The sequence below is a fragment of the Cupriavidus sp. PB-02 genome (assembly GCF_058252315.1).
Genome location: NZ_CM177694.1, coordinates 3,223,105 through 3,280,775 on the forward strand (window position 1 = coordinate 3,223,105; position 57,671 = coordinate 3,280,775).

A 57,671-nucleotide genomic window follows, 5' to 3' on the forward strand; every position below is an offset into this window, starting at 1 on the left:
TCGGGTTCCGTCATCGGCGTCAACGCCATGACGCTGGCCGACATCATCTTGCAGAAGGACAGCCAGGGCGATTTCGTGGTGAATCCGTTCTCGCTCATCACGCAGATCCTCGGCGCGCGCCTGGTGCCGTCTGCCGCGATTCCAGAGGGCCAATTCGTCGCCATCGGTGGGCCGCTTGGCGGTACCGTGGGCATTCGCCAGGGCATCACCGTCGAGATCTCGACCGAGGACGCGGACAACTTCCAGAAAAACTTGGTCACGATCAGAGCCGAATGCCGCGCGGTTGCGATCACGCAGACGCCGGAGCTGTGCCTGCATGGCGAGTTGGTGGACACCACGACGCCTTGATCGGGTTTGTTTGAACTCGCGGCCTTGCGCGATCGGGGCTGCGAGCAAGGGGCCAGCCGCTGACTCCCCTGATGCAGAAAAAGGGCGGCAGTTGTCGACGCCTACCTCATCCTCGTCCTGGCATTTCTCCGGGCGGGCGGCAACCGGAAGCGCCATCAGGACTCCTCCCCTGGTGGCGCTTTTCGTTTGGGCAAACCCGATCGCCGGGTTTGCGAGGGTTAACGCTCATTGGCGCTTCAGGTCGGCACATGCAACGGTAAACGGGTCCAGCCAGACATTTCTCAATCAACTTTGGGATCGTGAAAATCGAGGCGCGGTCCGGTCGGAGAAACAAATGCATATTTCCGTTTGGACTGATGACGTGGTACCGCTCACCAGGGACGAGAGCATGGCGTTGATGCAACCCGTAATGGACGCCTTGCTTCCGGGCTTCGATGAAAACACCGCAGAGCGGATGCCGGTGCAGTTGAAGTTCGCAGACCACGATGGACGTATTCTCGCCGGTGTCGTGGACAAAGAAGGTGTGCCCATCGCGGCGGGCTATCTCGTGTTGGGAGAGGCCGAGGAAGGTGGACGCACGTTCGCGGTGTTCCCTGCCAATGTTGTCGACTGATCTGGCTTGCCATCTTTTGAACCCGGCCTCGTGCCGGGTTTTCTTCGCCGCCTGGGAGACCGGCCATGCATCAACCGATCCTGAACTTCGATCCGGCCGTACCGCATCTGGAGTGTCGGCAGGATCGGAGCCGACGGCGCTTCGTTATTGGCTCTGCGATTCCTTCGGTGGAACTTGCAGCAAGGCACTCATGTGTTCGGCGGCTGCATCCTCAAGTGCGTGCTTAAGAGCGCGAAGACTTTTGTATGTTGGCGCCCACTCCTTTCTTGCCAGATCGACGGTGGTGTTGTAGGCAGCTTTATCGTAGGGAACGCTTGACATTGCGGCTTTTGCATTTTCGTGAGCATTGAACCCCCAGACGATCGCCTCTCGCCAAGCAAGCTCATAAGAATCAACAGCGTCGCGAAGCTCGGGAAAGTAAAGCTTCCTGAGGACGTCCAGCCGGTCTAAGAGAGTGGAATCAAAGCTAAAGTCATTACCGGTGACGGCCTTCCTCAATTGCTCATTGAGTTCCCGATCAATCGTTGCAACATGCTGTAATAGCTCCTCGAGCTTCGAGCGCAGCAGGGCATTCGACTCGCGCGCTTTCCATTCCGCGTGCCCGATCTCTCTCTTGATTTCTTCAGTAAGGGTAGTGGTCTGGCGGAGCTGCGCTTTGAGGTCGTCAAAGTCCGCTTTTGTCGCCAGGTTCTCTGCCCGCTTCTTGATGTATGCGCTCAAGTAGGCGGCGACGAAGACAGCGGCGAGGTAGAGCAACCAGTAGAGCCAGTTCTCTGCGATCTTGCGCGACACGATTTCAGTCACAAAGGCCTGCGTTGTGGCATCCATCAAGCTGTTCCTCAGAAAGTCAAAGTGGCGATGCTAACAGGACGTGGCCGCTGCGGTGAAACGGGGTTGACAGCCCGATCGCCGGCGATCGCTTTGGGGGTGGTGCCGTGGACCAGCTGGTGGTGCTCTCAATCTTGAAGCGGCAGCCTGCCGTCGTGGCCAGCTCGATTAGCGGGCCTACGCGCCTCGATCGGGGCGAATGGCTATCGTGGGTTCACCCCATGCCTGATCGCGTCCTGGCGGCTCGATTCACGAGGCTGGCGGGTAAGTGGCCGGCCAGCCTGCTACACACGGCTCGCCAAACTACACAAGAACTACACAAAATGAAAAAAGGGTTTGCAGGAAATCTCCCGCAAACCCTTGTCAGCATTGGTGGGCCTCCCGTGAGTCGAACACGGCACCAACGGATTATGAGTCCGCTGCTCTAACCAGGCATGAGCTAGAGGCCCTTGGAAGCGTTTAGTTGCCTTCCAGGAAACTCTTCAGCTTGTCCGAGCGGCTCGGGTGGCGCAGCTTGCGCAGTGCCTTGGCCTCGATCTGGCGGATCCGTTCACGCGTGACGTCGAACTGCTTGCCGACCTCTTCCAGCGTGTGGTCGGTGCTCATTTCGATGCCGAAGCGCATGCGCAGCACCTTGGCTTCGCGCGGCGTCAGCGAGTCCAGCACGTCCTTGACGACGTCGCGCATGGAGCCGTGCAGCGCCGCTTCGGCCGGGGCCAGCGTGTTGGTGTCCTCGATGAAGTCGCCCAGATGGGAGTCGTCGTCGTCACCGATCGGCGTTTCCATGGAGATCGGTTCCTTGGCGATCTTCATGATCTTGCGGATCTTGTCTTCCGGCATCTCCATCTTCTCGGCCAGCGTTGCCGGATCCGGCTCATTGCCGGTTTCCTGCAGGATCTGGCGCGAGATGCGGTTCATCTTGTTGATCGTCTCGATCATGTGCACCGGGATACGGATGGTGCGCGCCTGGTCGGCGATCGAGCGCGTGATGGCCTGGCGGATCCACCACGTGGCGTACGTCGAGAACTTGTAGCCGCGGCGGTATTCGAACTTGTCCACCGCCTTCATCAGGCCGATGTTGCCTTCCTGGATCAGGTCGAGGAACTGCAGGCCGCGGTTGGTGTACTTCTTGGCGATCGAGATTACCAGGCGCAGGTTGGCCTCGGTCATCTCGCGCTTGGCTTCGCGGGCACGACGCTCGCCCTCGGCCATCTTGCGGTTGACGCCCTTCAGTTCCTTCAGCGGCAGCACCACGCGCGACTGCAGGTCGATCAGCTTCTGCTGCAGTTCGTGCACGGCCGGCACGTTGCGCTCGACAATGCCACTGTAGCCCTTGCCGTCGGCCACCACGGTGTTGATCCACTCGAGGTTGGTCTCGTTGCCCGGGAAGCGGGCGACGAATTCCGAGCGCGGCATGCCGCACTTGTCGACCACGATATTCAGGATCGAACGCTCGAGCTTGCGCACTTCGTCCACCTGGCCGCGCAGCGTGTCGCACAGGCGCTCGACATTGCGGGCGGTGAAGCGGATGCCCATCAGCTCGGCCTGGATCGCTTCCTGCGCCTTGACGTAGGGCTTGGAGTTGTAGCCGTCCTTCTCGAACGCGCGGCGCATCTTGTCGAACTGCTCGGCGATCACGCGGAATTTCTCCAGCGCGTTCTGCTTCAGCTCTTCGAGCTGGCGGGCGGAGGCACCAGCGCCGGCGCCGCCTTCGTCGTCATCGTCCTCGTCGCCTTCCTCTTCGTCGTCGGACTCGATATCCTCTTCGTCAGACGCCGCGGCCGGGGCCGCGGGCGCTTCAGGGGCTTCGTCGGCGTTCGGGTCGATCAGGCCGTCGACGAATTCGTCGATCTTGATCTCGTCGCTGGCGACGCGCTCGGCGTGGGCGAGGATCTCGGAGATGGTGACCGGGCAAGCCGAAATCGCCATCACCATGTCCTTCAGGCCGGCCTCGATGCGCTTGGCGATCTCGATTTCGCCTTCGCGCGTCAGCAGCTCGACCGTGCCCATTTCGCGCATGTACATGCGCACCGGGTCGGTGGTGCGGCCGAACTCGGAGTCCACCGTGGACAGGGCCGCTTCGGCCTCTTCCTCGGCTTCTTCTTCGCTGGTTGCCGACGGGGCATTGTCGTTGAGCAGCAGCGTCTCGGCATCCGGCGCCTGTTCGTAGACAGCGATGCCGATGTCGTTCAGCGTGGCGACCAGCGTGTCGATCGTTTCCGAATCGACCATGTCGTCCGGCAGGTGATCGTTGATTTCCGCGTAGGTCAGGTAGCCGCGCGACTTGCCCAGCTTGATCAGCGCCTTCAGCTTCTGGCGACGCAGCTCGAGCTCTTCCTCGGTGCCCTGCTGGGTCGAGGCGAACTCCTTGAGCAGGGCCTTTTCCTTGGCCTTGCGGTCCTTGGCCTTCTGCTTTTCGGTCTTCGGTGCCGCGGTGGGGGTCGCCGCCGGCATATCGTTCTCGTAAAACTCTTCAGTCACGTCGTCTGTTGTGCTGTCGTCGTGCTGCATCCCGGCCTTGGGCTTGCGGCCACGCTTTTTCGGCTCCGGCTTGATTGCCGGCGCAGCGGGACGCTCGGATGCAACGGATGCAGGTGTCGCGGCGCGCGCCTTGGACGCCGTCGCGGTGGTGTCCGCCTTGGCGGTTCCGCTCTTGGCGCCGGCTGCTGCCGCTCGCTTGCTCTCGACTTCGGTATTCTGCTGTTTCGCCACGGTGATACTCTTGCCTTTCACTGGTGCAGATGCGGCGACCTTGCCGCTCGTACTGGCGCTCTTGCCGCTCTCGCGTGCCGAAGTCGAGGCCTGTGTTTCCTTGGATGTGCGAGTCCTGGTGTGAGTCGTCTCAGCGGGCGTCTTTGCAACGCTACGCGCGGACTTTGATGGCGCAGACCGGGCTGGTGTCTTGACTGACGCGGTCGATGTCTTCGCCGCCGTTGTTTTCACAGACGCCTTGCCGCTCCCTGATTGGGGAGCTTTCGAGGTAACCGTTTCGGTTGCTTTGGCCTTTGCCATTGGCACGCTCACTTTCACCAGAACTGGGAAGAAAGATTTCGCAATCCAAACCGGCTATTGTAGCACGCCACAGATAGCCAGCTTCCGGTCAGGTGAGGTTTTCACCTGAAAAATCAAGGCTTAAGCTCGGCGGTGCCGGCCCAGCCCCTCATTCAACGCTTACTGCTGCCTCCTGGTTGATAGCCAGTGTGATAGCCAGTGCGCCCAGCGGCGCCTCAGCCAAGTTGGCGCCGCCGGTGGATTTCACTCACCAGCCAGCGCATGCGCTGCTTGCCCGCCTCATCGGCCGTGCCGGCCACCACTTCCGCCTGCAGTCCGTCGAGTTCGCGCCGGAGCGGCTCGGCCAGCAGCTTGGTGATGGCCGCATCGAATTCCTGGGTCGCGGGTGCTTCCTCGATCTCTTCCCGCAACACCGCGGTGCGCGCCCCGGCATACACTTCAGCGTAGGGCGACTGGGCCAGATGTTCGCTGAAGGCCGCAAAGTTGACCTCGCCCTGGATTGCGTCACACGCCGACACCAGGTGCGCCAGCACCTCGCTTTCACCGCCGGTCTCGCCGTCGAGCAGCAGCGCGCGGGCATCCTCGTCGAGCCGGGCCGACAGCGCCGGGTAGCACATCAGCAGCTGGATCACCCGCTGCTCGAGCCCGGTCGGGGCCTGGCGCCGCGCGCGCGGGCGCGGTTTTTCAAAGCGGCCCACCCGGGACGGATCGCTGCGCAGGCCGCAGATTGCCTCGATCTCCGCAGGTGTCGTACCCGTGGCATCGGCAAGTTCACGCACAATCTGTAGCCGCAACCCGCCGGAGGGCATTGCCTGCAGCAGCGGCTTGGCCTCATATTGGGCACGGGCGCGGCCTTCCGGCTGGCGCATGTCCAGTTCTTCGGTCACCGATTGCAGCAAGAACCGCGACAGCGGCATGGCATTGCGCACCTGGGCGGCAAAGGCATCGGTACCCTCTTCGCGCACATAGCTGTCCGGATCGTGCTCGGCCGGCAGGAACAGGAAGCGGATGGTCTTGTTGTCCGCCACATGCGGCAGGCAGGCTTCCAGCGCGCGCCGCGCGGCGCGGCGCCCGGCCGCGTCACCATCGAACGAGAACACCACCGCGTCGGTCTGGCGCAGCAGCTTCTGCACATGCACAGGGGTGCACGCCGTGCCGAGGGTGGCAACGGCATTGGCAAAACCGAGCTGGGCCAGCGCCACGACGTCCATATACCCTTCGACCACCAGCACGTAGCCGGTTTCCCGAATGGCGTGACGGGCCTCGAACAGCCCGTACAGTTCCGTGCCCTTGCTGAACAGCGGGGTCTCGGGCGAGTTCAGGTACTTGGGCTCGCCCTGCCCCATCACGCGGCCGCCGAAGCCGATCACGGCCCCTTTGGTGTTGCGGATGGGGAACATGATGCGGTCGCGGAAGCGGTCGTAGCGGCGCGACTTGCCGTCCGCATCGCGCTTGTCGCTTTCGATCAGCAGGCCGGCCTCGACCAGCGGGGCGGCAATGTTGTCGTCACGATAGCTGCCGAACACGGCCTCCAGGCCCTGCCAGTCGTCCGGGGCATAGCCGAGGCCGAAGTTCGCGGCGATCTCCCCGGTCAACCCGCGGCCCTTCAGGTACTGGATCGCCTGCGGTGCGCTGCGCAGCTGGCGGCGGTAGAAGTCGGTCGCTCGGCTCATGGCATCGGACAACGCCACCGAACGGGCTTGCTGCTCGGCGCGCTGGCCCGGCGGCAGCCGGTCGCGCTCTTCCGGCACGGACATGCCGACCGACTGGGCCAGTTCGCGCACTGCCTCCGGGTAGGACTGGCCCGAGTACTCCATCAGGAAGCCGATGGCCGAGCCGTGGGCGCCGCAGCCGAAGCAGTGATAGAACTGCTTGGTCGGCGATACCGTAAATGACGGGGACTTCTCGTTATGGAAGGGGCACAGCCCCATGAAATTGGCGCCGCCCTTCTTCAGCTGTACGTACTTTCCCACCACATCGACAATGTCGACACGGTTGAGCAGGTCCTGAATAAAGGATTGCGGAATCACCCGACTGACCGTCCTGAGGCATGGCCGTCCCGCGGCGGGCGGCGTTTTTCTAGGAATGCGTGACCGGTGCGCGCCCGGTTGCTATCGGATTATTGTAGTGCAGCGACGATAAGGCCGCCCGGACTTGTTTTCAACTCCGTGCATCTGCGCCGAACCTCTTTGATCCGGCATTCATCACGCTTACAACCGATTAAATCAGCATTTACTTCGGAGTCAGCGCGGCCTTGACCAGGGCCGACACGGCGGTCATGTCGGCGCGCCCGGCCAGCTTGGCCTTGAGGACGCCCATGACCTTGCCCATGTCCTGCGGACCGGCGGCGCCGGTGGCGGCCACGGCCTGCTGCACCTCGGCGGCGACTTCATCGTCCGACAACGCCGCAGGCATGTAGACCTTGAGCACTTCGACCTCGGCCAGTTCCTTGTCGGCCAGGTCGTTGCGGCCGGCCTGCTGGAATTGCGAGATCGAGTCCTTGCGCTGCTTGATCAGTTTTTCGACCACGGCCAGCACGGCGGTATCGTCCAGTTCCACGCGCTCGTCGACCTCGCGCTGCTTGATCGCGGCCAGCAGCAGGCGGATGGTGCCGAGGCGATCCGTTTCGCGGGCGCGCATGGCGGTCTTCATGTCTTCGCTGATACGGGCTTTGAGGGACATCGTGATCTTCCAGAAAGTGGGTGGACACTCACAGGTGGTGGCGGTGGCCGCGCGCTGCAAGGGTCCCAGAACGCAAAAACCCGCCGAAGCGTACGCCACAGCGGGTCGGATGCAAGCGGAAGGCGCCGGGTCAGTACAGCTTCTTCGGCAGCATCTGGCTGCGGATACGCTTGTAGTGGCGCTTTTCGGCGGCAGCCTTCGTGCGCTTGCGCGCGGCGGTGGGCTTTTCGTAATACTCGCGGGCCCGAAGTTCGGGAATCAGCCCGCTCTTCTCGATGGTGCGCTTGAAACGGCGCATAGCGACTTCAAAAGGCTCGTTTTCCTTGAGACGGATCGTGGTCATTTGGCCGGAAAATGGGAATTTTCGGGATAAGCGGCTTTACGAAGCCTCGGATTGTAGCACCAACGATCTTTAGCGGAAGTGGCGCGCAACGGACACTGACGACATGCCGTTTGCGCCGCATTTCCACCAGACAGCCCGGCTGCTCATGCCACCGACTGCCCCGCGGCCGACGTCCGTGCCGCCTCGGCTACCGCCTCCCCGGCCGCCACCGCGGACGCCCACGCCCACTGGAAGTTGTAGCCGCCCAGCCACCCGGTCACGTCGACTACCTCACCGATGAAATACAGGCCAGGCACGTCGCGAGCCATCATCGTCGTCGATGACAAGGCGCGCGTATCCACGCCTCCGATCGTCACCTCGGCCTTGCGATAACCCTCGGTGCCGGACGGCATGATGCGCCAGTCATTGAGCGTGGCCCCGAGCTTGCGCAGTGCCTTGTCCGTAATATCGTGCAGCGGCAGCGTGGCATCCACGCCCGACGCCGCGCACCAGGCATCGGCCAGTCGCGCCGGCAGCCGTTGCGCCAGCAGGTTGCCCAGGTGCTTGCGGCTGCCGCCCTTCTGCTCGAGCAGCCAGGCCGCGGCGTCCTCGCCGTCGAAAAGGTCGATGGCGATCGGCGTGCCCGGGCGCCAGTAGCTGGAGATCTGCAGCACGGCGGGGCCCGACAGGCCACGGTGCGTCCACAGCAAATCCTCGCGGAAGGCGCCGGCGGTTTTGCCGCTGGCGGTGGCGACGTCGACTTCAAGCGAGACTCCGGCCAGCGGCGCGAACGGCGCCCAGTCCTTGCCGTCGAAGGTCAGCGGAACCAGTGCGGGCCGGGTTTCGACGATACCCAGGCCGAATTGCCGGGCGATGCGGTAGCCGAAGTCGGTGGCGCCGATCTTGGGGATCGACAGCCCGCCCGTGGCCACCACCACGGCCCCGGCGCGCACCGTGCCGGTCGAGGTCAGCAGCAGGAAGTCGTCGCCCTCGCGCCGGATCTCGGCCACGGTGCAGCCGGTCTGCCAGCGCACATGGCCGGTGTCGCATTCGGCATGCAGCATGGCGATCACGTCTTCCGCGCTGTCGTTGCAGAACAGCTGGCCGCGGTGCTTCTCGTGCCAGGCGATGCCGTACCGGCGCATCAGGTCGAGGAAATCCTGCGGCGTGTAGCGTGCCAGCGCCGAGCGGCAGAAGTGCGGATTGGATGACAGATAGTTGGCGGGCCCGGCCTGCAGGTTGGTGAAATTGCAGCGGCCGCCGCCCGAGATGCGGATCTTTTCGGCGAGCTTGGTGGCATGGTCGATCAGCACCACGCGTGCGCCGCCCTGGCCGGCTACGGCGGCGCACATCATGCCGGCCGCACCCGCGCCCAGCACGGCCACGTCGTACCGGCCCGTCCGGGTCGTTGCCACCCCGCTCATCGCACGCCTCGCAAATCCATTGTGTTGCCACCGCTCAAGAAAGGGCAGATTGTAGCGAAAAGCACGCAGCGCGCCGCTGTGCTACCCTGCGCGCTTCCTGCAACCTGTTGTTTCCACAGCCGTTTCCTTGATCGGGACGGCCGTATGCTCCTCACCCATGCTTGTCCTCGGCATCGAATCTTCCTGCGACGAAACCGGGCTGGCCCTCTACGACACCGAGGCCGGCCTGCTCTCGCATGCGCTGCACTCGCAGATCGCCATGCACCGCGACTATGGCGGCGTGGTCCCCGAACTGGCCTCGCGCGACCATATCCGGCGTGTGCTGCCGCTGCTGGAGCAAGTGCTGGCCGAGGCCGGCCGCGCGCGCAAGGACATCGACGCCATCGCCTTCACCCAAGGCCCGGGGCTGGCCGGCGCGCTGCTGGTCGGCGCCTCGGTGGCCAATGCGCTGGGCTTTGCGCTGAACGTGCCGATGGTCGGCGTGCACCACCTGGAAGGCCACCTGCTGTCGCCACTGCTGACGCCTGAGCCGCCGCCGTTCCCGTTTGTGGCGCTGCTGGTGTCGGGCGGGCATACGCAACTGATGGATGTGCGCGGCATTGGCGATTACACGTTGCTGGGCGAGACGCTGGACGATGCCGCGGGCGAGGCCTTCGACAAGACTGCCAAGCTGCTCGGCCTGGGCTATCCGGGCGGCCCGGAAGTGTCGCGGATGGCGGAATTCGGCACGCCCGGCGCGTTTGCGTTGCCGCGGCCGATGCTGCATTCAGGCAACCTGGATTTCTCGTTTGCGGGCTTAAAGACCGCGGTGCTGACGCAGACGCGCAAGCTCTCCAATACCTGCGAGCAGGATCGGGCCAACCTGGCGCGTGCCTTTGTCGATGCGATTGTCGACGTCCTTGCCGCCAAGTCGATGGCGGCGCTCAAGCAGACCGGTCACAAGCGGCTGGTGGTGGCCGGCGGCGTGGGCGCCAACCGGCAGTTGCGCGAGCGACTGGACCAGCTTGGCAAGCAGCGCAAGATCGAGGTGTATTACCCGGACCTGGCGTTTTGCACGGACAACGGCGCGATGATCGCGTTTGCCGGGGCGATGCGTTTGCAGGCAGCGCCGGAGCTGGCGCGGCGCGATTATGGTTATGGCGTGACACCGCGCTGGGACCTGGCAGATATCAGGCTGCCGTCCGCAGCCTGACACCAAAGAAAAAAGCCACGCGGTGGCTTTTTCAATCTCTGCGACAACCCGATCAGTCGACGCGCTTGTCGCGCTCGATCACCGCATACGCGCTGTGGTTGTGGATCGACTCAAAGTTCTCCGCCTCCAGCACATAGGCGACGATGCGATCGTCCGCATTCAGGCGCATCGCGATATCGCGCACCAGGTCCTCGACGAACTTGGGGTTCTCGTAAGCACGCTCGGTAACGAACTTCTCGTCCGGACGCTTGAGCAAACCCCACAGCTCGCACGAAGCCTCTTCCTCGGCCATGCGCACCAGTGCTTCCACCGGCAGATCATCGGCCAGCTCCACGTCCATGGTGATATGCGAGCGCTGGTTGTGCGCGCCATATTGCGAGATCTTCTTCGAGCACGGGCACAGGCTGGTCACCGGCACCAGCGCCTTCAGGAACACGCGCGTGGCGCCATTGCGCACTTCGCCGGTCAGCGTGACCTCGTAGTCCAGCAGCGACTGCACGCCCGACACCGGCGCGATCTTGCTGATGAAGTACGGGAAGGTGACCTCGATGCGGCCGGCCTCGGCTTCAAGCTTTTCCAGCATCTTGTCGAGCAGCAGGCGGAAGCTCGCCAGTTCCAGCGGCTCTCGCTCTTCTTCCAGCAGCGCGACGAAGCGCGACATATGCGTGCCCTTCTGGTCCGCCGGCAGGTGCACGTCGAGGTTGAAGGTGCCCACGGTCGGCACCACGCCGGTCGGGGTCTTCAGGGTCACGGGATATCGCACGCCCTTGACACCGACGCGCTGGATGGGGATCTGGCGGGTGTCGAGGCTCGACTGGACGTCGGGCATCACGAAGGCGGGATTGATGTCATTCATCTACGGTTTCCTCCAGGGCTGCGCCAAACGGGGCGGCACAGCTCCTTACGGTCGCGGCATTTTCGCAGTCCATCCATGCCGCGCAACGAGTGTGAAACCACGGGACCCGGCATATGGCACGCCGACCCGCAGCTGCGAACACAAAAAGGGGGAGTTTAAGGGAATTCGGACGCACTCGTGGTGCAGCGCCCCGGATCCCCTATTGCGGAGCAGGTGATCACCGGCACACCGGCGTCACCTGCAAGCGGTGGATCACGCCACGCGCGAAGCGACCGTGACCTTGGGCTGGTCCAGGCCGAAGCGCTCGCGCACCGAACGCTCGATACCAGCGGCGTCCAGCCCGCATTGCTGCAGCAGGTAGGCCGGGTCGCCGTGGTCGACGAAGCGGTCGGGCAGGCCCAGTACCAGCACCGGGATGTCGATGCCGGCTTCGGCCAGCGCTTCGAGCACCGCGCTGCCGGCGCCGCCCATCACGCTGCCCTCTTCCACCGTTACCAGGAAGTCATTCTCCGCGGCCAGGCGCTTGACCAGTTCCACGTCGAGCGGCTTGACGAAGCGCATGTCGGCCACGGTGGCGTCAAGCACTTCGGCGGCGCCCATGGCCGGATGCAGCATCGAGCCGAACGCCAGGAAGCCGACACGATGACCCGCGCGCGCAGCGCCCTCGCGGCGCACCACACCCTTGCCGACCGGCACGCCGGTCAGTTCGGCGGCAATCGCCGCGCCCGGGCCGGAGCCGCGCGGATAGCGCACGGCGCTCGGGCCCGACTGGTGGAATGCCGTGGTCAGCAACTGACGGCACTCGTTCTCGTCGGACGGCGTCATCACCATCATGTTGGGGATGCAGCGCAGGTAGGCGATATCGTAGGCGCCCGCGTGCGTGGCGCCGTCCGCGCCCACCAGTCCGGCGCGGTCGAGCGCGAATACCACCGACAGGTTCTGCAGCGCCACGTCGTGGATCAGCTGGTCATAGCCGCGCTGCAGGAAGGTCGAATAGATCGCCACCACCGGCTTCAGGCCTTCGCAGGCCAGGCCGCCGGCAAAGGTCACCGCGTGCTGCTCGGCGATGCCGACGTCGTAATAACGATCCGGGAAGCGCCTCTCGAACTCCACCATGCCCGAGCCTTCGCGCATGGCGGGGGTAATGCCGACCAGGCGCTTGTCGGCGGCGGCCATGTCGCACAGCCACTCGCCGAACACCTGCGTATAGGTCTTGCGCGCCGGCTTGGCCGCCGGGCGGATGCCCTCGGCCGGGTTGAACTTGCCCGGGCCGTGATACAGGATCGGGTCGGCCTCGGCCAGCTTGTAGCCCTGGCCCTTCTTGGTGACCACGTGCAGGAACTGCGGGCCGGCGCCCTCCAGCGCGCGCTGACGGATGTTTTGCAGCGTCGGCACCAGCGAGTTCAGGTCATGCCCGTCGATCGGGCCGATGTAGTTGAAGCCGAATTCCTCGAACAGCGTGGCCGGCACCATCATGCCCTTGGCGTGTTCCTCGAAGCGCTTGGCGAACTCCAGCACCGGCGGTGCCACCGACAGCACCTTCTCGATGCCCTTCTTGGTGGCCGCATAGAACTGGCCGCTCAGCAGCCGCGCCAGGTGGCGGTTGAGCGCGCCCACCGGCGGCGAGATCGACATGTCGTTGTCGTTGAGCACCACCACCAGCGGCAGGTCCTTGTACACGCCGGCGTTGTTCAGGGCCTCGAAGGCCATGCCCGCGGTCATCGCGCCGTCGCCGATCACCGCCACCGAGACGCGCTGCTCGCCCAGCGTGCGCGCGCCCAGCGCCATGCCGAGTGCGGCCGAGATCGAGGTCGACGAATGCGCGGTCCCAAAGGTGTCGTACTCGCTCTCGCTGCGACGCGGGAAGCCCGAGATGCCGCCCCACTGGCGCAGCGTGCCCATGCGCTCGCGGCGCCCGGTCAGGATCTTGTGCGGGTAGCTCTGGTGGCCCACGTCCCACACCAGCCGGTCGTCCGGGGTGTTGAAGACGTAGTGCAACGCGATGGTCAGCTCGACCGTGCCGAGGTTGGATGACAGGTGGCCGCCGGTCTGGGAAACCGCCTCCAGTACATAGGCGCGCAATTCCTCCGCCAGGGTCTGGAGCTCGCGCCGGTCGAGCTTGCGCAGGTCTGCGGGGGCGTCAATCTTCTTGAGGAGTGCGTAGGTCATGATGTCCGTTCGGCCGCCGGTTTCTTGCGTCCGGCTCTTCATTTCAGTGTGTGCGCAGCACGATCAGGTCCGCCAGGTCCGCCAGGCGGGCCGCGCGGCCCCCAAAGCCAGCCAGCGCCTGGTGAGCGTCGGCGCGCAATGCCCCGGCCAGTTCGCGCGCCGCTGCCAGCCCCATCAGCGACACGTAGGTCGGCTTGTCGTGCGCGGCGTCCTTGCCGGCGGTCTTGCCCAGCGTGGCCGTATCCGCAATGACGTCCAGAATATCGTCAACCACCTGGAACGCCAATCCCACCGCCGCCGCGTACCGGTCCAGCGCGGCCAATCCCTGCGCGTCGATTTCACCACACAGCGCGCCCATGCGCACGCTCGCGCGCAACAGCGCGCCGGTCTTCATGCGGTGCATCGCCTCGAGCGCGTCGCGCGTCATCGCGCGGCCCACGTTCTGCAGGTCGATCGCCTGGCCCCCGGCCATGCCGGTCGAGCCCGACGCCAGCGCCAGCTCGGCCACCAGCTTCAGCCGCGCCGCGGGCGCCACGGCCTCGGCGCCGGCCAGCACGATAAAGGCCTGGGTCTGCAGCGCGTCGCCCACCAGCAGCGCAGTGGCCTCGTCATAGGCCTTGTGCACGGTGGGACGGCCGCGGCGCAGGTCGTCGTCGTCCATGCAGGGCATGTCGTCGTGCACCAGCGAGTAGGCGTGGATCATCTCTACCGCGCAGGCCGCGGCATCGCAGGCGGCGGGATCGGCCCCGCTTACCTCGCCGGCGGCGTGCACCAGCAGCGGCCGCACGCGCTTGCCGCCGCTCAGTGCAGCATAGCGCATCGCCTCGTGCAGCGTATGCGGCACGGTGTTGGCATCGGGCAACGCTGCCTGCAGCGCGGCTTCAGTCCGGGCGCCCTGCGCCTGCATCCATTGGGCGAAGTCGCTCATTCGTCGTCCCCCTCCAGCCCGCGGCCGCCGCCACCATTGGCACCGTTACCGCCATTGCCCTCTCCGGCCAGCGGCTTGAGCACATCGCCTTCCAGCACCTTGACCTGCTGCTCCACGCGCTCCAGCTTCTGCTGGCAGTAGCGCACCAGTTCGGCGCCGCGGCGGTAGGCCGCCAGCGACGCCTCCAGCGGCAGCTCACCGCTCTCCATGCTGGCCACCAGGGTCTCGAGCTCGGCCATCGCGGCTTCGTAGGAAGCGGGCGGCGCGGAAGCCGCGGTGGTGTCGTCGGTCTGGACCGGAGCGGTCGTCGTTTTTGGCATGTCTGGCCCTGGAAATAAGGAACCCCGGGGGAAACCCGGATGGGGAAGCCCGGATTTTACGCCAAAGCCGGCCCTTGCCCCATCCTTGCGCATCCGCAGTGCAAGCTCCGATGAGTGCCTTTGGGGCATATGTGACTTGTGCGCTCGGGTCGTCTTTCCGAATGCGCCCGGTACGGCACCCCGATGACGACCCGGGTCGACTTTTTCGCTAAAAAGGCAAAAAAATCAGTCCCTTAACTTTTTGGCTCGGGTACAATCTCCCCCTCGCCGCCAGGGGGCTACCGGACGTTGCCGACCTGGCGGAAGTCTTTCCCAAATCGATTCAATTTTCGATGGTTGGGTTGTTCACTGCTTTCACCTGTTCATCTGGGAGTGGGGATAATGTCCAATCTCAGCACCGCGCTCAATCTGGCGCCGGCTGATACGCAACTGCCCGTCGGCGTCTATTTCGACGAAGCGCTGCATCAACAAGAACTCGAACTGCTGTTCAGGAATGGCCCGGGCTACGTCGGCCACGAGCTGATGGTTCCCGAAGTCGGCGACTACCACACGCTCAAGGCCGAGGACGAAGGCCGCATGCTGGTACGCAATGCCGCCGGTGTCGAACTGATGTCCAATGTCTGCCGCCACCGCCAGGCCATCATGCTCAATGGTCGCGGCAATGCGCAGAACATCGTCTGCCCCCTGCACCGCTGGACCTATGACCTCAAGGGCGACCTGCTCGGCGCGCCGCATTTCGACCAGCAACCCTGCCTGCACCTGAAGCGCTCGCCGCTGCAGAACTGGAACGGCCTGCTGTTCGACGGCAAGCGCGACGTGCGCGCCGACCTGGCCAGGCTGGGCGTGGCAAAGGACCTGAACTTCGACGGCTATATGCTGGACCATGTCGAGGTGCACGAGTGCGACTACAACTGGAAGACCTTTATCGAGGTCTACCTCGAGGACTACCACGTCGTGCCGTTCCATCCGGGGCTGGGCAGCTTCGTGTCCTGCGACGACCTCAAGTGGGAGTTCGGCGAGTGGCACAGCGTGCAGACCGTGGGCCTGCATGCCGGCCTGAAGCGTCCCGGCAGCCCGACGTACCAGAAATGGCACGACGAGGTGCTGCGCTTCAATAACGGCGTACTGCCCAGGCACGGCGCGATCTGGCTGACCTACTACCCTAACATCATGGTGGAGTGGTACCCGAACGTGCTGGTGATCTCGACGCTGCACCCGGTCGGCCCGCGCAAGACGCGCAATGTGGTCGAGTTCTACTACCCCGAGGAAATCGCGCTGTTCGAGCGCGAGTTCGTCGAGGCCGAGCGCGCCGCCTACATGGAAACCTGCATCGAGGACGACGAGATCGCCGAGCGCATGGACGCCGGGCGCCTGGCGCTGCTCAAGCGCGGCACCAGCGAGACCGGCCCGTACCAGTCGCCGATGGAAGATGGCATGCAGCACTTCCATGAGTGGTACCGCCGCGCCATGGCCTACGCGGGCTAGTGCGATAACCGCACAGCGCAAGCAACGACGGACCGCCACCGCGGTCCGTTTTGCATTGCGGTCCGATGTGCGCTGCTAGAATCATCGTCCGGCGACGGCCAGCGCATGCTGCCGCGCCAGTTCGTTCCGCGGCGCGGGGCCGCGATGAAGCCCCGCTCGCGCGCAGTACCTCTCTCCTTACGCACGCTTCGCCAAGCCCTCGCCATGCAATCGCTCTGGATGCTGTTCGCCGCCTTCGCCTTTTCGTTGATGGGGGTGGGCGTCAAGCTGGCATCCGACCACTACACCACCGGCGAAATCGTCTTCTACCGCGGCCTGATCAGCGTGGTGATCATGTGGGTGCTGCTGTCCTCGCGCGGCGTCTCGGTGCGCACGCCTCACATGCTGTCGCATATCAAGCGCAGCGTGTTCGGCGTGACCTCGCTGATGCTGTGGTTCACCTCGATCTCGCTGCTGCCGCTGGCCACGGCGATGACGCTGAACTACATGTCGCCGGTGTGGATGGCGCTGATCTTGGGCGCGAGCGCGACGCTGGCCGGCACCGGCGGCACCGCCGACCGGCGCCTGGTGGTGGCGATCCTGATGTCTTTCGCCGGCGTGATCTGCCTGTTGCAGCCCTCGGTCGGCAAGGACCAGCTCACCGGCGGCCTGGTCGGGCTGATCTCAGGCGTATTCACCGCACTGGCCTATGTCGAGGTGCGCCAGCTCGGCCAGCTGGGTGAGCCCGAGGGCCGCATCGTGTTTTATTTCTCGCTGGTGGGCATGGTCGCCGGCCTGGTGTGGATGCTGCTGGGCGGCACCAGCCAGCACACCTGGTACGGCGTGGGCCTGCTGCTGACCATCGGCGTGCTGGCCACGCTCGGCCAGACCGCGATGACGCGCGCCTACAAGCGCGGCAACACCCTGCTGACGGCCAACCTGCAGTACGCCGGCATCGTGTTCTCCAGCGTATGGGGCATGCTGATCTGGTCCGACAAGCTCAACTGGCTGTCATGGCTGGGCATGGCGCTGATCGTCGCCAGCGGCATCGCCACCACGCTGATGCGCGCGCGTGAAGGCACCAGTGCCAAACCCACGCCCGCCACGCCGGTCAAGTCGGCCGAGGCGGAAGTGCATCCCGAGGTGTAGCATCCCTTTTGATCCCGTCCTACCCGTCCATCGATCGCTACAGGATTCCCATGCAGAAACCGCTGATTTCCGTCACCGCGCTGCAATCGTTGCTGGCCGGACCCGGCCGCTGTGCCGTGATCGACTGCAGCTTCGACCTGGCCAACCCGGCCGCCGGCCGCGAGGCATATCACGTCGGCCACCTGCCCGGCGCCTTCTACCTGCACCTGGACAATGAACTGTCAGGCCCCAAGACCGGCCGCAACGGCCGCCACCCGCTGCCCGACGCCGACGACTTCGTCGCGCGCCTGCAGGCGCTGGGCATTGACGACGATACCCCGGTGGTGGCCTACGATGCGCAGGGCGGCATGTTCGCCGCGCGCCTGTGGTGGCTGATGCGCTGGATCGGCCACGATGCCGTGGCCGTGCTCGATGGCGGCAAGGATGCCTGGGTCAAGGCCGGCCTGCCGCTGGAGCACGAGGCCACGCCGGAGCCGGAGTTCCCCGGCAAGGTCACGCGCCGCAAGTCGCTGGTGCCGACCGTCGACGCGGCGGCTCTGGTCAGCAACCTGGACAACGCCAGGCTGCTGGTGGTGGATGCGCGCGCCCCCGACCGCTTCCGCGGCGAGAACGAGACGCTGGACCCGGTCGGCGGCCATATCCCCGGCGCGGCCAACCGCTTCTTCAAGGACAACCTGGGGGCCGACGGCCGCTTCAAGCCGGCCGAGACGCTGCGCGCGGAGTTCGGCGCGGTGCTGGGCGAGCGAACCCCGGCGGAGGTGGTGATGCAGTGCGGCTCGGGCGTCACGGCCTGCCACAACCTGCTGGCGCTGGAAGCGGCGGGCCTGGGCGGGGCGGCGCTCTACCCGGGATCGTGGAGCGAATGGTGCGCCGACCCGGCACGCCCGGTAGCGACGGGCGCTGCCTGAAGCTAGTCTGACGTGGCCACGGGAGCGGCCTGGCCGTGGCCATGGCCGTGCCGCTCGTGCACGCCGTTGGTGATGAAGACGATCGCCGAGATACCCGCGGCCACCAGCACCACCTGGATCGCCGACTCGCGCCAGCGGGGCTTGCGCTGCATCTGCGGCATCAGGTCGCTGACGGCGATATAGACGAAGCTGCTGGCGGCGATCACCAGCACATAAGGAATCCAGCCGCTCAGCTCGTCGAGCAGGAAATACCCGACCACGCCGCCGGCGATGGCTGCCACGCTCGACAGCAGGTTGAAGGCGAAGGCGCGCGCCTTGGAGAAGCCGGCATTGAGCAGCACGATAAAGTCGCCCACTTCCTGGGGGATTTCGTGCGCCGCGATCGCCAGCGCGGTAACCACGCCGATATGCGGGTCGGCCAGGAAGGCCGCCGCGATCACGATGCCGTCGGCAAAGTTGTGGAAGGTGTCGCCGACCAGGATGGTCAGGCCGCTGCGGCCTGCTTCCTCGCGGTCATGGCCGTGATGGTGGTGGTGCCCGTCGCCCTCGTGGTGGTGCGAGTGGCGCAGCAGCGAGAGCTTTTCCAGCAGGAAGAAGCCCAGCAGCCCGGCCAGCAGCGTGCCGAACAGCGCGCGCGGATCGGCGCCAGACTCGAACGCCTCCGGCAGCGAATGCAGCAGCGCCGTGGCCAGCAGCACCCCCACCGAAAAGCTCACCATGCGCTCGACCACGCGGGACGCCACCGTCAGCGATAGCAGCGCCGCCCCGAGGATGCTGCCCACGCCCGAAATCGTGGCGGCGAGCAGGATGTACAAAAGCGTCGAATGGATGATGGGCTCCCGGGGTGGCGGCGCCGCGCGGCCCCGCCGTTCCGCCCCGCATGGCGCCGGGCGGCTAACGCAACAATGTTGCAATAACTCAAAGGCCGCATTGTACGTATCCGCCGGGACTTTGCAATCCTGCGATTGGCCGGACCGGCCTAGCCAGGCCGGGGCGGTTCAGGCCACGCCGTGCTGCTTCAGCCAGGCCAGGCACTTCTGCCAGCCGTCCTTCGCGTCCGCCTCGCGGTAGCTGGGCCGGTAGTCGGCATGGAAGGCATGGCCTGACTCGGGGTAGACGATAAAGCGCGACGCCTTGGCATTGGGATTCGGCGAAGCTGCCAGCGCGGCCTTCATCTTCTCCACTTGCTCGTGCGTTATGCCGGTGTCCTTGCCACCGTACAGGCCCAGCACCGGCGCATTGAGCTGGCCAGCGATATCGATCGAGTTTTTCGGCTTGAGCGAGTCCGGCATGCCGACCAGCTGCCCGTACCAGGCCACCGCGGCCTTGAGCCGCTTGCTGTGCGCGGCGTAGAGCCAGGTGATGCGGCCGCCCCAGCAGAAACCGGTGATGGCCAGCCGGGATGCGTCGCCGCCGTTGGTGCCGGCCCATGCCACTGCCGCATCCAGGTCACCCATGACTTGCGCGTCAGGCACCTTGGCAACGACCTCGCGTAGCAGCTCCTGGACGGTGCCGAAGCTCTGGGGATCGCCCTGCCGGGCGAACAGTTCAGGCGCGATCGCCAGGTAGCCGAGCTTGGCGAAGCGCCGGCACACATCGGCAATATGTTCGTGCACGCCGAAGACCTCGCTGACCACCAGCACCACCGGCAGGTTCTTCTTGCCTTCAGGCTGGGCGCGGTAGGCGGGCATGCTGAAGCCGCCCGACGGGATCGTGACCTCGCCGGCGGTGAGCCCGGCAAAGTCGGTCTTGATGGCCTGCTGCGCCATCACCGGCAACGCGGCCGCCGCAAAGGCAGAACCCAGCGCCGTCTTGACAAACCCGCGGCGGTCGAACATCTGGCCAGGGACGAGGCTTTCCACTTCCGGTTTGAGCATGCGTGTCTCCAAGGATCGTTGGTGGCTGGGCCGATGTGCGGCACCAGCCACCGATTTTAAGCAGACATGGAGATAACATGGCACCGGGCGCACACCCGGCTGCCATGGCGGCAAGCCGGATGCGCAAGGGATGCGATCGGGCTCAGTGCAGCTTGACCCGAGGGCTGGTCTTGCTGCGCAGCCAGTGCGACACCGTATCCAGCGCCATGCCCACGGCGCCATGCAGCGCCATGATGTGCATCCGGTACAGCGAGGTGTACATGAAGCGCGCCATCAGCCCTTCGATAAACATCGAGCCGCCGATCAGCCCGCCCATCAGGCTGCCCACCGCGCTGAAATGCCCGAGCGACACCAGCGAGCCGAAGTCCTTGAACCCGAACTTCGGCAGCGGCCGCCCTTCCAGCCGGGCGCGCAGCGCGTCATAGAGGAAGGTGGCCTGCTGGTGCGCCGCCTGCGCGCGCGGCGGCACGCTCGTCTGCTTTTCCGGCCACGGGCAGCTGGCGCAGTCGCCGAAGGCAAAGATATCGGGATCGCCCTCGCTCTGCAGCGTCGGGCTGACCACGATCTGGCCCTGGCGGCTGACCGGCAGGCCCAGGTTGGCCAGTACCTGAGGCGCGGTGATGCCGGCCGCCCACACCGTCAGGTCGGCATCGATATGCTTGCCGCTGGCGGTCAGCACGGCCTGTGGCGTGACCTCGGTGACGCGCTCGCTGGTAAATACGCTGACATCGAGCTTGTGGAGCAACTTGGCGGTCTCGGCCGACACCCGTTCGGACAGCGCCGGCAGTATGCGCGGGCCGGCCTCGATCACGTGGATGCGCACGTCGCGGCGCGGGTCGAGCCGGTGCAGGCCGTAGGCGCTGAGCACGTGGGCGGTGTTGCGCAGTTCGGCCGACAGCTCCACGCCGGTGGCACCGGCGCCGATGATGGCCACATCCACGCGCGGGCGGCCATCTTCACCCATGCGCCCGCGCCCGTTCTGCGCGCGCACGCAGGCCGCGATCAGCCGCTTGCGGAAGCGTTCGGCCTGCGCCACGGTGTCGAGCGCGATGGCATGCTCGGCCGCGCCGGGCACGCCGAAGAAATGCGTGACGCAGCCGATCGCCAGCACCAGCGTGTCATAGGGCAACTCGCGCGCCGGCAGCAGCTCGGCGCCGTCCTGGTCGAAGCAGGCCGAGACCGCAATGGTCTTGCGGGTGCGGTCGATGCCGGTCAGCTCGCCCTGCTGGAACTCGAAATGATGCCAGCGCGCCTGCGCCGCATATTCCAGCTGGTGCGTGTTGGGATCCATGCTGCCGGCAGCGACTTCGTGCAGCAGCGGTTTCCAGATATGGGTCGGCAGGCGGTCCACCAGCACCACCTGCGCCGCGCCCTTGCGGCCGAGCTTGTCGCCCAGCCTGGTTACCAGTTCCAGCCCTCCTGCCCCGCCGCCGACAACAACGATGCGGTGCGCCTTTGCTTCTGTCATGGTCTACCCGATGCGTTTTGGAAATCTTTGCCTGAGGCATTTCCACAGTCTGCTGCATCGCAGCATGCCTTGCAAGCCGCAAAGCCCGACTCAGCAGTCGCTACATTCGATACCGCCACGCACGAGGCAGGTGGGCCGGGCGGCCTTCAGTGCGCTTCTTCCCAGTTCGCGCCGCTGCCGACCTCGGCCACCAGCGGCACGCGCAAATCCGCCACCGTGCACATCAGTTCCGGCAGCCGCACCCTGACCAGCTCCAGCTCGTGCTCCGGCACTTCCAGCACCAGTTCATCGTGGACCTGCATGATCTGGCGCGTCTGCAGGCCGTCGCGCTCCAGCCATCCCTGCACCGCGATCATCGACAGCTTGATCAGGTCGGCGGCGGTACCCTGCATCGGCGCGTTGATGGCGGCGCGCTCGGCGGCCTGCCGGCGCGGGCCGCTGCCGCCGTTGATGTCGGGCAGCCACAGCCGGCGGCCGAACACGGTCTCGACATAGCCCTGCTCGCGCGCGGTCTGCCGGGTTTCTTCCATGTAGTGGGCCACGCCGGGGTAGCGCATGAAGTAGCGGTCGATATAGTGCTTGGCGGCCTCGCGCTCGATGCCCAGGTTGCTGGCCAGCCCGAACGCGCTCATGCCGTAGATCAGCCCGAAGTTGATCACCTTGGCATAGCGGCGCTGCTCGCTGCTGACCGCGTCGCGCTCCACGCCGAAGATCTCGGCGGCGGTGGCGCGGTGGATGTCCTCGCCGTTAGCGAAGGCGCGCAGCAGGTTCTCGTCGCCCGAGATATGGGCCATGATGCGCAACTCGATCTGCGAGTAGTCTGCCGACACGATCACGCTTCCCGGCTCGGCAATAAAGGCTTCGCGGATGCGGCGGCCTTCCTCGGTGCGCACCGGGATGTTCTGCAGGTTGGGCTCGGTCGACGCCAGCCGGCCAGTCACCGCGGTGGCCTGCCCGTAGCTGGTGTGGACGCGCCCGGTGCGCGCGTTGACCATCCTGGGCAGCTTGTCGGTATAGGTGGACTTGAGCTTGGACAGGCCGCGGTAGTCCAGCAGCAGCTTGGGCAACGGATAGTCCTCGGCCAGCTTCTGCAGCACCTCTTCGTCGGTCGACGGCGCGCCGCTGGCGGTCTTCTTCACCACCGGCAGCTTCATCTGGCTGAACAGGATCTCGCCGATCTGCTTGGGCGAGCCCAGGTTGAACGGCTGGCCCGCGGCCTCGTACGCGGACTGCTCCAGCGCCAGCATGCGCTGGCCCAGCTCGGCGCTCTGCGCGGCCAGGCGCTCGGCGTCGATCAGCACGCCATTGCGCTCGATCTTCTGCAGCACCACCGAGACCGGCATCTCGATCTCTTCGTACACGCGGCGCAGGCCGGCCGCGGCCTCGACCTGCGGGAGCATCTTGCGGTGCAGGCGCAGCGTTACGTCGGCGTCTTCGGCGGCGTACTCGGTGGCGCGCGCCAGGTCGATCTGGTCAAAGCAGATCTGGCCGGCGCCCTTGCCGCACACCTCTTCATAGGTGATGGTCTTCAGGCTGAGCAGGCGCTCGGCCAGGCTGTCCATGCCGTGGTTGCGGTGCGAGGCCAGCACGTAGCTCTGCAGCATGGTGTCGTGGAGCACGCCGCGCAGCGTCACGCCGTGGTTGGCGAAGACGTGGATGTCGTACTTGAGGTTCTGGCCCAGCTTGGGGCGGCTGGCATCCTCGAGCCACGCGCGCATGCGCTCCAGCACGAATTCGCGCGAGAGCTGGCCGTGGTCGGGCAGCCCGGCCACGTCCGGCCCGCGGTGCGCCACCGGGATATAGCAGGCCTCGCCCGGGTCGGCCGACAGCGAGATGCCGACCAGCTGCGCCTGCATCGGGTCGAGCGAGGTGGTTTCGGTATCGATCGCCACCAGCGGCGCGGCTTCGATGCGCCGCATCCAGTCCTCGAGCATGCCTTGGGTGGTGACGGTCTCGTAGCGGATCTCGGTCGGCGCGGCCTCGTCCGCCGGCTGCGCCTGGGCTTCGCTTGCAGCCGCCGGGGCATCGAACAGGCCACCCTGCGCCGGCGCCGTGGCCGCGGCGCGGGCGCGGGCCTGGGCGCGCGCATCGGGCAGGCTCTCGCCGGTCGCTTCGCGCAGCCAGCTCTTGAAGCCGTAGCGCGAGAAGAACGCCACCAGTTTTTCCTTGTCTTCGCCGGCTTCGCGCAGCGCGTGGAAATCCGCCACCGCGGCGCTCAGGTCGCAGTCGGTCTTGACCGTGACCAGCTTGCGCGCCATCGGCAGCCATTCCAGCGTATTGCGCAGGTTCTCGCCCACCACGCCCTTGATGCCGGGCGCGGCGGCCATCACGCCGTCGAGCGAACCATGCTCTGCCAGCCATTTGACCGCGGTCTTGGGGCCGACCTTGGGCACGCCAGGCACGTTGTCGACCGCATCGCCGATCAGCGACAGGTAGTCGATGATGCGCTCGGGCGGCACGCCGAACTTGGCCACCACACCGGGGGGATCGAGGACCTCGCCGCTCATGGTATTGACCAGCGTGACCTGGTCGTTGACCAGCTGCGCCAGGTCCTTGTCGCCGGTGGACACCACCGTGCGCACGCCCTGCTCGGCGGCCTGGCGCGACAGCGTACCGATCACGTCGTCGGCCTCGACACCGTCCACCACCACGATCGGCCAGCCCAGTGCGCGCACGGCTTCATGGATCGGCTCGATCTGGCGCGCCAGGTCTTCCGGCATGGACGGGCGGTGCTCCTTGTAGGCCGGATACATGTCGTCGCGGAAGGTCTTGCCCTTTGCGTCGAATACGCAAGCGCTATACTCTGCCGGGTAATCGTTGCGCAGCTTGCGCAGCATGTTGATCATGCCGTAGATTGCCCCTGTGGGCAGACCCTCTCCATTCCTCAGGTCCGGCAGAGCGTGATAAGCGCGATACAAATAGCTCGATCCATCGACGAGCAAGAGTGTTTTTGGACTATCCGACATTCCCATGGACTCAAAATTGACTGGTGCCGCTGCAGGCGGTGCTTCGACCGCCCCCCTTGCTGACCCGGATGTTTCCGATATCTCCGGCGATACCGTACAACCCCCGCCGGAGGCTGCTTCCGAACACGCCGCAGCCGTAGCCGCCGCAGCCGATGCCGCCGCCGCGGGCCATCCGCCCGAAGTGGCGGCTGAAAAGGCCGCCGCGGCGGCCGCGCGTGCCAATCCGCGCAAGATGATTCCCAGCCTGCGTGCGCTGGCCGACGAAGACCGCGCTACCGCAAAGAAGGCGCGCGCTTCGTGGCAAATGTTCACGATTATGGCAGAGTTCATCGAGGCGACCGAGTACCTCTCCGAGATCCGCCCGGCCGTGTCGATCTACGGCAGCGCACGCCTGCGCGAGGATTCGCCCTACTACCAACGCACCATCGAGATCGCGCGGTTGTTCTCCGATGCCGGCTTTGCCGTGATCTCGGGTGGCGGTCCGGGCATCATGGAAGCGGCCAACAAGGGCGCGCACGCCGGCAAGTCCGCCAGCGTCGGCCTGAACATCGAGCTGCCGCACGAGCAGCAGGGCAATCCGTACCAGGACATTGCCATGCGCTTCCGCCACTTCTTTACGCGCAAGGTCACCTTCGTCAAGAACTCGGACGCCTTTATCGTGATGCCAGGCGGCTTTGGCACGCTCGACGAGCTGGCCGAGGTGCTGACGCTGGTGCAGACCGGCAAGTCGCGCTCGGTGCCGGTGATCATGTTCGGCAGCCGCTTCTGGAAGGGCCTGCTCGACTGGTTCCGCTTCACGCTGCTGCCGATGGGCCTGATCGCCGAGCACGACCTGGACCTGATGAAGATCGTGGACGAACCGCATGAAGTGCTCGAAGCGGTCTACGACTACTACGAGCGCCGCGGCGGCGACAAGCCGATCCCGCCCAAGGAAGAAATGTTCTACCTGTAAGGCTGGCGGGCGGGACGCGGGGCGCGGCGCCCCGCCGCAAGCCGCGTTCCCAGCACATCGCGCCGTTGCGCAGGTGTCCCACGGGGCACGGCGGCGGCCTGCGCACGGCAGGAATTGCTAGAATGGAACTTGTCCGTCTGCCAGGCCCCGGCGCCGCCGGAGCGCAGACCCACCGCCAGTCAAACTGCCGCATGCCGCGGCGCTGCGCGCCCGATACGCGCAGCGCTGCACAGGAGCACCTGATGACCTCCCCCTCACCCGTCCGGGCCACCCGGTTCGTCGCCGTGGCTGACGAACCTGAACCTGCCAGGCTGTCCCCGGCCCGGATCGCCGCCATCGCGGCCGCCGCGCTGGCGCTGGTCGCTCCCGGCCTGGCGCTGGCCCAGGAGCAGCAAAGCAATGCGCTGACGCAGCAGGAGCTGAACCAGATCAACAACCAGCCGATTGCCCCGGCGGCCAAGTCGCAGCTGAACCAGCCGCGCCAGCCGAGCTTCCAGCTCAATGAGCGCGACGGCACGCAGGTGCGCGAGTACCGCAACAAGGGCCGGGCCACCGACATCCAGGTCCAATCGGGTTTCGGCACCAAGTATGAGATGAGCAAGCCGGAAGACAGCTCGCCCAGGATCCGCGAGCATGACGTCAACCGCGTGCCGTCGGTCAACCTGAAGTTCTGAACGTCGTCCACGGATTCAGTGGACTAGCCCACGGCCCGGCATAGCCGGGCCGCGCCGGCCCTCCGGCAGTCATGCCGCGGCGGCGGACCGCGTTTTGTCCGCAACTGCCTCCGCCGCTTTCCGATTCGCTTCACACAACGAGTATGGCCGTATTCACCACGGTCTCGCAGGACGAGATCGCCCGCTGGCTGCTGGATTTCGACCTTGGCGAAGTGCGCGAACTGCGCGGCATCGCCTCTGGCATCGAGAACAGCAATTTCTTCCTCACCATGGAGCACGAGGGCCAGGCGCGCCAGTACGTGCTGACCATCTTCGAGCGCCTGACGTTCGAGCAGCTGCCCTACTACCTGCACCTGATGGCACACCTGGCCGAACGCGGCATCCGCGTGCCGGCGCCGATCCCGGCGCGCGACGGCGAGATCCTGCGCCCGCTCAAGGGCAAGCCCGCCACCATCGTCACGCGGCTGCCCGGGGCGTCGCAACTGGCGCCCGACCGGCAGCACTGCGCCGAAGTGGGCGACATGCTGGCGCGCATGCACCTGGCCGGTCAGGACTACCCGCGCCGCCAGCCCAACCTGCGCAGCCTGCCGTGGTGGCAGAAGACGGAAGCCGAGATCCTGCCTTTCCTCGATGCTGGCCAGCGCGCGCTGCTGCAGCGGGAGATCGCCCACCAGGCCGTGTTCTTCGCCAGCGCGGACTACGCCAGCCTAGGCGAAGGCCCCTGCCACTGCGACCTGTTCCGCGACAACGCGCTGTTCGAAGAGGACGGCAGCGGGCGCCACCGGCTGGGCGGTTTCTTCGACTTCTACTTTGCCGGCAACGACAAGTGGCTGTTCGACCTGGCGGTCACCGTCAACGACTGGTGCATCGACCTGGCCAGCGGCGAACTCGACCACGAGCGCGCGCAGGCGCTGCTGCGGGCTTATCATGCGGTCAGGCCGCTGACCGGCACCGAGGCCGCGCACTGGCAGGACATGCTGCGCGCGGGTGCGCTGCGCTTCTGGGTATCGCGACTGTGGGACTTCTACCTGCCGCGCGAGGCCGACATGCTGCAGCCGCACGATCCGACCCATTTCGAACGTATCCTGCGCCGGCGCCTGGACGCGAACCCCGCGCACGCCCCGCTCCCCTGGATCTGATCAATGCAATTACTGGAAGTCCCTGCCAAGGAAGGCTACGTCTGGTTCCGCCAGGGCATCTGGCTGTTCCGCAAGAATCCGCTCACGTTCCTGATGCTGCTGTTCGTCTACCTGATCGCCGCGCAACTGGCGATCGTGGTGCCGCTAATCGGCATCATCGCGCTGCTGGTGGTCACGCCCGGCCTGTCGGTCGGCGTGATGACCGCGTGCCGCGACGTGATCCTGAACAAGCGCGTGATGCCCACCGTGCTGCTGGCGGGCTTTCGCACCAACGGCAAGGAAGCCACGCGCAACCTGCTGGTGCTGGGCGGCATCTATGCCGGGCTGGTGTTCATACTGGGCCTGATCGCGGGCTCGGTGGTGGACATGAGCGCGCTGGTGCCGATCGTGCTGAAGGAAGAGGCGCCATCGGCCGAGGCCGTGCGCCAGCTCTACTACGCGATGATGATCGGCGCGCTGCTGTACACGCCGATCGCGATGATGTTCTGGTTCGCGCCGTTGCTGGCCGCCTGGCACGGCGTGCCGCCGGTCAAGGCGCTGTTCTTCAGCTGGACCGCGTGCTGGCGTAACCGCGGCGCGTTCTTCACCTATGCCGTGCTGTTCGCGATGCTGCTGGTGGCGATTCCGTTCTTGCTGGAGGCGGTGTTCAGCGCGTTCGGGGCGGAGACGGTGTTGTCGTTCCTCGTGACGCCCTACTCGCTGCTGATGCTGGCGATCCTGTACTGCTCGTTCTATGCGACGTATCGCGGCTGTTTCAACGTGACGCCGCCGGGTGTCGAGCCGGCTGCGCCGATGGCGCCAGGCGCCTGAAGGCCTTCCACACGCTGATTGTGTGCTCCCTCTCCCGCAAGCGGGAAAGGGAGCAAACCGACGCCACGCGATTCCCTTCCGCCCCGCGCCCTATTCACTGAACGTCTTCACCATCGCTTCCGCCGCCTGGCGCAGGTCCGGCACGAACGTCATCAGCTGGTCCATCGACATGCGCGCCAGCGGCACCTGCACGGCAATCGCCGCGCAGGCACGGTTGCGGTCACGCATCACCGGCACCGCGACCGCAATCATCCCTTCCAGGTTTTCCTGGTTATTGATGCCCAGGCGCCGCCGCCGCGTCTCGGACAACTCCGTGTGCAGCGCCTCGGCATTGGTGATGGTGTGCGCGGAGTGCGCGCGCAACGGCAGGCTGGCCACCAGGCGCTCGCGCTGCGCACTGGGCAGGAACGCCAGCAACAGCTTGCCGCTGGCGCTGCAGTGCAGCGGCACCCGCGACCCCGGTTGCAGGTGCATGCGCAGCGGCCATTGCGTTTCCACCCGGTCCAGGTACACCACGTCGTCGCCCGACAGCATGGTCAGGTTGCAGGTCTCCCCGACCTTGTCGACCAGCTGCTGAAGGATCGCGTGCCGCGCGGCTGCGGGCCCGGCCTGCATCAGCACATTGACGGCGAGCTGGCGCACGCGCGACGAACACTCGTAATGGCGGTTGCCGGCCGTGCGCGACACCAACCAGGTGCTTTCCAGCTGCTTGAGAAGGCGGTGCACGGTCTGCTTGGGCAGCCCGATGGCCTGCACGATGGCCGACAGCGACATGGGTGCATCGGCTGCGGACAGGATCTCGAGGATGCGGAAAGCGCGCACCGCGGCGGCGTTCGAATGATTGCTCATGGATTGAATTTAGAAGATTCCGGGACGCCTGCGCGTCCCGAAAACTGATAACTCCGTCGCACGCCCGCTGCGCGCTTGCGAAAGCGCACAAATTGGGACTGACTGTCCGGCCAGCTTCACTAGATTCGATGCGGGGCCGGCCAAACCTGCTACTCACCGCGACGCACCGCAGCGCACCTGCCGCGAAGTGCACGACACAGCAGCCGCAACGGCCCCACCCGTCCAAACTGCGGAGTCGATCCATGAGTGTGCAATTACTGCATCCCCGGCAGTCCAGCAATTCCGATTTGCCCCTACCGCAGGCCTCCCTGCCCGACCATGCAGCCGAAGCCGTCACAGCGGTCGTGGCCAGGGCGCGGCAAGCGCAGCGCGAGTTCGCGCGTGCCGACCAGGCCACTGTCGACACAGCCGTCGCCGCCGCGGCGTGGGCCATCATGGAACCCACGCGCAACCGCGCGCTGGCAGAGCGTGCCGTAGCCGACACCGGGCTCGGCAACGTCGACGACAAGCTGCGCAAGAACCACCGCAAGACGCTGGGGCTGCTGCGCGACCTGCATGGCCGCAAGACCGTGGGCGTGATCGCGCAGGATGCCGCGTCGGGCATCACGGAAATCGCGCGGCCGGTAGGCGTGGTCGCGGCCATCACGCCGTCGACCAATCCCGCGGCCACGCCCGCCAACAAGATCATCAACGCGCTCAAGTGCGGCAACAGCGTGGTCGTGGCGCCATCGCCCAAGGGCCAGGGCACGTGCGAGCTGCTGCTGTCGTTCATCCATGCCGAGTTTGCCCGCGCCGGCCTGCCCGCCGACCTCGTGCAGATGCTGCCGGCACCGGTCTCCAAGGCCGCCACCGCGGCGCTGATGCGCCAGGCCGACCTGGTGGTCGCGACCGGCTCGCAGGCCAACGTGCGCATGGCCTACACCTGCGGCACACCGGCCTTCGGCGTCGGCGCCGGCAACGTGGCCTCGGTCATCGACGCGAGCGCCGCGCCGGCCGACGCCGCGGCCAGGATCGTGCGTTCCAAGACTTTCGACAACGCCACCAGTTGCTCGTCGGAGAACAGCCTGGTCGTGCTCGACGCCATCTACAAACCCATGCTCGAAGCACTTGCCGCAGTCGGCGGCGTGTTGCTCACGGCCACGGAAAAGGCACGGCTGCAGGCGCTGATGTGGCGCGACGGCAAGCTGGCCGGCAGCTTCACCGGGCAGAGCGCGACGCGCATTGCCGAACTCGCCGGGCTGGAGCGCGTGCGCGCGCTCCAGCCAACCATGTTGCTGGTCGAGGAAACCGGAGTCGGCCGCGACTATCCCTTCTCCGGCGAAAAGCTCTCGCCCGTGCTGACGCTCTACCGGGCTGCCGACTTTGCCGCGGCAGTCGCAGGCGTGGCGCGCCTCTATGCCTATATGGGCGCCGGGCATTCGGTCGGCCTGCATTCATCCAATCCGCGCCAGGCCCTGCAGCTGGGACAGGACTTGCCTGTCGCGCGCGTGATCGTCAACCAGGCCCACTGCTTCGCCACCGGCGGCAATTTCGACAACGGCCTGCCGTTCTCGCTGTCGATGGGCTGCGGCACCTGGGGCGGCAACAGCTTCTCGGACAACCTCGGCTGGCGCCAGTACCTCAACATCACCCGCATCGCCGTGCCGATTGCCGAGCGCGTGCCCGATGAAGCCGAGCTGCTGGGCGACTACTTCGCGAGGGTCGGCAAATGAACGCGCGCACCGATCCCCAAGTCGACACCCTGGCCGGGCTGCTGGCCACGCGTGCCGCGCAATGGCCCGACAAGCCGTACCTGTTGTCCCCGGACAGCGGCAACGTACTCACCTTCGGCGCGCTCGCTGCCGACGCCGACACGCTGCGCCGCCGCTATGCGGCAACCGGCCTCGCCAGCGGCCAGACGGTGTCGGTGTACCTGCCCAACGGCGAGCAGACCGCGCGGCTGCTGCTCGGCACCATGGCCTGCGGGCTGGTCGTCAACCCGCTCAACCTGCTATGCCAGCCGGCCCAGCTGCGCTACATCCTCGCGCATTCGGACACGCGGCTGGTGTTCACCTGGCCCGACGGTGAAGCCACCATCCGCGCGGCGCTGTGCGAAGCCGGGCTGGACGTGCCGGTGGTCGTCACCGCGCCGGACGGCGACAGCCTGCCACCATTGCCCGCCATGCGCGAAACGGCAGCGCCGCTGTCGCCACCACAGCCCCATGCCCCGGCGCTGCTGATGTACACGTCCGGCACCACCGGCACGCCCAAGGGCGTGCTGCTCACCCAGCACAACCTGGTGACCAACGGCGCCAACGTCAGCCGCGAGCACTGCCTCGGCCCGGACGACCGCGTGCTGGCAACGCTGCCGCTGTACCACATCAACGGCCTGGTCGTGACGGCGATCGCGCCCCTGGTGCACGGCGGGTCGGTGGTGATGCCGATACGCTTCTCCGCCAGCGGCTTCTGGAAGGACATTGCGCGCCATGGCTGCACCTGGCTCAACGTGGTGCCGACCATCATCGCCTACCTGCTGAACGATCCGGATGGCCAGGCGCCCGGCGGCGTGCGCTTCTGCCGCTCGGCCTCCGCCGCGCTGCCGCCCGAGCACCACCTCGCCTTCGAGGCGCGCTTCGGCATCGGCGTGATCGAGACCATGGGCATGACCGAGACCGCCGCGCCGGCCTTCAGCAATCCGCTCGATCCGCGGCGGCGGCGCATCGGCAGCATCGGCCGGCCCTCCGGCACGCGCGCGCGCGTGCTCGGGCGCGACGGCAAGCCGCTGCCCGACGGCCAGGTCGGCGAGATCGTGCTCCAGGGCGAAAACGTAATGGCGGGCTACTACAAGGCGCCGGAGATCACGCGCGAGAGCTTCACCGCCGATGGCTGGCTGCGCACCGGCGACCTCGGCTACCGCGATGCCGACGGCTACTTCTACATCACCGGCCGTGCCAAGGAACTGATCATCAAGGGCGGCGAGAACATCGCCCCGCGCGAGATCGACGAGGCCTTGCTGCGCCACCCGGCCGTGCTCGAAGCCGCGGCAGTAGGCATACCGGATCCCGCTTACGGGCAGGAGATCGTCGCCTACGTGGTGATGCGCGAGGCCGTGCCCTGCGATGACGCGGCGCTGCGCGCGCACTGCCTGCGCGAGCTGGGCCGCTACAAGACGCCAAAGGAGTTCCGCTTTATCGCCGAGCTGCCGCGCGGCCCGTCGGGCAAGGTGCAGCGGCTCAGGCTGCTGGACCACGCCTGAGCGCCCCGCCTGCTTTTCCACAACCCTCGCCAAGGAGCCTGCCGACCCATACCCACATACCCACCCAGCCAGGAGACACGACTCAAGACCAGACAGATTGCTCTAGGACGGGGCAGCGCGGCCAACGCCGCGCCCCCGGCGAGCCGAAGGCGCATGGCTATGGACCAGCGCCGGCCGCCCGCCCCGTTATCGCCACGCGCACTCACCGCGCAAAGGAGGTGGTATGAAGCAACGCATCAAGACCCGGCACATGATCCTGGGCGTCATGTGCCTGATGTATTTCATCGCCTATATCGACCGCGTCAACATCTCGGTCGCCGCCCCGCTGATCCGTGAGGAAATGGGGCTGACTTCGTCGCAGCTGGGGCTGGTGTTCTCGGCCTTTGCCTATCCCTATGCCGCCATGCAGATCCTCGGCGGCTGGATGTCGGACAAGTTCGGGCCCAAGAAGGTGCTGATCGCGCTGTCGCTGATCTGGGGCGTGGCCACGGTGCTGACCGGCTTCGCCGGCAGCGTGCTGATGCTGGTGGTGCTGCGCTTTGCGCTCGGCATCGGCGAAGGCGGCGCATTCCCGACCGCGACGCGCGCCTTCACCTACTGGATGCCGGTGGCCGAGCGCGGCTTCGCGCAGGGCATCACGCACAGCTTCGCGCGGCTGGGCGGCGCGATCACGCCGCCGGTGGTGCTGGCCATCGTCGCAGCCGCGGGCTGGCGCGAAGCGTTTATCGTGCTCGGTGCGGTCAGCCTGGGCTGGACCCTGCTCTACGCCTTCGTGTTCAAGGATACGCCCGACCAGCACAGCCGCGTGAGCGCGCAGGAACTGCAGGAAATCGGCTACCGGCGCGGCGAATGCCAGCAGGCGGCGAAGGCGGCCACGCCCTGGCGGCGGCTGTTCCGGCGCATGTGGCTGGTGACCTTCGTCGACTTCTGCTACGGCTGGTCGCTATGGGTCTACCTGACCTGGCTGCCGTCGTACCTGAAGGAAGCGCGCGGCTTCGACCTGAAGCAGCTGGCGCTGTTCACGGCGCTGCCGCTGATGGCGGGCGTGGTTGGCGACACCCTTGGCGGCGTGCTGTCCGACCGCATCTTCCGGCGCACCGGCAACCTGCGGCTGGCGCGCGGCTCGATCCTGTTCCTGGGGCTGGCCGGCTCGCTGATGTTCATCGTGCCGATGACATCCACGGCCGATGCCGTCAACGCCGTGATCCTGCTGTCGCTGTCGTTCTTCTTCCTGGAGCTGACCAATGCCGTGCTGTGGAGCCTGCCGCTGGACATCGCGGGCAAGTACGCCGGCACCGCGGGCGGCATGATGAACACCGGCTTCGGCCTGGCCGGCATGGTGTCGCCGGTGGTGTTCGGCTACCTGATCGAGCGCACCGGCAGCTATGACCTGCCCTTTATGATCTCGGCGGTGCTGCTGGGCGTCGGCGCGCTGGCTTCGCTGTTTATCAACCCGCTGCGGACGGTGGACAGCCCCGAGCAGAAGGCCAGCGAGGTGCGCCATGCCCTGCCCTAAAGTAAGCCGAGGCGCAACCCGAGGAGCCTGAACGCGGTGCGCCTGCCCGCGAAGCCGGACCCGGTCAGTCGATCGCGTCCAGCTTCGCCACCGACAGCGCCAGCCACTTGGCGCCGTGGCGCTTGAACTTGATATTGGCGCGCGCATCGGCGCCCTCGCCCTCCAGCGCGGTGATCACGCCTTCGCCGAACTTGTTGTGGAACACCGACTGACCCACGCGGAAGCCGGTGCCGGCCTCGCGCTTGGCATCGGCATACCCGTTGCCATTGTCCATGCCGCCGGTCGGGCGCGTGCCGGTGTAGGGCACGTCTTCGGGCTTGCGGTACCAGTCCTTGCCCCACGCGCTGTCCCGTTCCTGCTTGCGCACGCCGCCGTAGCTCTGCGCCGGCGGCGTGAGCCATTTGAGCGAGGCCTCGGGCAGTTCCTCGAAGAAGCGCGAGCGCACGTGGTAGCGCGTCTGGCCGTGCAGCATGCGGCTTTGCGCGAACGACAGGAACAGTCGCTGGCGCGCGCGCGTGATTGCCACGTACATCAGCCGCCGTTCTTCCTCCAGGCCGTCCGGGTCCATCATGCTGTTCTCGTGCGGGAACAGTCCTTCCTCCAGCCCGGTGATAAAGACCACGTCGAACTCCAGCCCCTTGGCCGCGTGCACGGTCATCATCTGCACCGCGTCCTGGCCGGCCTGGGCCTGGTTGTCGCCGGCCTCCAGCGAGGCATGCGTCAGGAACGCGACCAGCGGCGTCATCACCACCGGCAGCGCCTCGGGATCCAGCACCTGTTGCGACTGGTCGCCTTCGGCCAGCGCCGGAGTCGGCGCGGCGCGGTCCACCGGGATCGCGGCGGCCAGCGCATCCAGCCCGTAGCCCTCCTCGACCACGAAGGCCTGCGCCGCGGTCACCAGTTCCTGCAAGTTCTCGATACGGTCCTGGCCCTCCTTCTCGCCCTGGTAGTGGGTGATCAGGCCACTGGTGTTGATCACGTACTCGACGGTTTCCGCCAGCGTCATGCGCCGGGTCTCGTCGCGCATCCGCTCGATCAGCCGCGTGAACGCCGCTAGCTTGCTGCCGGCGGCGCCGGGCACGTAGGCCACCGCCTCGGCCAGCGCGCAGTCGTACTGGCGCGCCATGTCCTGCAGCACTTCAAGCGAGCGCGCGCCGATGCCGCGCGCCGGGAAATTGACCACGCGGCCAAAGGCGGCATCGTTGCGCGGATTCTCCAGCAGCTGCATGTAAGCCAGCGCGTGCTTGATCTCGGCGCGCTCGAAGAAGCGCAGGCCGCCGTACACGCGGTATGGGATGCCCGCGGAGAACAGCGCATGCTCGATCACGCGCGACTGCGCGTTGCTGCGGTACAGGATCGCAATCTCGGCGCGGCTGGCGCCCTGCGCGATCTGGTCACGGATTTCGTCGATGATCCAGGCGGCCTCCTGGCCGTCCGAGCCGCCATGGAACACCCGCACCAGCTCGCCATGGCCGGCGTCGGTGCGCAGGTTCTTGCCCAGGCGGCGCGCGTTGTGCGAAATCAGGTGGTTGGCCGAATCCAGGATATGCCCGTGCGAGCGGTAGTTCTGCTCCAGCTTGATCATCCTGCGCACACGGAACTCATGCTCGAAGTCGCGCATATTGCCGACGTTGGCACCGCGGAAGGCGTAGATGCTCTGGTCGTCGTCGCCCACCGCAAAGACCGCGGCGGGGTTCTGCGTGCCATGGCCGGCCAGCAGCTTGAGCCACTGGTACTGCAGCACGTTGGTGTCCTGGAACTCGTCGACCAGCACATGGCGGAAGCGGTGCTGGTAGTGCTGGCGGATCGCGTCGTTGTAGCGCAGCAGCTCGTAGCAGCGCAGCAGCAGCTCGGCAAAGTCGACCACGCCCTCGCGCTGGCACTGCGTGTCGTAGGCGGCGTAGAGGTCGACGAAGCGCTTGTTGAAGTCGTCGTTGGCCTCGACATCGGCCGGGCGCAGGCCCTGCTCCTTGGCGTTGTTGATGAAGTACTGCAGGTTCTTGGCCGGGTACTTCTCGTCGTCGACGTTGAGCGACTTCAAGAGCCGCTTTATCGCCGAGAGCTGGTCCTGGCTGTCCAGGATGGCAAAGGTCTGCGGCAGGCCGGCATCGCGAAAATGCGCGCGCAGCAAGCGGTTGCACAGGCCGTGGAAGGTGCCGATCCACATGCCGCGGGTGTTGATCGGCAGCATCGCCGACAGCCGCGTCTGCATTTCCTTAGCGGCCTTGTTGGTAAAGGTCACCGCCAGGATGCCGGCCGGCGAGACATGCCCGTTCTGGATCAGCCAGGCGATGCGCGTGGTCAGCACGCGGGTCTTGCCGCTGCCCGCACCCGCCAGGATCAGCGCCGGCTCGTCAGGCAGGGTCACGGCGGCTAGTTGTTCGGCGTTCAGGTTGGCAAGCAGGTCGGACATCGGAGGGGCCTTGTGGAATGGCGTCGATTATACCGGTCGGCCCTGTCCGATCCGTCACATCCAATGGACGAAAGCCGTCCTGGCCGGAGCCGGGAACCTGCGCCGGCAACCCCTGGCCGGCCGGGCCCGCCGTCCACAAAATAGGCACCGGCCGGCCTGCCCCCGTATAATTTGACGTTTCACTGGCGCAAGGCCGGCCCGCGGGCCGCTGCAGCCTGCGACGCACCCGCCAACATCGATATCCCAGCATGACCGCCCAAGACCAATCGCTTGCCAAGAGCTTCGAACCCGCCGCCATCGAGGCGAAATGGGGCCCTGAGTGGGAGAAGCGCGGCATCGCCAAGCCGACCTTCGACCCTGCCCGCCCGGACTTTGCGATCCAGCTGCCGCCGCCCAATGTGACCGGCACGCTGCACATGGGCCACGCCTTCAACCAGACCATCATGGACGGGCTGACGCGTCACGCGCGCATGGCGGGGGCCAATACGCTGTGGGTGCCGGGCACCGACCACGCCGGCATCGCCACGCAGATCGTGGTGGAGCGCCAGCTTGAAGGCGAAGGGGTGTCGCGCCATGACCTGGGCCGCGAGAAGTTCACCGAGAAGGTCTGGGCCTGGAAGGAAGAGTCGGGCTCGACCATCACCCGCCAGGTGCGGCGCATGGGCGCGTCGATCGACTGGAGCCGCGAGTACTTCACCATGTCGCCGGAGATGTCGCAGGCGGTCACCGAAGTCTTCGTGCGCCTGCACGAGCAGGGCCTGATCTACCGCGGCAAGCGCCTGGTCAACTGGGACCCGGTGCTGGGCACCGCCGTGTCCGACCTGGAAGTCGACAGCGTCGAGGAAGAAGGCTCGCTCTGGCATATCCGCTATCCGCTGGTCGAGGCTGACCCCAAGGGTGGCCTGACCGACCTGACCGTGGCCACTACCCGCCCGGAAACCATGCTGGGCGACGTGGCCGTGATGGTCCACCCGGAAGACGAGCGCTACGCGCACCTGATCGGCAAGTTCGTGCACCTCCCGCTGACCGGCCGCCAGATCCCGGTGATCGCCGACGAATACGTCGACCGCGAATTCGGCACCGGCGTGGTCAAGGTGACCCCGGGCCATGACTTCAACGACTATGCCGTCGGCCAGCGCCACAACCTGCCGCAACTGTCGATCCTGACGCTGGACGCGAAGATCGTCGCCGACGCCCCCGCTGCCTACGCCGGCCTGGACCGCTTCGACGCGCGCCGGGCCATCGTCGAGGACCTGGACAAGCGCGGCCTGCTGGTCGAGGTCAGGAAGCACAAGCTGATGACCCCGCGCAGCGAGCGCACCGGCAGCGCGATCGAGCCGATGCTGACCGACCAGTGGTTCGTCGCGATGAGCAAGCCGGCGCCGGAAGGCACCTTCTACCCCGGCCGCTCGATCGCCGAAGTGGCGCTCGAAGCCGTGCAGAGCGGCGAGATCAAGCTGGTGCCGGAAAACTGGATCAGCACCTACAACCAGTGGCTGGGCAATATCCAGGACTGGTGTATTTCGCGCCAGCTCTGGTGGGGCCACCAGATCCCGGCGTGGTACGACGATGCCGGCAACTGCTTCGTCGCCCGCACCGAAGAGGAAGCTGCCGCCAAGGCCAAGGCGGCCGGCAGCACCGGCGCGTTGCGCCGCGAGGAAGACGTGCTCGACACCTGGTTCTCGTCGGCGCTGGTGCCGTTCTCCTCGCTGGGCTGGCCGGAAGAAACGCCCGAGCTGCAGCACTTCCTGCCGTCGTCGGTGCTGGTCACCGGCTACGACATCATCTTCTTCTGGGTGGCGCGCATGGTCATGATGACCAAGCACTTCACCGGCAAGGTGCCCTTCCATACCGTCTACGTGCACGGCCTGGTGCGCGATTCGGAAGGCAAGAAGATGAGCAAGTCCGAGGGCAACACGCTCGACCCGGTGGACCTGATCGACGGCATCGACCTCGATACGCTGCTGAAGAAGCGCACCACCGGCCTGCGCCGTCCCAAGGACGCGCCCAAGATCGAGAAGAAGACCAAGAAGGAATTCCCCGAGGGCATTCCTGCCTTCGGCGCCGACGCGCTGCGCTTCACCTTCGCGTCGCTGGCCACGCTTGGCCGCAATATCAACTTCGACACCGGCCGCTGCGAGGGCTACCGCAACTTCTGCAACAAGCTGTGGAACGCGACCCGCTTCGTGCTGATGAACACCGAGGGCCATGACTGCGGCATGGGCCCGTGCAACAACGACTGCGGCCCGGACGGCTACCTCGACTTCTCGCAGGCCGACCGCTGGATCGTGTCGTTGCTGCAGCGCGTGGAGGCCGAGGTCGAGAAGGGCTTCGCCGAGTACCGCTTCGACAATGTCGCCAACGCGATCTACAAGTTCGTCTGGGACGAGTACTGCGACTGGTACCTGGAACTGGCCAAGGTGCAGATCCAGAACGGCACCGAGGCCCAGCAGCGCGCCACCCGCCGCACGCTGCTGCGCGTGCTGGAAACGGTGCTGCGCCTGGCGCATCCGATCATCCCGTTCATCACGGAAGAACTGTGGCAGAAGGTTGCGCCGCTGGCCGGCCGCGCCAAGAGCGACGGCTCCGAGACCATCGCACTGCAGCCCTACCCCCTGCCGGCCGTCGCCAAGATCGACGAGCAAGCCGAGCAATGGGTCGCGCGCCTGAAGGAAGTGATCGATGCGTGCCGCAACCTGCGTGGCGAAATGAACATCTCGCCGGCCCAGCGTATTCCGCTCTACGCCGAGGGCGACAGCGCCTTCCTGAAGGCGGCAAGCGCACATATCCAGGCTTTGGCGAAACTTTCTGAGGTTCGGGTCTTCGAAGATGAAGCCTCCCTGCAGACGGAAGGCGCCGGCGCGCCGGTCGCCATCGCCGGAGGCAATCACCTGCTGCTGAAGATCGAGATCGACGTGGCCGCCGAACGGGCGCGCCTGTCGAAGGAAGTCGAGCGCATCGGTGGAGAAATCGGCAAGTGCCGCGCTAAGCTATCCAACGAGAGCTTTGTGGCGAAGGCACCACCCGCCGTGGTGGCGCAAGAGACGCAACGCCTGGCCGATTTCGAGCAGACGCTGGCCAAGCTGCAGGGCCAGCTGCAACGGCTGCCTGCCTGACGGGCAGCCAGGACGCCCCTGCCAGGCCGTGATTCCGTCCGCTTCGTCGGACGGAACCGGACAGACGGCGCCGGCAATGGCTGGCAGGGTTATGAACCAGAATCCGAGAGGTACACAAGATATGGAAAATCGCGTCACCAAGGCCGTCTTCCCGGTTGCGGGACTGGGCACCCGCTTCCTGCCAGCCACCAAGGCCAGCCCGAAAGAAATGCTGCCGGTGGTGGACAAGCCGCTGATCCAGTACGCCGTGGAAGAAGCCATGGCCGCCGGCATTACCGAGATGATCTTCGTCACCGGCCGCTCCAAGCGCGCCATCGAGGACCATTTCGACAAGGCCTTCGAACTGGAAGTGGAGCTCGAGGCCAAAAACAAGCAGGCGCTGCTGGACGTGGTGCGCTCGATCAAGCCCGCCAACGTGGAGTGCTACTACGTGCGCCAGCCCGAGGCACTGGGCCTGGGGCACGCGGTGCTGTGCGCGGCCAAGCTGGTCGGCGATACCCCGTTCGCGATCATGCTGGCCGATGACCTGATCGACGGCAACCCGCCGGTGATGAAGCAGATGGTGGATACCTACAACCACTACAACTGCTCGGTGCTGGGCGTCGAGGAAATCACGCCGGAGCAGAGCCGTTCGTACGGCGTGATCGAGGGCCGCGAGTGGGAACCGGGCGTGATCAAGGTGTCGAACATCATCGAGAAGCCAGCGCCGGAAGACGCGCCGTCCAACCTCGGCGTGGTCGGCCGCTACATCCTGACGCCGCGCATCTTCGACCACCTGCGCGAACTGAAGCCGGGCGCCGGCGGCGAGTTCCAGCTGACCGACGGGATCCAGTCCCTGCTAAGCCAGGAGCAGGTGCTGGCCTATCGCTACCAGGGCCGCCGCTATGACTGCGGCAGCAAGCTGGGCTACCTGAAGGCGACCGTGGAGTTTGCGCTGAAGCACCCGGAAGTCGGCGAGGAGTTTAGTGCGTACCTGGAATCGCGCGAGCACCTGACGGGTCCCGCCTGATCCCGGCGCATTGCGCAGTCAAAGAAAAAGCCGCTTCGAGCGGCTTTTTCTCTCTGGGCAACCCTGCGGCGTGCGGGTCAGCGGCGGCGCATGTAGAACACGAACACCTTGTCGACTTCCGAGTGCGACAGCAGCTCATTGCCAGTCTGCTTGGCAAAGGCCTGGAAATCGCGCGTGGCGCCGGGATCGGTCGCCAGCACTTTGAGCACGTCGCCGCTGGCCATGTCGGCCAGGGCCTTCTTGGTGCGCAGGATCGGCAGCGGGCAGTTCAGGCCGCGCGCATCCACTTCTTTCTGGAACTCCATTCGTCTCTTCCTTCGATGTCCGGGGACTTTGGTTGGTCTACAACCGGTATTGTAGCGAAGCCCCGAGCAGGCTGAAGTCGTGCGGGCGCCGCGGGTCCGGGATGTCCTCGCCGGTCTGGCGATCGAAGAAGCGCACCGGGTAGCCGCGCGCGGCCAGCCAGTCGGCCACCGCGAAGCCGGTGCCGGCCGACCACACGCGCACGTCTTCCGGCGCCACCAGCTTGTACTCGGCCAGCTCCTCGGACAGGGCGACGGCGCCGGTCGCCTTGACGTGGTACGCGATGATCAGCTCGTTCTTGCGCATGAACTCGTAGACGCCGATCAGCGACACCGACTCGGTATCGAGGTTGGTCTCTTCTTTCAGCTCGCGCGCCACGCCCAGTTCGGGCGGTTCGTCGCGCTCCAGGAAGCCCGTCACCAGCGCAAACATCTTCTCCGGCCAGGCGGCATTGCGCGCCAGCAGCAGCTTGTCCTGGTACTCCACCACCGCCGCCAGCACCGGCAGCGGGTTGTTCCAGTGCACGAAGCCGCAGTCCTGCTGCACGCAGGCGTGGCGTTCGCGCCCGGACAGCGGCAGCACCTCCAGCGGCGCGCCGCACTGCGGGCAGAATCGGTATTGCATTTAGGGGCTCCTGAAGGGGTCTCGTCGTTATAGGTATGGATCTGGCGGGTTCACTATGCTGCGGCGGTGCAGGCCGCGCGCATGTCGGCGGCGAGCGCCTCCACCGTCTGCGGCTGCAGGTCCCACGCACACATGAAGCGGCAGCCGCCGGCGCCGATAAAGGTGTAGAAGCGCCAGCCCTTGGCGCGCAGCGCCTCGATCGCCGGCAGCGGCAGCTCGGCGAAGACGGCGTTGGACTGCGTCGGGAACATGATGCGCACGCCCGGAATATCGGCGATGCGCTGCTGCAGCAGCTGCGCCATCGCATTGGCATGGCGCGCGTTGGCGAGCCACACGTCGTTCTCGAGCAAACCCAGCCACGGCGCCGAGATAAAGCGCATCTTCGACGCCAGCTGGCCAGCCTGCTTGACGCGATAGGCAAAGTCCTCGGCCAGGCGGCGGTCGAAGAACACCACCGCCTCGCCCACCGGCAGGCCGTTCTTGGTGCCGCCGAAGCACAGCACGTCGACGCCGGCGCGCCAGGTGATCTCGGACGGATGCACGCCCAGCGATGCCACCGCGTTGGCAAAGCGCGCCCCGTCCATATGCACGCGCAGCTGGCGGCGCTTGGCGATGGCGGCAATCGCGCGCACCTCTTCCACCGTGTAGACCGTGCCGACTTCGGTCGACTGCGTCAGCGACACGACCTTGGGCTTGGGATAGTGGATATCGGAGCGGCGCGTCACCAGCGCCTCGACCGCGTCGGGCGTGAGCTTGCCGTCGGCGCCGGGCGCGGTCAGCAGCTTGGAGCCGTTGGAAAAGAACTCCGGGCCGCCGCATTCGTCGGTCTCGATATGCGCCAGCTCGTGGCAGATCACCGAGTGGTACGACTGGCACAGCGCCGACAGCGCCAGCGAGTTGGCCGCCGTGCCGTTGAACACGAAGAACACTTCGCAGTCGGTCTGGAACAGGTCGCGGATGCGGTCGCAGACCTTCTGGGTCCACGTATCGTCGCCGTAGGCCTGTTCGTGGCCGCTGGCGTTGGCTTCCAGGAAATACTTCAGCGATTCCGGGCAGAAGCCGGCGTAGTTGTCAGAGGCGAAGTGCTGCATGGTGTCCGGTGCGAAGCTGGGTCGGGTCCTACTTCTTGTCGGCCCACAGCTCGCCGCCGGTGGCCCAGTTCTCGCGCTTGATGTCGGTGATGATGATGTCGACGGCCGAGGCCGAGCAGCCCAAAGTTTCGCAGCTGACGCGCGTCACTTCCTCGACGAACTTGCGCTTCTGCTCGATGGTACGGCCTTCAAACATTTCAACGTGGAAAGTCGGCATGCAATGCTCCTGTGCTTGATTGATCTTGTCGCCGGGGATCAGTCCCGGTACGAGGGATCGATTCTATCCAGTTTGCGCAGCAACGCGGGCCACTCCAATGCGCCCTCGACCGCGCCGTTGTCGTACAGCTGTTCCGACGCCTTGTGCACCACCGCGGCATCCGGCTGCACCAGCGCGCCGCCGGCCTGCGCGGCGATCTGGATCTCGCACGCCTTGATCAGCGTCGCCATCAGCACATAGGCCTCGGCCACGGTGCGGCCCACTGTCAGCGTGCCATGGTTGCGCAACAGCATGGCGGGATGCTCGCCCAGCGAGGCCGTCAGGCGCGTGCCTTCGGCCGGGGTGAAGGCCAGCCCTTCGTAATCGTGATAAGCGATGCGGCCGTGGAAGCGCATCGCGTGCTGGGACAGCGGCAACAGCCCCGCGGCCTGCGCGGACACCGCGATACCGGCGGTGTTATGCAGGTGCATCACGCACATCGCGTCGGGACGTGCCGCATGCACCGCGGCATGCAGCGCGAAGCCGGTCACGTTGACCGGATGCACCGTTTCGCCAACGACCTCGCCACGGCCGTTGATCTTGACCAGGTCGCTGGCGCGGATCTCGTCGAAGGCAAAGCCGAAGGGGTTGATCAGGAAGTGGTCGGGCTCGCCCGGCACCGTGGCGGAGATATGGGTGTAGATCAGGTCATCCCAGCCCTCGCGCGCGGCCAGGCGGTAGGCGGCGGCAAGGTCCACGCGCACGCGCTGCTCTTCGGCGGAAACGGGATGGGCAGTGCCCGCGGCACGCGCGGGCTGCAAGGCAAAAGACATGGGGGGTCGCTCCTGCGCCGCCCGTCTCGCGTGCCGGGTACGGCCCCGGCCTTCTGTGCCGCGCCACCGGCCGCGCGGCTGCGGGGCGCAGCCGCAACGCGTGGCGCTTCAGGCGGCAAAGGCCATACTGTAGCGCACCTTGCCGGTCAGCTCCGGGCGCCTTCCAGCGGCCAGGCGCGGCGCATCCAGGCGAACACCACCGCCCCCAGCAGCAGCGACGCCGCCGCGCACGCGAGCGAGCTGGCGAAGCCCCCAGTACGCGCCACCAGCGCGGTCGCCAATGGCGGCCCGGCGATCTGGCCGAAGCCGTAGGACGCCGTCATCAGGCCCATCAGCCGCGGCGCGTGCGGGCCCCACAGCCGGCGTGCCTCGCGCATCGCAAATGCCACCAGCGCGGTGAACGGCAGCCCCGCCAGCAGGCTGCTCAGCGCGAAGCCCACTACGGTCGGAAACACCACCGCCAGCGCCACGCCCAGCGCCTGCATGCTGTAGGCAATCGTCAGCAGCTTGCGGCTGTCGTGCGCCATGCCGATCCGGGTGGCCAGCAAGGCGCCTACCGCCACGCCCGCGCCGAAGATCGGCCAGAACAGGTCGGCCCAGACCGTGCCCGGCAGCGCTTCACGCGCGATCACCGGCAGGAAGGTCGCAGTGATGATGTAGCCGAAGCCGGCCAGCCCGTAGGCCAGCGTCAGAGTCCAGGTCTGGGCGTCGAGCCGGGCGGCGTGGTTGTCCGCCGGAAGGTCTTCCTGCACGGCGGCGCTTTGCACCGGCGCCGGTTCCGACACGAATACCCACCACACCGCCGCCACCAGCACTGCGGCCAGCGCCGTGAACGCCAGCCAACCGTAGTCGGCATGCCAGCCCGCGCCGACCATGCCGGAGGTGCCCAGCCCCGTGACCACGATGCCAAGCCCCGGCCCGCAGAAGATCAGCCCGGCGAGCTCCGGCTTGCCCAGCTCCGCCAGCCGCTGCAGGCACCAGCCGGCGGTGTAGACCATCACCACCGCGCTGGCCACGCCCGCGGCGGCGCGCCACAGCGACCAGGCCGGCATGCCGCCCGGCAGTGCCATGCCCAGCGTCAGCAGCACCGTGGCCACCAGCCCCCAGCGCAGCATGCGCACCGCGTCGGGCCGGATAAACATGCACACGGCGGCGCCGAGAAAATAGCCGATGTAGTTGACCGTGGCCAGCCAGCCGCCCTCGTGCAGCGTGACGCTGCCGTCATGCAGCATCATCGGCAGCAGTGGCGTAAAGGCGAAGCGGCCGATGCCCATCACCACCGCCAGCGACACCAGCCCGGCCATCGCCACCGCCACCGGTCCGGCCTTGCGCGCAACCACCCGCGCGGCCGGGCCGGCGCCGGTGGCCGCGGCGTGTTCAGGATCGATGCTGTGCAGATTGGGCATGTCGGTAGCTGGTCGGGGGCAGCGGTTGCATTGCGATCTCCGTATGCTACGCTTTGGAAACCATCCCGAAAAATGAATTATCAAGATGCCAAGCATCCTGATACGAGATGTATTGTTCCGGAGCCACTGCCCATGGATCTCGCTGCCCTCGAAATCTTCCGCACCGTGGTCGAAGCCGGTGGCATTACCCGCGCGGCCGAGCGACTGCACAGGGTGCAGTCCAATGTCACCACCCGCATCCGCCAGCTTGAGCAGTCGCTCGGCGTCGAGCTGTTCGTACGCGACGGCCGGCGCATGGTGCTGACGCCCGCCGGCCAGACCCTGTTCGACTACGCCTGCCGCATCCTGAAGCTGACCGACGAGGCCCGCCAGGCGGTGCTGCCGGCACGCCCGCATGGACGGCTGCGCATCGCCTCGATGGAAAGCACCGCGGCCAGCCGCCTCCCCAATGTGCTCGCCGCGTACCACCAGGCCTGGCCGGAGGTGCAGCTGGAACTGGTGACGCTGGCCACGCGCCAGGCGCTGGATGCGCTGGCGCGCTTCGAGGTCGACTGCGCCTTTGTCGCCGAGCCGGTCCCGGACCCGGCGCTGTCCACCATCCCGGCCTTCGAGGAAGAACTGGTGGTGATCGCGCGCGAGCGCCATCGTCCGATCCGCACCGCCGCCGACCTGGAAGTGCCGACGCTGCTGGCGTTCGAGCCGGGCTGCAACTACCGCGCCCGGGTCGAGGCCTGGTACGCCACCGGCGATGCGCCGCCGCCGCGCGTGCTGGAACTGGGCTCGTATCACGCCATCGTCGCCTGCGTGGCGGCCGGCATCGGCGCGGCGATCGTGCCGCGCTCGGTGCTGGGCCTGTACCGCGACCTGCCGGCCATCAGCCAGCACAGCCTGGGCGCGGCGGGGCGCGTGCGCACCATGCTGGCGTGGCACCCGGCCATGGCCAGCGCGGCGCTGCATGCGCTCGTCGACGCGCTCACGGCGCAAGCGCCGGGCCCGGCCGACAAGCCTGAACTGGCGGCAGCCTGAGCGCCACAAGCGGGACAGCGGCACGTCTCCGTGCAAGATGTGCCCGGTGGCCTACACTGGAAGTGGCGCCACCACGGCACCCTGCGTGCCCCGCCCCTCCTGATGAAACCTGCCACCGCGCTCGCGCGGGCCCTTCGGCTGCTGCACGGCCGCCTGCTGGTCGGCCTGGCACTGGCGTGCTGCGCCGCCGCGCTCGCCAGCACACTCGCCAGTTTCCATGCCCGCGCCGCACCGCCGGCCGGCCCCGCTTCGGCACCAGCCGCCACGGCCACGGCGCCGGTCTACGTGATCCCGCTAAAGGGCGCGGTCGGCCCGGCCAGCGCCAGCTTTGTCCTGCGCGGCATGACGCGCGCCCGCGAGGCCGGCGCCCAGCTGGTGGTGCTGGAAATGGACACCCCCGGCGGGCTGGATGCGTCGATGCGCGAGGTCATCCAGGCGATCCTGGCCTCGCCGGTGCCGGTCGCCAGCTACGTCTACCCGGGCGGCGCGCGCGCCGCCAGCGCCGGCACCTACATCCTCTACGCCAGCCACATCGCGGCGATGGCGCCCGGCACCAACCTGGGGGCCGCGACCCCCGTGCAAGTCGGCATCGGCGGACCGCAGCGGCCCGACGCCCTGCCCGGCGCCAGCCCCGCTTCCGCCCCGGCCAGCGAACCGGCCAGCACCGACACCATGGCGCGCAAGCAGATGCACGACGCCTCGGCCTATATCCGCGGCTTGGCGCAACTGCGCGGGCGCAATGCCGAGTGGGCCGAGCGCGCGGTACGCGAATCGGTCAGCCTGTCCGCCAACGAGGCACTGGCCCAGCGCGTGATCGACATCGTCGCCCCCGACCTGCCCTCCCTGCTGCGCCAGGTCGAGGGCCGCAAGCTCACCGCGGCCGGCGGCAAGGACAGCGTGCTGCACACCGCCAATGCGCCCGTGGTCGAACTGGAACCCGACTGGCGCAGCCGCTTCCTGGCCGTGATCACCGAACCCAGCGTGGCGCTGATGCTGCTGATGATCGGCATCTACGGGCTGATCTTCGAGTTCTCCACGCCCGGCATGGTGGTGCCCGGCATCGCCGGCGCGATCTGCCTGCTGGTGGCGCTGTTCGCGCTGCATATGCTGCCCGTGAACTACGCCGGGCTGGCGCTGGTGGCGCTGGGCATCGGCTGCATGGTGGCGGAGCTGTTCCTGCCGACCTTCGGCGCGCTGGGGGTGGGCGGCATCATTGCCTTTGCCTTCGGCGCGGTAATGCTGATCGACACCGACGTGCCCGGCTTCGGCGTACCGCTGCCGATGGTGGCGGCGCTGTCGGCGATGTCGGCGATCTTCGTGTTCGGCATGTCGGCGGTGCTGGTGCGCTCGCGCAAGCGGCCGGTGGTCAGCGGCGCCGACACGCTGGTCGGCAGCCACGGCGAACTGCTCGACGACCTGCGCGATGAAGGCTGGGCCTCGGTGCGCGGCGAGAACTGGCGCGTGCGCAGCGCCACCCCGCTGGCGCGCGGCACACCGGTGCAGGTCACCGCCCGGCACGGCCTGGTGCTTGACGTGGTCGCCGCCGGCAACGCCCCGCTCTCTCCAACTCCACCCCAACCGACTCCAGACAAGGGAGCCTGACCATGGCCTTCGGATTTAGCTTCGGCGGTTTGATCTTCCTTCTGGCACTGCTCGTCATCACGGCATTCCGCGTGCTGCGCGAATACGAACGCGGCGTGGTGTTCATGCTCGGACGCTTCTGGAAGGTCAAGGGGCCGGGACTGGTGCTGATCATCCCGGCCGTGCAGCAGATGGTGCGGGTGGACCTGCGCACGGTGGTGATGGACGTGCCGCCACAAGACGTCATTTCTCGCGACAACGTCTCGGTGAAGGTGAACGCGGTCGTGTACTTCCGCGTGGTGGACCCGGAGCGCGCCATCATCCAGGTCGCCAACTTCCTCGAAGCCACCAGCCAGCTGGCGCAGACCACGCTGCGCTCGGTCCTGGGCAAGCACGAACTGGATGAAATGCTGGCCGAGCGGGAGAAGCTCAATCTCGACATCCAGCAGGCGCTGGACGCGCAGACAGACGGCTGGGGCATCAAGGTATCGAACGTCGAGATCAAGCATGTCGACCTGAACGAAACCATGATCCGCGCGATTGCGCGGCAGGCCGAAGCGGAACGCGAGCGGCGCGCCAAGGTGATCCATGCCGAGGGCGAATTGCAGGCTTCCGTGAAGCTGCTCGAGGCCGCGCAGATGCTGGCGCGGCAGCCGCAGGCGATGCAACTGCGCTATATGCAGACGTTGACGCAGATTGCGGGGGATAAGAGTTCGACGATCGTGTTTCCGTTGCCGATGGAGTTGTTGACGGTGTTAGGGAGCAAGGGGGAACGGGGGTGAAGGGGGATGGGGGAGGCCTGCGCTGCAAGTTGCGTCGTGTCGTTGCTCGACCGCTCGCGCGCCTGTGGCTCAACGGCTTTCGCGGCTGGTGACATGTTGTCGTTGTTGAACCGCTTGGTTCCGCCCAGCTGCAACATGTCACCAGCCGCGACGGGCCGGGCCCGGCCGTCGATCATCACCTAAATGCATATCCGAAAAAAAGAGGCGCCGAAGCGCCCCTCATTCATTCGACAATCAAACCTTTGAAGCCACCCACTCACTAACCCCAGCCAGCGCCTGCGGCAACTTGGCCGGCTCGGTACCACCAGCCTGCGCCATATCCGGCCGGCCACCACCCTTGCCACCCACCTGCTGCGCCACAAAGTTGACCAGTTCGCCAGCCTTCACCTTGCCCGTCGCATCGGCAGTCACACCAGCAATCAGACTGACCTTGCCATCCGACACAGCACCCAGCACGATGGCCGCACTCTGCAGCTTGTCCTTCAGCTTGTCCATGGTCTCACGCAGCGTCTTGACGTCAGCGCCATCCAGTTGGGCAGCCAGCACCTTCAGCCCCTTGATGTCGACCGCCTGCGCCGCCAGCTCATCGCCCTGCGACGCCGCCAGCTTGCTCTTCAGGCGCTCCAGCTCCTTCTCCAGCGCCCGCACCTGGTCCTGCACCTGGCCGATACGCGGCACCAGCTCTGAAGGCTGGGCCTTCAGCGCCGCCGCGGCTTCGTTCAGCTTCGCATCCAGTTTCTGCAGGTAATGCAGCGCATTATCACCGGTGATGGCTTCCACTCGACGGATGCCGGCGGCCACGCCACCTTCCATCACGATCTTGAACAGGCCGATGTCGCCGGTGCGGTGCACGTGGGTGCCGCCGCACAGTTCCTTCGAGGTGCCGATCGACAGCACGCGCACATCATCGGCGTACTTCTCGCCGAACAGTGCCATCGCACCGCTCTTGACCGCGTCATCAAACGGCATGATCTCGGCGTGCGTGTCTTCGTTGCGCAGGATCTCGGCGTTGACGATCTCTTCCACGCGGCGGATCTGTTCGTCGGTCAGCGACGCATTGTGCGAGAAGTCGAAGCGGGTCTTGTCTGCATCCACCAGCGAGCCCTTCTGCTGCACGTGGCTGCCCAGCACTTCGCGCAGTGCCTTGTGCATCAGGTGGGTGGCCGAATGGTTGCGCACAGTGCGCGCACGGCGCAGCGCGTCGACCTGTGCCGTCACGGCGTCGCCCACCTTCAGCGCGCCGCCTTCCAGCGTGCCCTGGTGGCCGAACACATCGGCCTGGATCTTGGTCGTGTCAGCCACGGCAAAGACAGCATTGCCTGCCTTCAGCACGCCCTGGTCACCAGCCTGGCCGCCGGATTCGGCGTAGAACGGGGTGTTGTCGAGCACCACCACGCCAGTCTGGCCCGGCTGCATGGCGTCGACCGCGGCACCGTCCACGTACAGCGCGGTGACCTTGGCCTGCGGCAGCTCCAGCTTCTCGTAGCCATGGAACACCGTCTTGTCACCGGTGTACTCCAGCCCCGCAGCCATCTTGAACTTGCCGGCAGCACGCGCCTGCTCGCGCTGGCGGCTCATCGCGGCGTCGAACGCCGCTTCATCCACGCCGATTTCCTGCTCGCGGCAAACGTCCTGCGTCAGGTCGAGCGGGAAGCCGAAGGTGTCGTGCAGCTTGAACGCCAGCTCGCCGTCCAGCGTCTTGCCACCCTTGAGCTTCAGGTCAGCCAGCGCGGCGTCCAGGATCGACATGCCGTTCTCGATGGTCTCGAAGAAGCGCTCTTCCTCGGCCTTCAGCACTTCGGTCACGCGCGACTGGGCTTCAGCCAGTTCGGGATAGGCCTGGCCCATCTGCTCGACCAGATCGGCCACCATCTTGTGAAAGAACGGGGTCTTCTGGCCCAGCTTGTAGCCATGGCGGATGGCGCGGCGGATGATCCGGCGCAGCACGTAGCCGCGGCCTTCGTTGCCGGGGATCACGCCGTCGACGATCAGGAACGAGCACGCGCGGATATGGTCGGCAATGACCTTCAGCGAGTTCTGGTTCAGGTTGTCGATATGGGTCTCGCGCGCGGCAGCCTTGATCAGTGCCTGGAACAGGTCGATCTCATAGTTGCTGTGCACGTGCTGCAGCACCGCGGCGATGCGCTCCAGGCCCATGCCGGTGTCCACGCACGGCTTGGGCAGCGGCGTCATGTTGCCCTGCTCGTCGCGGTTGAACTGCATGAACACCAGGTTCCAGACCTCGATGTAGCGGTCGCCGTCTTCCTCGGGCGATCCGGGGGGGCCGCCCCACACTTCCGGGCCGTGGTCGTAGAAGATTTCCGAGCACGGGCCGCAGGGGCCGGTGTCGGCCATCTGCCAGAAGTTGTCCGAGGCGTAGCGCGCCCCCTTGTTGTCACCGATGCGCACGATGCGCTCGGCCGGCACGCCCACTTCCTTGGCCCAGATGTCGTAGGCCTCGTCGTCTTCGGCGTAGACCGTCACCCACAGCTTCTCGGCCGGGAGCTGGTAGGTCTTGGTCAGCAGTTCCCACGCGTACAGGATGGCATCGCGCTTGAAGTAGTCGCCAAACGAGAAGTTGCCCAGCATCTCGAAGAACGTATGGTGGCGGGCGGTGTAGCCCACGTTCTCCAGGTCGTTGTGCTTGCCGCCGGCGCGCACCGAGCGCTGCGACGAGGTCGCGCGGGTGTACGAGCGCTTATCGGTGCCCAGGAACACGTCCTTGAACTGCACCATGCCGGAATTGGTGAACAGCAGCGTCGGGTCGTTCGCCGGCACCAGGCTGGACGAGCGGACCACGGTATGGCCCTTCGATTCGAAGAACTGCAGGAACTTGCTGCGAATGTCTGAGACTTTCATGGGATGGCGGACGCTTGCCGCACTTAACAAGGCGCGACGAGTCAGTATTGGATTTGCAAACCGTTGATTATACGGGCAAGCCAGCCCGCAAGGCACACCGGGGCCGGCGCCTCGGGCCCGGCCGGCTATCGCCCAAATCCCACGCCATAAAGAGCCCGATGCGCCACCCGTCACCCCGCCTCGCCCAAGCCCGGTGGTACAGTGCAGGCAACCCGCGCCGCCCCCTTCAGCGTCGCAGCGCCGGCAGCCGGTTTTCCGATTCTTCCCCCGCCCTACCTCAGCATTCGCCTACCGCCATGGGAGCCTTAAGCCATCTCCGCGTCCTCGACCTGACCCGCGTCCTTGCCGGGCCCTGGTGCGCCCAGAACCTAGCCGACTTCGGCGCCGATGTGATCAAGGTCGAGCGTCCCGGCGCGGGCGACGACACCCGCACCTGGGGCCCGCCCTGGCTCAAGGACGCGGACGGCCGCGACACCGCCGAGGCCGCCTACTACCTGGCCGCCAACCGCAACAAGCGCTCGGTCACCTGTGACATCAGCACGCCGGAAGGCCAGCAGATCGTGCGCGAACTGGCCGCGCAGAGCGATGTGGTGCTGGAGAACTACAAGGTCGGCCAGCTGAAGAAGTACGGCCTGGACTATGAATCGCTCAGGCAGGTCAAGCCCGACCTGATCTACTGCTCGGTCACCGGCTTCGGCCAGACCGGCCCATACGCCGCGCGCCCCGGCTACGACTTCATCATCCAGGGCATGGGCGGCTTCATGAGCCTGACCGGCGAGCGCGACGACCTGCCGGGCGGCGGCCCGCAGAAGGCCGGCGTGGCCATCTCCGACCTGATGACCGGCCAGTACGCCACCATCGCCGTGCTGGCGGCGCTGGCGCACCGCGACCGCACCGGCGAGGGCCAGTACATCGACATGGCGCTGCTGGACGTGCAGGTGGCGATGCTGGCCAACATGAACACCAACTACCTGGCCAGCGGCGAGGCGCCGCGCCGCTGGGGCAACGCGCACCCCAACATCGTCCCCTACCAGACCTTTCAAGCCGCCGACGGCTGGCTGATCGTGGCGGTGGGCAACGACGGGCAGTTCCGCAAGTTCGTCACGGACGGCGGCAAGCCCGAGCTGGCCGACGACCCGCGCTTTGCCACCAACCCGCAGCGCGTGGCCAACCGCGACGTGCTGGTGCCGATCCTGGCCGAGATGGTGCGCCCGCGCACCCGCGCGCAGTGGATCCGCGACCTGGAGGCGGCCGGCGTGCCGTGCGGCCCGATCAACACGCTCGACGACGTGTTCCAGGACGACCAGGTCAAGGCGCGCGGCCTGCGCGTGGACCTGCCCCACCCGAGCGCCGGCGAGGTCAAGCTGGTCGGGAGCCCGATCAAGATGAGCGCCACGCCGCCCGAGGCGCTGCGCCATCCGCCGCTGCTGGGCGAGCACACCGACACGGTGCTGGCCGAGACGCTGGGCTACAGTGCTGAGCAGATCGAAGCACTACGTGCAAAGGGTGTGCTGTAAGATTCTCCTCCTGCCGGCGGCGAGGTCTTGCCGTCGGCGCTTTCCGGAAGCCGTTCTGTCCCCGACTGAAGTCCCTTCCCCGGGCTGGCGCCCTGCCGGCTCGCGCAAAGCCAAGGAGAAACCATGCTGACCGATGCCATCCTGGCCTTCCTGCATTTCCTTGCCATCTTCGTCCTGATCACCCTGATGGCCGCCGAGGCGGTGGTGCTGCGCCCGGAAATCACGCCGGCCGCGGTGCGGCGCCTGTCGCTGTACGACCTGTTCTACTTCCTGTCCGCGATGGTGGTGCTGGGCACCGGCCTGCTGCGCCTGTTCTACGGCGCCAAGGGCCTCGACTTCTACCTGCACAATCCGTGGTTCCACGCCAAGGTGGGCGTGTTCGTGCTGATCGCGCTGTGCTCGCTGCCGCCGACCTTTGCCATTGCGCGCTGGCGCAAGCAGGCGCGCAGGCTGCCGGATTACGTGCCGCCGCCGTCCGAGCTGAAGGCGGCGCGCCGCTGGGTCATGATCGAGGCCCACCTGCTGATCCTGCTGCCGTTGTGCGCCGTGATGATGGCGCGCGGCATCGGTGCCCGATAACAATTCCAATCCTGCTGTAGTCCCGACATGCTGAAGAAACTGCTTGCCGCCGCCATGATGGCGGCGATGGTCCCCGCCACGGCCGCCATGGCGGCTGCCTCGTATCCGACCAAGCCGGTCCGCTTCGTGGTGCCCTACCCGGCCGGCGGCCCGCTCGACACCGTCGCGCGCGCCATCGGCGAGAAGCTGCGCGACAGCCTGGGCCAGCCGGTAGTGGTGGAGAACAAACCGGGCGCCGGCGGCAACCTGGGCGCGGACTACGTCGCCAAGCAGCCGGCCGATGGCTACACCATCGTGATGGGCGCGGTGGCCACGCATGCCATCAACCCGACGCTGTTCAGCAAGATGCCGTACGACCCCGTGAAAGACTTCGCGCCGATCACGCTGGTGGCGGACGTGCCCAATGTGCTGGTGATGCACCCCGGCAAGGCGGCCGAACTGCATATCAACAATGTGCGCGACCTGGTCGCGTACGCGCGCAAGAACCCGGGCAAGCTGGACTACGCCTCCGGTGGCAACGGCAGCGCCGGCCACCTGTCGGGCGAGCTGTTCAAGAGCATGGCCAAGGTCAGCATGGTCCATATCCCCTACAACGGCGCCGCACCGGCGCAGCTGTCAGTGCTGTCGGGCCAGACCGACCTGATCTTCGACAACCTGGCTTCGGCGTCGGCGAATATCAAGGCAGGCAAGCTCAAGGCCTTTGCCGTGACCACCGCGGGCCGTGCAGCGGCGTTCCCGGAGCTGCCGACCATTGCCGAGGCGGGCAAGGGCCTGGGGCTGGAGGGCTTCGATATCTCGACCTGGTTCGGTGTGTTCGCGCCGGCCAACACGCCGCGGGAGATCGTCGAGCGGCTTAACCAAGAGATCGTGGCGATCCTGAAGACCGATGATATGAAGGCACGGCTGGCGCGCATCGGGGCGCAGCCGGCGCCGACCACGCCGGAGCAGTTTTCGGCGTTGATCCAGCGGGAACTGAAGAAGTATGCGCAGATCGTGAAGGTGTCGGGGGCGAAGGTGGACTGAGGCCAGAGAGTCTTTCATTTGCAAGGAAAAAGGCGGCCGCGGCCGCCTTTTTCCTTGCGCCGGCGTGTTTGCATCTGGGGCGCCCTACTCCGCCCCCCGCGCCTGCGCAGCCTTGCGCCGCTTCCATATCCGCCCGCCGGAATCCCCCTCCAGCCGCGGCAACAGCAATCCGACCTGCAGGATCTGCGGCCCTTCCATCCGCATCACCGTCAACGGCAACCCCGCAATCTCGACACTGTCGCCCTCCACCGGCGGCGAGGTGAACACCCGCTGCATCGCCGCTTCCAGCGTAAGCGGTTCTTCTTCTGGCGTCAGTGCACGCGTGCCATACATCGCCGCCACGTCCCGCAGCGGCGCATCCCCCGACAGCAGGAAATCGTGCGAGACCTCTTCCCAGGTCGGCGCGCGCCCCGGCGCCTGGAACATCGCCGACAGCATCGGCAGCGTCGTGGTCGGCGCCAGTACGCAGACGCTGTCGCCGGCGCGCAGCATGGTCTGGTCAGGCGCCACCAGCGCGTCGTCGCGCGCCACCGTCATCAGGCTGCAGCGTGGCGGCAGTTCGAGCTGGTCGGCACGCACGTTCTCCACCGGTGCGTTCGGGCCCACGCAGAACTGCATCACTTCCAGGATCGGCGCGCGTGTGCCGCGCAGGCGCGAGCGCGCGACCGGCTCCGGGTAGCCCGGCCGGCGCACGCGCGCCAGCCGCGCCGCCACCGACACCGTGGTGCCCTGGAACAGCAGGCTGGCCAGCACCACGGCAAAGGCAATGCGGAATAGCAGCCCGGATTGCGGCACCTCGCGCAGCAGTGGGAATAGCGCCAGCACGATCGGCACCGCGCCACGCAGTCCCATCCAGGCGATAAATCCGGTCTCGCGCGCATTGAAGCGGAACGGCAGCAGCGCCAGCCACACCGCCACCGGGCGCGCCACCAGCATCAGGAAGGCGGCTACCGCCGCGGCCGGTCCGGCCACTTCCCAGATCCGGTGCGGCGACACCAGCAGGCCGAGCAGCAGGAACATCGCCGATTGCGCCAGCCAGGCCATGCCGTCCATCGCGCGCATGGTGTCGGGCGTGACGGCGCGTTCGCGGTTGCCGACCAGCATGCCGGTCAGGTACACCGCCAGGAAGCCGCTGCCGCCGGCGGTCTGCACCAGCGCGAATACCATCGCGCCGCCCGAGCACAGCATGATCGCCTGCAGGCCCTCGGCGACCTGGATGCGCTCCAGCACGCGCGCCAGGCAATAGCCCAGCGCCAGGCCAAGCACGCCGCCCACGCCGAACTGCACCAGCAGCCGCGTGACCAGGCCCAGCGGCGTCAGGCCATCGGGCGCGGTCAGCCATTCGATCAGCGTCAGGGTCAGGAAGATCGCCATCGGGTCGTTGATGCCCGACTCGATCTCGAGCACGCTCGCCACCCGGTCCTTCAGGCGGATGCCGCTGCTGTGGAGCATCGAGAACACCGCCGCGGCGTCAGTCGACCCGACAATCGCGCCGAGCAGCAGCCCGAGCCGCCAGTCGATGCCCAGCAGCCACGCGGCAAACACCCCCACCAGCGCCGCCGTCACCAGCACGCCCACGGTCGCCAGCGACAGCGATGGCCTGAGCGCCACCCGGAAAGTGGCAAAGCGCGTGCGCAGCCCGCCGTCGAGCAGGATGATCGCCAGCGCCAGGTTGCCCACCAGGAAGCTCAGCCAGGTGTCGGAAAAGCGGATGCCACCCGGCCCGTCCACGCCCGCCAGCATGCCCACGGCCAGGAAGACCAGCAGGAACGGCACGCCCAGGCGTGCCGAGAAGGCGCCCAGCACGATGCCCAGGGACATCACGACGGCGCCGATCAGGATGACGTGGTCGATGCTCTCCAAACCGCTCCTTTCGTTGCATTGAGGTGCCTTGCGGAACCTTTCAAACCTGACAGCATGCCACCCTTGCGCCGCGCGGCAGGTCCGCGCAGGGTGCCCCGGATGATAGCGCAGCAGCCCCCACGCAGCCCCGCCCGCCCGCCCGCGAAGCGGCCTCCAGTCTGGCCCGGCGGCGCTTTTAAGCGCTGATTCACTAGGGGATACCCTCAGCATGACCCTGTTTGCAGACATCTGAAAGGTAGCTGAAAGGTCGCCCCCTTAACTTCCACCCTGCCCGCAGGAGGGCCCCCTTCTTCATCGCGCATTGACGCAGTGCAGCAAGGGGCCCGCCACAGATTTCAAGCGTCTTTTCGAGGAGATTCACTTTGCGCATACGTAGCCAAAAGGACTTCGCCTCCGGCCTGATGTTCATCCTGGTCGGATTCGGCTTTTCCTGGGTCGCACGCGGCTATTCCATGGGAACTGCCGCAAAAATGGGACCTGGATACTTCCCGTTCTGGCTCGGCATCGTGCTTGCCCTGCTGGGCGTGCTGGTGCTGGCTGGTTCGCTGTCGTCCAAGATGGAACAAGACAGCCTGGCCCGCTGGGACATCAAGACGCTGCTGTGGATTCTCGGTTCGGTGGTGCTGTTCGGCCTGCTGCTGAAGCCGCTGGGCATGGTGCTGTCGGTGCTGGTGCTGGTGCTGGTGTCGTCGATGGCCAGCCACGAGTTCAGCTGGAAGGGCGCCATCCTCAACGCGATCATCCTGGTGCTGATCAGCCTGGGCGCGTTCGTGTACGGCATCAACCTGCAGATGCCGGTGTGGCCGGCTTTCCTGGCAAGCTAAGGAGCCCGCCAACATGGAACTTCTAACCAACCTGGGTCTGGGCTTTTCCACCGCCCTGACCTTCCAGAACCTCGCGTACGCCTTCCTGGGCTGCGTGCTGGGTACCCTGATCGGCGTGCTGCCGGGCCTGGGGCCGCTGGCCACCATCGCCATGCTGCTGCCGGTGACCTACACGCTGCCGCCGGTGGCCGCGCTGATCATGCTGGCCGGTATCTACTACGGCGCCCAGTACGGCGGCTCGACCACCGCCATCCTGGTGAACCTGCCCGGTGAATCGTCCTCGGTGGTGACAACCATCGACGGCTACCAGATGGCAAGACGAGGGCGAGCGGGGGTGGCGCTGGCGACAGCGGGCCTGGGCTCGTTCTTCGCCGGCTGCGTCGCCACCATGATCCTGGCCGCCTTTGCCGCGCCGCTGTCCGAACTGGCGTTCAAGTTCGGCCCCGCCGAATACTTCTCGCTGATGGTGCTGGGCCTGATCGGCGCCGTGGTGCTGGCTTCGGGTTCGCTGGTCAAGGCCATCGCCATGATCGTGCTGGGCCTGCTGCTGGGCCTGGTCGGTACCGACGTGAACTCGGGCGCCGCGCGCTTCTCGTTCGACGTGCCGGAACTGACTGACGGCCTGAACTTCGTCTCGGTGGCAATGGGTATCTTCGGCTTTGCTGAAATCATCGCCAACCTGGAGCAGAAGGAGCACCGCGAGACCTTCACTGACCACATCACCAACCTGTTCCCGACCAAGGAAGACTTCAAGCGCATGATCCCCGCGGTGCTGCGCGGCACCTTGCTGGGCTCCGCACTGGGCATCCTGCCTGGCGGCGGCGCATCGCTGGCCTCGTTCGCGGCGTACTCGCTGGAGAAGAAGACCTCCAAGTACCCGCAGGAATTCGGCAAGGGCGCGATCGAAGGCGTGGCGGGTCCGGAA

47 protein-coding genes and 1 tRNA gene (2 of these 48 only partly in view) are annotated in these 57,671 nt (G+C 66.6%); 23 read left to right on the forward strand and 25 right to left on the reverse strand.

Annotated elements, in window-relative coordinates; translation table 11 throughout:
- Positions 1-348: the 3' portion of a phage major capsid protein gene (locus AC10V3_RS15125; RefSeq protein WP_490922430.1), read on the forward strand. Its footprint begins 873 nt before the window's first position; 348 of the gene's 1,221 nt are visible here — the last part of the coding sequence; the start codon falls outside the window, past its left edge; its stop codon occupies positions 346-348.
- Positions 349-682: 334 nt separating this feature from the next.
- Entirely contained in the window at positions 683-961 is a 279-nt protein-coding gene (locus AC10V3_RS15130; RefSeq protein ID WP_490922431.1) for a hypothetical protein, read from the forward strand.
- A gap of 144 nt (positions 962-1,105) precedes the next feature.
- On the opposite strand, the gene AC10V3_RS15135 is transcribed toward AC10V3_RS15130, so the two are convergent.
- From AC10V3_RS15135 to AC10V3_RS15165, 7 genes are all read right to left on the reverse strand, one after another.
- Positions 1,106-1,789, reverse strand: coding sequence for a hypothetical protein (locus AC10V3_RS15135; protein ID WP_490922433.1), 684 nt, complete (start codon positions 1,787-1,789; stop codon positions 1,106-1,108).
- A gap of 370 nt (positions 1,790-2,159) precedes the next feature.
- A tRNA-Ile gene (locus tag AC10V3_RS15140) sits at positions 2,160-2,238 on the reverse strand.
- A 10-nt stretch (positions 2,239-2,248) separates the two neighbouring features.
- Positions 2,249-4,522, reverse strand: a complete 2,274-nt coding sequence (gene rpoD / locus AC10V3_RS15145; RefSeq protein ID WP_041681117.1) for an RNA polymerase sigma factor RpoD — start codon at positions 4,520-4,522, stop codon at positions 2,249-2,251.
- A 494-nt stretch (positions 4,523-5,016) separates the two neighbouring features.
- The gene (gene dnaG / locus AC10V3_RS15150; protein WP_490922435.1) at positions 5,017-6,831 is read right to left on the reverse strand and encodes a DNA primase; all 1,815 of its coding nucleotides are present in this window, start codon (positions 6,829-6,831) and stop codon (positions 5,017-5,019) included.
- Positions 6,832-7,033: 202 nt separating this feature from the next.
- Positions 7,034-7,483, reverse strand: a complete 450-nt coding sequence (locus AC10V3_RS15155; RefSeq protein ID WP_022536088.1) for a GatB/YqeY domain-containing protein — start codon at positions 7,481-7,483, stop codon at positions 7,034-7,036.
- Positions 7,484-7,613: 130 nt separating this feature from the next.
- The gene (gene rpsU / locus AC10V3_RS15160) at positions 7,614-7,826 is read right to left on the reverse strand and encodes a 30S ribosomal protein S21 (protein WP_022536089.1); all 213 of its coding nucleotides are present in this window, start codon (positions 7,824-7,826) and stop codon (positions 7,614-7,616) included.
- Between the two features lie 143 nt (positions 7,827-7,969).
- Complete coding sequence (locus AC10V3_RS15165; RefSeq protein ID WP_022536090.1) at positions 7,970-9,229, reverse strand: BaiN/RdsA family NAD(P)/FAD-dependent oxidoreductase; 1,260 nt, start codon at positions 9,227-9,229, stop codon at positions 7,970-7,972.
- 157 nt (positions 9,230-9,386) lie between these two features.
- Between AC10V3_RS15165 and tsaD the strand changes: the two genes are divergently transcribed.
- Positions 9,387-10,421 (forward strand): tRNA (adenosine(37)-N6)-threonylcarbamoyltransferase complex transferase subunit TsaD, encoded by a 1,035-nt coding sequence (gene tsaD, locus AC10V3_RS15170; protein ID WP_022536091.1) that lies wholly within the window; start codon positions 9,387-9,389, stop codon positions 10,419-10,421.
- A gap of 52 nt (positions 10,422-10,473) precedes the next feature.
- Here the strand turns inward: tsaD and folE2 are convergent, their stop codons facing one another.
- From folE2 to AC10V3_RS15190, 4 genes are all read right to left on the reverse strand, one after another.
- Entirely contained in the window at positions 10,474-11,277 is an 804-nt protein-coding gene (gene folE2 / locus AC10V3_RS15175; RefSeq protein ID WP_022536092.1) for a GTP cyclohydrolase FolE2, read from the reverse strand.
- A gap of 252 nt (positions 11,278-11,529) precedes the next feature.
- Positions 11,530-13,446, reverse strand: coding sequence for a 1-deoxy-D-xylulose-5-phosphate synthase (gene dxs, locus AC10V3_RS15180; protein ID WP_022536093.1), 1,917 nt, complete (start codon positions 13,444-13,446; stop codon positions 11,530-11,532).
- Between the two features lie 43 nt (positions 13,447-13,489).
- A complete protein-coding gene (locus AC10V3_RS15185) occupies positions 13,490-14,374 on the reverse strand; it encodes a polyprenyl synthetase family protein (protein ID WP_349608795.1) in 885 nt (294 codons plus the stop codon).
- Positions 14,371-14,694, reverse strand: coding sequence for an exodeoxyribonuclease VII small subunit (locus tag AC10V3_RS15190; RefSeq protein WP_022536095.1), 324 nt, complete (start codon positions 14,692-14,694; stop codon positions 14,371-14,373). Before AC10V3_RS15190 ends, AC10V3_RS15185 begins: the two co-directional genes overlap by 4 nt.
- A gap of 381 nt (positions 14,695-15,075) precedes the next feature.
- Between AC10V3_RS15190 and AC10V3_RS15195 the strand changes: the two genes are divergently transcribed.
- From AC10V3_RS15195 to AC10V3_RS15205, 3 genes are all read left to right on the forward strand, one after another.
- Complete coding sequence (locus AC10V3_RS15195) at positions 15,076-16,179, forward strand: aromatic ring-hydroxylating oxygenase subunit alpha (protein WP_022536096.1); 1,104 nt, start codon at positions 15,076-15,078, stop codon at positions 16,177-16,179.
- A gap of 204 nt (positions 16,180-16,383) precedes the next feature.
- A complete protein-coding gene (locus AC10V3_RS15200) occupies positions 16,384-17,307 on the forward strand; it encodes a DMT family transporter (RefSeq protein ID WP_022536097.1) in 924 nt (307 codons plus the stop codon).
- Positions 17,308-17,357: 50 nt separating this feature from the next.
- A complete protein-coding gene (locus AC10V3_RS15205) occupies positions 17,358-18,215 on the forward strand; it encodes a sulfurtransferase (RefSeq protein ID WP_022536098.1) in 858 nt (285 codons plus the stop codon).
- Between the two features lie 2 nt (positions 18,216-18,217).
- Here the strand turns inward: AC10V3_RS15205 and AC10V3_RS15210 are convergent, their stop codons facing one another.
- The 4 genes from AC10V3_RS15210 to polA form a co-directional block, all read right to left on the reverse strand.
- The gene (locus AC10V3_RS15210; protein ID WP_349608790.1) at positions 18,218-19,030 is read right to left on the reverse strand and encodes a ZIP family metal transporter; all 813 of its coding nucleotides are present in this window, start codon (positions 19,028-19,030) and stop codon (positions 18,218-18,220) included.
- A 183-nt stretch (positions 19,031-19,213) separates the two neighbouring features.
- Positions 19,214-20,092 (reverse strand): dienelactone hydrolase family protein, encoded by an 879-nt coding sequence (locus AC10V3_RS15215; RefSeq protein WP_022536100.1) that lies wholly within the window; start codon positions 20,090-20,092, stop codon positions 19,214-19,216.
- A gap of 142 nt (positions 20,093-20,234) precedes the next feature.
- Positions 20,235-21,560, reverse strand: coding sequence for an NAD(P)/FAD-dependent oxidoreductase (locus AC10V3_RS15220; protein ID WP_490922439.1), 1,326 nt, complete (start codon positions 21,558-21,560; stop codon positions 20,235-20,237).
- Positions 21,561-21,706: 146 nt separating this feature from the next.
- Complete coding sequence (gene polA / locus AC10V3_RS15225) at positions 21,707-24,526, reverse strand: DNA polymerase I (protein ID WP_022536102.1); 2,820 nt, start codon at positions 24,524-24,526, stop codon at positions 21,707-21,709.
- 4 nt (positions 24,527-24,530) lie between these two features.
- On the opposite strand from polA, the gene AC10V3_RS15230 reads away from it, so the two are divergent.
- The 4 genes from AC10V3_RS15230 (at position 24,531) to AC10V3_RS15245 (ending at position 28,101) form a co-directional block, all read left to right on the forward strand.
- Positions 24,531-25,478: an LOG family protein gene (locus tag AC10V3_RS15230; protein WP_022536103.1), complete on the forward strand. Its 948-nt coding sequence runs from the start codon at positions 24,531-24,533 to the stop codon at positions 25,476-25,478.
- A gap of 242 nt (positions 25,479-25,720) precedes the next feature.
- The gene (locus AC10V3_RS15235) at positions 25,721-26,152 is read left to right on the forward strand and encodes a membrane protein (RefSeq protein ID WP_022536104.1); all 432 of its coding nucleotides are present in this window, start codon (positions 25,721-25,723) and stop codon (positions 26,150-26,152) included.
- 143 nt (positions 26,153-26,295) lie between these two features.
- Positions 26,296-27,291 (forward strand): homoserine kinase, encoded by a 996-nt coding sequence (locus tag AC10V3_RS15240; RefSeq protein ID WP_349608787.1) that lies wholly within the window; start codon positions 26,296-26,298, stop codon positions 27,289-27,291.
- 3 nt (positions 27,292-27,294) lie between these two features.
- On the forward strand, positions 27,295-28,101 hold the full coding sequence (locus AC10V3_RS15245) for a BPSS1780 family membrane protein (RefSeq protein ID WP_022536106.1): 807 nt from the start codon (positions 27,295-27,297) through the stop codon (positions 28,099-28,101).
- 90 nt (positions 28,102-28,191) lie between these two features.
- Here AC10V3_RS15245 and AC10V3_RS15250 read toward each other — a convergent pair whose 3' ends face one another.
- Positions 28,192-28,950 carry an IclR family transcriptional regulator gene (locus AC10V3_RS15250; RefSeq protein ID WP_022536107.1) on the reverse strand — a complete coding sequence of 253 codons (759 nt, stop codon included), beginning with the start codon at positions 28,948-28,950 and terminating at the stop codon, positions 28,192-28,194.
- Between the two features lie 242 nt (positions 28,951-29,192).
- Between AC10V3_RS15250 and sauS the strand changes: the two genes are divergently transcribed.
- The 3 genes from sauS to AC10V3_RS15265 all read left to right on the forward strand — a co-directional run bounded on the left by sauS (position 29,193) and on the right by AC10V3_RS15265 (position 33,701).
- A complete protein-coding gene (gene sauS / locus AC10V3_RS15255) occupies positions 29,193-30,662 on the forward strand; it encodes an acylating sulfoacetaldehyde dehydrogenase (RefSeq protein WP_022536108.1) in 1,470 nt (489 codons plus the stop codon).
- Positions 30,659-32,185: an acyl--CoA ligase gene (locus AC10V3_RS15260; protein WP_022536109.1), complete on the forward strand. Its 1,527-nt coding sequence runs from the start codon at positions 30,659-30,661 to the stop codon at positions 32,183-32,185. Before sauS ends, AC10V3_RS15260 begins: the two co-directional genes overlap by 4 nt.
- Positions 32,186-32,408: 223 nt before the next feature.
- Positions 32,409-33,701, forward strand: coding sequence for an MFS transporter (locus AC10V3_RS15265; RefSeq protein WP_022536110.1), 1,293 nt, complete (start codon positions 32,409-32,411; stop codon positions 33,699-33,701).
- 64 nt (positions 33,702-33,765) lie between these two features.
- Here AC10V3_RS15265 and AC10V3_RS15270 read toward each other — a convergent pair whose 3' ends face one another.
- Positions 33,766-36,114 carry a UvrD-helicase domain-containing protein gene (locus tag AC10V3_RS15270; protein WP_022536111.1) on the reverse strand — a complete coding sequence of 783 codons (2,349 nt, stop codon included), beginning with the start codon at positions 36,112-36,114 and terminating at the stop codon, positions 33,766-33,768.
- 248 nt (positions 36,115-36,362) lie between these two features.
- On the opposite strand from AC10V3_RS15270, the gene AC10V3_RS15275 reads away from it, so the two are divergent.
- Positions 36,363-39,230, forward strand: a complete 2,868-nt coding sequence (locus tag AC10V3_RS15275) for a valine--tRNA ligase (protein WP_022536112.1) — start codon at positions 36,363-36,365, stop codon at positions 39,228-39,230.
- A gap of 121 nt (positions 39,231-39,351) precedes the next feature.
- Positions 39,352-40,239: a UTP--glucose-1-phosphate uridylyltransferase GalU gene (gene galU / locus AC10V3_RS15280; RefSeq protein WP_022536113.1), complete on the forward strand. Its 888-nt coding sequence runs from the start codon at positions 39,352-39,354 to the stop codon at positions 40,237-40,239.
- Between the two features lie 77 nt (positions 40,240-40,316).
- Here the strand turns inward: galU and AC10V3_RS15285 are convergent, their stop codons facing one another.
- From AC10V3_RS15285 to AC10V3_RS15310, 6 genes are all read right to left on the reverse strand, one after another.
- A complete protein-coding gene (locus tag AC10V3_RS15285) occupies positions 40,317-40,544 on the reverse strand; it encodes a sulfurtransferase TusA family protein (protein ID WP_010813669.1) in 228 nt (75 codons plus the stop codon).
- A 37-nt stretch (positions 40,545-40,581) separates the two neighbouring features.
- Positions 40,582-41,166, reverse strand: a complete 585-nt coding sequence (locus AC10V3_RS15290) for an NUDIX domain-containing protein (RefSeq protein ID WP_022536114.1) — start codon at positions 41,164-41,166, stop codon at positions 40,582-40,584.
- A 53-nt stretch (positions 41,167-41,219) separates the two neighbouring features.
- Positions 41,220-42,257: a threonine aldolase family protein gene (locus AC10V3_RS15295; RefSeq protein WP_349608780.1), complete on the reverse strand. Its 1,038-nt coding sequence runs from the start codon at positions 42,255-42,257 to the stop codon at positions 41,220-41,222.
- A gap of 28 nt (positions 42,258-42,285) precedes the next feature.
- The gene (locus AC10V3_RS15300; protein WP_010813672.1) at positions 42,286-42,474 is read right to left on the reverse strand and encodes a 4-oxalocrotonate tautomerase; all 189 of its coding nucleotides are present in this window, start codon (positions 42,472-42,474) and stop codon (positions 42,286-42,288) included.
- A 38-nt stretch (positions 42,475-42,512) separates the two neighbouring features.
- Entirely contained in the window at positions 42,513-43,286 is a 774-nt protein-coding gene (locus AC10V3_RS15305; protein WP_022536116.1) for a class II aldolase/adducin family protein, read from the reverse strand.
- Between the two features lie 146 nt (positions 43,287-43,432).
- A complete protein-coding gene (locus AC10V3_RS15310; protein WP_490922443.1) occupies positions 43,433-44,692 on the reverse strand; it encodes a YbfB/YjiJ family MFS transporter in 1,260 nt (419 codons plus the stop codon).
- A 132-nt stretch (positions 44,693-44,824) separates the two neighbouring features.
- Here AC10V3_RS15310 and AC10V3_RS15315 point away from each other — a divergent pair, with 132 nt between their 5' ends.
- The 3 genes from AC10V3_RS15315 (at position 44,825) to AC10V3_RS15325 (ending at position 48,081) form a co-directional block, all read left to right on the forward strand.
- Positions 44,825-45,718: a LysR family transcriptional regulator gene (locus tag AC10V3_RS15315; RefSeq protein WP_022536118.1), complete on the forward strand. Its 894-nt coding sequence runs from the start codon at positions 44,825-44,827 to the stop codon at positions 45,716-45,718.
- Positions 45,719-45,820: 102 nt separating this feature from the next.
- A complete protein-coding gene (locus AC10V3_RS15320) occupies positions 45,821-47,320 on the forward strand; it encodes an NfeD family protein (protein ID WP_454752253.1) in 1,500 nt (499 codons plus the stop codon).
- Positions 47,321-47,322: 2 nt separating this feature from the next.
- Positions 47,323-48,081, forward strand: a complete 759-nt coding sequence (locus AC10V3_RS15325) for a slipin family protein (RefSeq protein WP_022536120.1) — start codon at positions 47,323-47,325, stop codon at positions 48,079-48,081.
- A gap of 234 nt (positions 48,082-48,315) precedes the next feature.
- Here the strand turns inward: AC10V3_RS15325 and alaS are convergent, their stop codons facing one another.
- The gene (gene alaS / locus AC10V3_RS15330; protein WP_349608776.1) at positions 48,316-50,940 is read right to left on the reverse strand and encodes an alanine--tRNA ligase; all 2,625 of its coding nucleotides are present in this window, start codon (positions 50,938-50,940) and stop codon (positions 48,316-48,318) included.
- Positions 50,941-51,236: 296 nt separating this feature from the next.
- Here alaS and AC10V3_RS15335 point away from each other — a divergent pair, with 296 nt between their 5' ends.
- The 3 genes from AC10V3_RS15335 to AC10V3_RS15345 all read left to right on the forward strand — a co-directional run bounded on the left by AC10V3_RS15335 (position 51,237) and on the right by AC10V3_RS15345 (position 54,059).
- Positions 51,237-52,457 (forward strand): CaiB/BaiF CoA transferase family protein, encoded by a 1,221-nt coding sequence (locus AC10V3_RS15335; protein WP_041681118.1) that lies wholly within the window; start codon positions 51,237-51,239, stop codon positions 52,455-52,457.
- A gap of 123 nt (positions 52,458-52,580) precedes the next feature.
- Entirely contained in the window at positions 52,581-53,036 is a 456-nt protein-coding gene (locus tag AC10V3_RS15340) for a DUF2214 family protein (protein WP_022536123.1), read from the forward strand.
- A 27-nt stretch (positions 53,037-53,063) separates the two neighbouring features.
- Entirely contained in the window at positions 53,064-54,059 is a 996-nt protein-coding gene (locus AC10V3_RS15345; protein ID WP_022536124.1) for a tripartite tricarboxylate transporter substrate binding protein, read from the forward strand.
- An 84-nt stretch (positions 54,060-54,143) separates the two neighbouring features.
- Here the strand turns inward: AC10V3_RS15345 and AC10V3_RS15350 are convergent, their stop codons facing one another.
- Positions 54,144-55,922: a potassium/proton antiporter gene (locus tag AC10V3_RS15350; RefSeq protein ID WP_022536125.1), complete on the reverse strand. Its 1,779-nt coding sequence runs from the start codon at positions 55,920-55,922 to the stop codon at positions 54,144-54,146.
- A 362-nt stretch (positions 55,923-56,284) separates the two neighbouring features.
- Here AC10V3_RS15350 and AC10V3_RS15355 point away from each other — a divergent pair, with 362 nt between their 5' ends.
- Both AC10V3_RS15355 and AC10V3_RS15360 read left to right on the forward strand, forming a co-directional pair.
- Positions 56,285-56,746, forward strand: a complete 462-nt coding sequence (locus AC10V3_RS15355) for a tripartite tricarboxylate transporter TctB family protein (protein ID WP_022536126.1) — start codon at positions 56,285-56,287, stop codon at positions 56,744-56,746.
- Positions 56,747-56,759: 13 nt separating this feature from the next.
- On the forward strand, positions 56,760-57,671 hold the 5' portion of the coding sequence (locus AC10V3_RS15360; protein WP_022536127.1) for a tripartite tricarboxylate transporter permease. It continues 591 nt past the right edge of the window; 912 of the gene's 1,503 nt are visible here — the first part of the coding sequence; its start codon is at positions 56,760-56,762; its stop codon lies beyond the right edge, outside the window.

Excerpts from the sequence above, each read along its gene's own strand:
- AC10V3_RS15165 (WP_022536090.1), bottom strand. The coding sequence starts at position 9,229 with ATGAGCGGGGTGGCAACGACCCGGACGGGCCGGTACGACGTGGCCGTG.
- alaS (WP_349608776.1), bottom strand. The coding sequence starts at position 50,940 with ATGAAAGTCTCAGACATTCGCAGCAAGTTCCTGCAGTTCTTCGAATCG.
- AC10V3_RS15235 (WP_022536104.1), top strand. The coding sequence starts at position 25,721 with ATGACCTCCCCCTCACCCGTCCGGGCCACCCGGTTCGTCGCCGTGGCT.
- sauS (WP_022536108.1), top strand. The coding sequence starts at position 29,193 with ATGAGTGTGCAATTACTGCATCCCCGGCAGTCCAGCAATTCCGATTTG.
- rpsU (WP_022536089.1), bottom strand. The coding sequence starts at position 7,826 with ATGACCACGATCCGTCTCAAGGAAAACGAGCCTTTTGAAGTCGCTATG.
- AC10V3_RS15155 (WP_022536088.1), bottom strand. The coding sequence starts at position 7,483 with ATGTCCCTCAAAGCCCGTATCAGCGAAGACATGAAGACCGCCATGCGC.
- AC10V3_RS15300 (WP_010813672.1), bottom strand. The coding sequence starts at position 42,474 with ATGCCGACTTTCCACGTTGAAATGTTTGAAGGCCGTACCATCGAGCAG.
- AC10V3_RS15285 (WP_010813669.1), bottom strand. The coding sequence starts at position 40,544 with ATGGAGTTCCAGAAAGAAGTGGATGCGCGCGGCCTGAACTGCCCGCTG.
- AC10V3_RS15205 (WP_022536098.1), top strand. The coding sequence starts at position 17,358 with ATGCAGAAACCGCTGATTTCCGTCACCGCGCTGCAATCGTTGCTGGCC.
- AC10V3_RS15290 (WP_022536114.1), bottom strand. The coding sequence starts at position 41,166 with ATGCAATACCGATTCTGCCCGCAGTGCGGCGCGCCGCTGGAGGTGCTG.
- AC10V3_RS15200 (WP_022536097.1), top strand. The coding sequence starts at position 16,384 with ATGCAATCGCTCTGGATGCTGTTCGCCGCCTTCGCCTTTTCGTTGATG.
- AC10V3_RS15250 (WP_022536107.1), bottom strand. The coding sequence starts at position 28,950 with ATGAGCAATCATTCGAACGCCGCCGCGGTGCGCGCTTTCCGCATCCTC.
- AC10V3_RS15260 (WP_022536109.1), top strand. The coding sequence starts at position 30,659 with ATGAACGCGCGCACCGATCCCCAAGTCGACACCCTGGCCGGGCTGCTG.
- galU (WP_022536113.1), top strand. The coding sequence starts at position 39,352 with ATGGAAAATCGCGTCACCAAGGCCGTCTTCCCGGTTGCGGGACTGGGC.
- AC10V3_RS15320 (WP_454752253.1), top strand. The coding sequence starts at position 45,821 with ATGAAACCTGCCACCGCGCTCGCGCGGGCCCTTCGGCTGCTGCACGGC.
- AC10V3_RS15195 (WP_022536096.1), top strand. The coding sequence starts at position 15,076 with ATGTCCAATCTCAGCACCGCGCTCAATCTGGCGCCGGCTGATACGCAA.
- dxs (WP_022536093.1), bottom strand. The coding sequence starts at position 13,446 with ATGACCTACGCACTCCTCAAGAAGATTGACGCCCCCGCAGACCTGCGC.
- folE2 (WP_022536092.1), bottom strand. The coding sequence starts at position 11,277 with ATGAATGACATCAATCCCGCCTTCGTGATGCCCGACGTCCAGTCGAGC.
- AC10V3_RS15215 (WP_022536100.1), bottom strand. The coding sequence starts at position 20,092 with ATGCTCAAACCGGAAGTGGAAAGCCTCGTCCCTGGCCAGATGTTCGAC.
- AC10V3_RS15240 (WP_349608787.1), top strand. The coding sequence starts at position 26,296 with ATGGCCGTATTCACCACGGTCTCGCAGGACGAGATCGCCCGCTGGCTG.
- AC10V3_RS15275 (WP_022536112.1), top strand. The coding sequence starts at position 36,363 with ATGACCGCCCAAGACCAATCGCTTGCCAAGAGCTTCGAACCCGCCGCC.
- AC10V3_RS15130 (WP_490922431.1), top strand. The coding sequence starts at position 683 with ATGCATATTTCCGTTTGGACTGATGACGTGGTACCGCTCACCAGGGAC.
- AC10V3_RS15315 (WP_022536118.1), top strand. The coding sequence starts at position 44,825 with ATGGATCTCGCTGCCCTCGAAATCTTCCGCACCGTGGTCGAAGCCGGT.
- AC10V3_RS15190 (WP_022536095.1), bottom strand. The coding sequence starts at position 14,694 with ATGCCAAAAACGACGACCGCTCCGGTCCAGACCGACGACACCACCGCG.
- AC10V3_RS15310 (WP_490922443.1), bottom strand. The coding sequence starts at position 44,692 with ATGCCCAATCTGCACAGCATCGATCCTGAACACGCCGCGGCCACCGGC.
- AC10V3_RS15345 (WP_022536124.1), top strand. The coding sequence starts at position 53,064 with ATGCTGAAGAAACTGCTTGCCGCCGCCATGATGGCGGCGATGGTCCCC.
- polA (WP_022536102.1), bottom strand. The coding sequence starts at position 24,526 with ATGTCGGATAGTCCAAAAACACTCTTGCTCGTCGATGGATCGAGCTAT.
- AC10V3_RS15265 (WP_022536110.1), top strand. The coding sequence starts at position 32,409 with ATGAAGCAACGCATCAAGACCCGGCACATGATCCTGGGCGTCATGTGC.
- AC10V3_RS15340 (WP_022536123.1), top strand. The coding sequence starts at position 52,581 with ATGCTGACCGATGCCATCCTGGCCTTCCTGCATTTCCTTGCCATCTTC.
- AC10V3_RS15230 (WP_022536103.1), top strand. The coding sequence starts at position 24,531 with ATGGACTCAAAATTGACTGGTGCCGCTGCAGGCGGTGCTTCGACCGCC.
- AC10V3_RS15220 (WP_490922439.1), bottom strand. The coding sequence starts at position 21,560 with ATGACAGAAGCAAAGGCGCACCGCATCGTTGTTGTCGGCGGCGGGGCA.
- AC10V3_RS15325 (WP_022536120.1), top strand. The coding sequence starts at position 47,323 with ATGGCCTTCGGATTTAGCTTCGGCGGTTTGATCTTCCTTCTGGCACTG.
- AC10V3_RS15185 (WP_349608795.1), bottom strand. The coding sequence starts at position 14,374 with ATGAGCGACTTCGCCCAATGGATGCAGGCGCAGGGCGCCCGGACTGAA.
- AC10V3_RS15295 (WP_349608780.1), bottom strand. The coding sequence starts at position 42,257 with ATGCAGCACTTCGCCTCTGACAACTACGCCGGCTTCTGCCCGGAATCG.
- AC10V3_RS15270 (WP_022536111.1), bottom strand. The coding sequence starts at position 36,114 with ATGTCCGACCTGCTTGCCAACCTGAACGCCGAACAACTAGCCGCCGTG.
- AC10V3_RS15245 (WP_022536106.1), top strand. The coding sequence starts at position 27,295 with ATGCAATTACTGGAAGTCCCTGCCAAGGAAGGCTACGTCTGGTTCCGC.
- AC10V3_RS15305 (WP_022536116.1), bottom strand. The coding sequence starts at position 43,286 with ATGTCTTTTGCCTTGCAGCCCGCGCGTGCCGCGGGCACTGCCCATCCC.
- AC10V3_RS15335 (WP_041681118.1), top strand. The coding sequence starts at position 51,237 with ATGGGAGCCTTAAGCCATCTCCGCGTCCTCGACCTGACCCGCGTCCTT.
- tsaD (WP_022536091.1), top strand. The coding sequence starts at position 9,387 with ATGCTTGTCCTCGGCATCGAATCTTCCTGCGACGAAACCGGGCTGGCC.
- AC10V3_RS15135 (WP_490922433.1), bottom strand. The coding sequence starts at position 1,789 with ATGGATGCCACAACGCAGGCCTTTGTGACTGAAATCGTGTCGCGCAAG.